Origin of the sequence: Pseudomonas sp. BN417 (assembly GCF_029871205.1) — a bacterium.
Taxonomy (GTDB): Bacteria; Pseudomonadota; Gammaproteobacteria; order Pseudomonadales; family Pseudomonadaceae; genus Metapseudomonas.
In genome coordinates, this window is the sequence record NZ_SSOJ01000151.1 from 57,672 (window position 1) to 115,342 (window position 57,671).

Sequence of the window (57,671 nt, forward strand, 5' to 3'; positions counted from 1 at the left end):
GCGGGTAGCTGGCGAGGATCTGCTCTAGGTGCTCGACATCGTTATGACGGAAGACCTTGCGTTCGTTCGGTGCCGAGCGGATGCCGTTGACGATGGAGGCGTGGTTCAGTTCTTCGCTGATCACCACGCAGTTGGGGATGCGCCGCAGCAGGCACTGAATGGTGGCGTCGTTGGAGCCGAAGCCGGTGGGAAACCAGCGCCGCTTCCTTGCCGTGCCAATCGGCCAAGCTGGCCTCCAGGCGGGCATACACTTCGTGCGAGCCGCCGATGTTGCGCGAGCCACCGGAGCCTGCGCCGTAAGTTTCCAGCGCCTCGTGCATCCTCTCGCGGACGACAGGGTGTTGGGACATCCCGAGGTAGTCATTGCTGCACCAGACGACCACCGGTTCCTGGTCGCGGCCTTCCAATTTGGCCAGTGGGTATTGGCCGCACATGCGGCTGAGGGTGGTGAAGGTGCGGTACTGGTTGGAGGACTTCAATGTCTCTAGTTGTTCGCGAAGTAGTGCTTGGTACATCCCTTTATCTCCTTAGCAAGGCGATGACACGTCGATATGTGCTTCCTCATCAAGCAAGTGCCTTGGCTCGCGCGTTTGCGGCCAGGCCGGGGTATTCTTCTTGGGATTTATGGGGGTTACAATTTGACTGTTTATACTGTTACTGGAGGTAATCGGATGAGCGTGCCCCGAACACTCGAACGCACCCGGGCAGAGTTGGCCGAATTCCTGCGCAGTCGCCGCGAGCGCATCTCGCCGGAGGAGGTGGGACTACTCGCTGGCAGCCGAAGACGCACGCCAGGGCTGCGTCGAGAGGAGGTCGCCGCTTTGGCGGGGGTGGGCTTGTCCTGGTACACCTGGCTGGAGCAAGGGCGGGAGATCAGCGTGTCCGCGACCTTCCTCGATAATCTCTCCCAGGCACTCAGGTTGGATGCCACCGAGCGTCGTCATCTGTTCCTGCTGGCCCATCAGCGCCTGCCGGCAGAACCTGGACGGACCTGGTGCGTGGTGCCGCCGCTGATCCATCGCCTGATGGCGGATCTCCCGACGCGCCCGGCCTATGTGCTCAACCTGCGTTGGGACGTGCTGGCTTGGAACGCCGCGGCAGACAGGGTCTTCGGCTTCTCCGCGATACCGGCTGACCGTCGCAACCTACTGTGGATGCTATTCACCAGCCCGGCCATGCAAGCGCTGTTTAACCCCTGGGAGGAGCAGGCGCTGCAGATCCTCTCCAGCTTCCGGCGCGACTTCGTACGGGCAACCCAGGATCCGGAAATCGCCGCGCTGGTGAAGGACCTGGCAAAGGCTTCGCCCGACTTCAGGGACTGGTGGCAACAGCAGGACATCCATGGCCCGTGTCAGGGCATTCGCAACCTTTGCATCGAGCCGATTGGCCAGATGGTGTTCGAGCACACCACGCTGACCATCGACGAGGATCGCCACCTGCGCCTGGTCTACTACGCAGCCAAGGAAGGGCGGCCGGAGAGCCGAGCCTTTGAGCAATGGCTGCAACAGGAGCCGGTTCAGGTTTAGGTGGGGAAAGGCATTTAGCCAATCGCCGGTCCGCGCTGACGTCCCAGTTGCCAGGACACGCTGTTGCCCCGGACCACGGCTGAAAGGTTATGTCCAAGCTTGGGCTCGATAACCGGCTTCCAGGGCACCAGCCTGAAGCCCACACCGTCATCGAGCATGGCGAATTGCCCGCTGGCCAGTTGCACGCTGCGCCGGTAGGTCCCGCTGATCCGCTCGCCATCAACCAGGGGGCGATATTGTAGGCGTGTCTGCGCAGTGATCTCGCGCGCTGCCGCCGTCAGCTCGCGTTCTCGCAGGGTCGCCAGCAGGTTGCGCGCGAGCACAACGCGCTGCCCCTGGCGTTCGGCCAGGCCCAATTCCACCAGGAAGTCCGCACGCTGCCTCAGTGCTTCGCGCACCTCTCTCCCGAAGCCCTTATCCACTAGCCCCTGGTTGCCCCCGATCAACTGCTGATCCAGCCAGGTCGCGCCGATGGCACGTGTCTGCCGCTCCACCGAAAGCGACGTGCGCAACTCGACGACGACATCGCCAAGACGGCGGGCGTCATGCTGTCGGCCTCGTTCCGGCAGGTCGGCCGGCACGCGCCAGACGCCCTCATCCAACCGCTCCACGATACCGGCCCGACGCAGGGCTTCCAGACGGCGCACATGGCGTTCGACCAGCGCATCGGGATCGTGTCCGTCGGCGGCCTGCGACCTGGCCAGGGCGAGGTGATGGTCGCTGCGGTAAAGGCCACTCGCCGCCAGCGAGGCAATAGTGCGATCGACGGCCCGAGGCTCGTTCAAACCTCGCGCTTCTACCACGGCGCCGATGGGGTAATCGGCCAGCTCCGCGCGGGTCGGCAGGGCCAGGTAGTGAGCCTTGCCGTCGAGGCCATCCACCACCAGATAGCCGCGGTCGTGCAGTTCATCGGCCAGCCCCTTGGCCGCCACCCGGCCGACCACGGCAGGGCTGCCGCCACCGGGCTCGAAGGCCGCCAGCTCCCGCTGCGTACCTCCCATCGCGCGTTGCAGTGTGCGCACGATATCGCCGCGCTCGCCCATGGCGCGCAAGGTAGCTTCAGAGTCGTCACGTACCACCCATTGCCTTGGCTGATTCTCGCGAGCCAGGCCCAGTCGCTGCAGGTGCTGCAGGCGACCGATCAGCAACTGCCGACGTGGATGGTGGGCGAGGGTCTTCAGTGCAGTACGCCCGCCTCACGTTCGCGCAGCAGAGTGCGGTCCAGGCTGGTCCAGCGTTCCTGTTGCACCTCGCGCTGCAGGCTGCGCTGGATCTCCAGTTCGGTGCGTGGGCCGAGCCACTCGGTAGCCAGTTCCGCAGCGCGATTGCGCATGCCGTCGGCGATGTAGTCGCGAGCAATGACCAGGTCCTTGTCGGTATCGTCCTTGCCACGCAGGACGATGTGCGTGTGCGGGTTGTCGGTGTTCCAGTGATCGACTGCCACCCAATCGAGACGGGTGCCCAGGTCCGCTTCCATCCGAGCCATCAGGTGGCGGGTGTAGCTGCGCAGATCATCTAGCTGCTCGGCGTCCTCGGGCGAGACGATGAATCGGAACTGGTGGCGGTCTTCCCGGCCGCGCGCCTCGAAGGCGGCCACGTCGGCCTGGTCGGTCAGTGGACCATAGGCCTTGCCCGGATCGCCTTCGCGACTTACTCCATCACGCTCGATGTAGCGCAGGTGGCTCATGGTCGAGCGCTTGCCGGCCTGTCGCAGATTCACCAGGCGAGTCTTGATGGTGACCCGACGAGCATTGGGCGACTGCTGATGCCTACTGAAGCGCGCGGCGACATGGCCGCGACCGAGGCGGGCACCGGGTTGCTGGCCAGCCTTCCCCGGCTTGCTGCTGCCGGCCTTATTGGCCTGGCGCAGCACCTGGTTGATGAAGACCTGTCCGCGTTGCTGCGGCTTGCCCGGTTGCGGACGAAAACGCGATTCGTCCTCAGAATGACGTCCCTTGCTCATCTTGAGTCTTCTCCAAGTTGATCGCAGTGCGGCGTGCCAAGCACGCGTTCAGGCCAGTGCCGGTGCGGGTCAAGCGTGAGGCCGGCACCTGGCGACATGGGTGATGTGTCGCCTCGCCCCCCCGTGCAGACTGCTTTCCGGGCCAGCGAAGTGCTGCCCCCTTTTATCTTGCCCTCCGCTTTTTCCCTGCCTTGGCGCTCCTGGAGTAGGTGATCAGGTGAGGCGGATCAGACATCACCCCAGGCCCGGGCCGGAGGGTGAGGGCGGGGTTGCCGGCACAGTGGCGGTGCGCGATTGCGCACGCCGGTAACACGCACTTGGTCGATAGGCCGACATGAAAAAGGTCGGCTCATCGACGCGACTCCAACCACAACGGCTGCGCCCAACCGATCACCGCGCTGGCCGAGACTGGGCCGAAGTAGCGGCTGTCGAAAGACTCCGGGTTGGTGGTGCTGAGCAGGAAGAGTTCATCGCCAGCCAGGTGCCGGCAGGACTGCCAGGTTGGCAGCGCTCGACCCTCTCGATCCCGGTGAAGGCGCTTGGCGACAATCTGGCCGTCGACCAGCACTTGGTCACCCCGTACGCAGACGTTCTGCGGCGGGACGGCCACCACTGTCTTCAGCAGCGGCACATTTGTCGGTAGGTAACCACGCTGCGCAGCGAATGTCATTGCCGCTGGCGGTAGATGTACCAGCACCAGAGCTCCGGCCCCCAACGTCTCCGTCGGAGTGATCAAGTACCAACCGATGGGTACGCTGTCTGAGGCGTTGTAGACGAGCCGTGGTGAAGACGTCGAGAGCGTCGTCCAACTCAGTGCGATCAGGCTGCAGGTGACCAGTGCCAGTGGCCACCGCGCACAGCGATTTCCCAGCGTCATGGCTTGAGCTCCGGGAACTGCCGCTCCAGTAGCTCGCGCAGCATTTCCGCCACTGTCACGCCTTGGCTGAAGGCAGCCAGCTTGATACGCGTGCGCAGTGCCGGAGTGATGTCCAACGTCAGCCGTGCCGTGTGGCGCTCGACCGTACCGTTGTCGATGGAGGCGCCTTGGCGTATCCAGGCCTCGGCGTGCGGGTCGGCCATTGGACGCGCTCCGATACCGATGCGCTTGCCGCTCATGGCGACCACCTCAACAGCTCGTCCACCACGCTGCTGACCTCGCGTGCAGCGGCGCTGTCTGGTGCCAGCTCACGTGCCAGTCGGCCAGCTGCGACGCTCTCCGCGAAGACGATGCGCTGGCGCACCTCGGCCTGCAGGGCGGGCAGTGGCTGGTCGGCCAGGGCACCGCGGGCCTCCCGGCCGATTACCGTGGTGCTGATGCGTCGGTTGATGGCGAATGCTGCGCGCAGGGTTGGTCGAAACACCTGCGCCTCTCGAATCAGGCTGACCATCTCCGCGCTGGCCCACAGGTCATAAGGACTGGGCTGCACTGGGATCAACACACGCTCGGCGGCCAGCAGCGCCGAGCGGGCAAGGGCGGCGATACGTGGAGGACCGTCGATGATCACGTGGTCGGCACGTCGGGCCAGCTCCGGCGCTTCCTGGTGCAGAGTCTCGCGTGCCAGGCCGACAGCGCTGAATAGTCTGGGCAAGCCTTGCTGGCTGCGTCGCTGTGTCCAGTCGAGTGCCGATCCCTGCGGGTCGGCATCGAGCAGGATCACGTTGTGGCCACGCAGGGCCAGTTCGCCGGCGATATGGGTGGCCAGGGTGGTCTTGCCGACCCCGCCTTTCCGGTTGAGCAGGGCGACGATCATGGTCGAATCTCCCCAGCCAAACAGCCCAGATCAACACCTGTCCACAAACGGGCGCTGGCCCAATGACAAGTTAGAGCTTTCAAGTTAGTAAAGTTAAGGGGGGCTGGAGCGCCCGCCAGACGTGGCCTGCAGGGGCGTCCATGCGCCTGATAGCACGAGGGTCGTACTCCCGATAGCACGTGCCAGGTTGCGCCTGATAGCACGAGTGAATTCACAGCTTGCCCGCAGGTTATCCCCGTGCCGTCTACGGCACGGGCCGAAAGGCCAGCAACTCGGTCGAGGGTGGCAGGTGCACGATGCCCAACTTGTACCCCGGTAGCGATTGTCGAGCGACCAGCGCGCGCAGGTCGAAGGCGAAGTCCGAGAAGCGCGCCATGCTCCCCGACTTGCGGTGCAGGTGCCGAAAGTCGAACTGCCAGCCATCCTCCTGCCTCCCTCCATGCTTGCGTACCAGGCGGTACAGCCAGCGCTCTATGCCGCCAGTGAGTCGGAAGTAGGCTGGGTCGATGGTCAGCACCAGGGCCTGATCGAGCACACCGCTGTAGAACCAGTCCGGCAGGATCAGCTCGATGCCCAGCGGCCGGCCATCTGGCGCAGCCAGTTCCTTCCACTCGTTGATCCAGGAGAAGCGGTGCAGGCGCCGGCCAGTAACCTCGCGGATCGAGGTGGCTATGCTGGTCGTCTGCAGCCGATCCAGAGCGGCCTTCAGTCGCTGGTAGTCGCGTAGCGAAGTACCACGTCCGATGAAACGCAGGATTTCGTAGGGCGTCGCCCGCATCAGGCGCGAAGTGGGAATGCCCGCATCCCGCGCCTCGACGATCTGGCTGGCCGCCCAGATCAGGATGTCGGCATCCCAGATCGTGGCAATGCCATGCTCCAGCGTGCCCTCCACGCGCACCGTCACGCCGCCGGAACGGAAGTCGATGGGCACTGTGCGCCGCGACTTGGCCAGCGAAAAGAATGGATGCGCCATCAGGTCCTGGGCATCGCGCGGTGCCATGTCGCCCGGCAGCGCCCGGAACAGATCCAACTGCTCGCTCTCCTTCGGCTGGGCATATTGGCAGCGACTCATGGGCGAAGACTTCACTGATCATGTCGGGTGGCTCCCTGGTGACGGTCGACGTACTCGGGATCGAAGGTGGTCTCGAAGCTGCGCGCATCGGCCCAAGCTTGGAGGTCGGCCAGGGCGTACATCACTCGCCGGCCGAACTTGTGAAAACGCGGCCCGCCGCCGATCACCCGCTGCTTCTCCAGCGTGCGTGGCGAAAGGCGCAGGAAGTTCGCCGCTTCGTCGTTGGTTAGGTAGCGAGGGGCAGGGGAGGCCTGGGGTATCTGCGCTGCGTTATCGCGCGCAGCTGGGCACATGGCGTGTGCTGAAGGTCCGGCCTTGCGATGCACGGGTGAGTCGAGATCGATGAGGCGAGGGTGACGGGTGAGGTCGGGCGAGTGCGGCATGATATGTCCTCCGTTGACGTGGGAGGAGCACGGTGCGGTAGCCGGCGTGTTCGATCATGCTGGGTTGGGTCTGGGCAACGTCGATGGCGAGCGGGGCATGGATTGATGCCCAAAGGGTCAGGACGCTGACCGAGCACGCCCAGGTACGAGATCGAGCACTCCCCGGCAGGCCACTCCGCCACGGCCCATGTACGCAGCACCGCTGTTTTACGGATTTGCGGCTTCGCGCAGAACCTGAAAAGCGCATTGGCGCTTTTCCGTACTTCCGTTAAAACGTATATCCGCTTCCCCACAAATCCGCAGTTCCGTAGAAGCGGATTTGCTCATTTGTGCAGATATGTAAGTCCGTAATGGTCCGAATGCGCGACCGCGATTCGGTTCACCTGCCGCTGGCTGATCGCAGGGTGCGTGCAGCACCCGATCAGCCTCCAGGGTGGGGCGCTTGGGTGTCCGAATGGACAGGGGCGCAAAAAACAAGGGCACCGGATCGAACCCGGTACCCGCAGCCCACACTATCCGTTCCAGAACACATGCACCTGCTCGACGCCGGTCTCGAGGGTGAACAGGTCGCAGTCGATCTCCAAGAGTGGTGGTGACAGGCATCCAGTGGTGATATGGATCTACTCGGCGAGCCGAAATGCCGAGGCCATTCTTTCCTGTTCTTTAGCGCTGATTCCCAGCTTTTTGGCCGCAGGCCGCCAGAGCAGTCGGACCTTTGCGCGAAGGTCTTCGATGATCTCCAGGGCTTCCTGCTGCTTGAGCCGGAAGTAACCGGCAACAGAAATAGCCAGGTCCAGGTCGAGAGCGTTGTCGGACTCCGAGACATTAAGCTTCAGCCCATCGGAGTAAGGCACCGGATTCATATCGTAGGCGGCGGAAAGCAGCCATCCCTTGCCGGGGACGAGGATAAAACCATGGTTGCGCAAGTGGTCATCGGTGTTGCCGACCAGCATATTGAAAACGATGCGCTTCCACAGCTCCTGAAGATCAGCCCCTGGAGTGGCTCCGTGGCGTATCAGCACTTCGGCGATTTCCAGGTAGCTGGCGCCGGTTGAGTGGTCATCGCCATCCACATGTTCCGTCATGGTCATGGCGGAGGCGAAGTGCAATCTCTCGCCCATGGCGGTGCGGTCGAAGCGCTTGACCATGAAGCAGTGATGGTTGCTGGCGTATTTCCCTGCGGTGGCCTCTGCCTGCCACGCGCAGGCTGCAGGCGTTGGCAGGGCTGCGCAGCAACCGCGCTCGAAAAAGCTAAGACCCAATTATCCGATCTGGAGAAGCTGCAGCCAAAATTATCAGGCAAAAAAGTTGCCCAGAGTGGCAGCAGGAAAAACAGCAGGCGTTGAATAGCCTGAGTATCGCTGCCAGCTTCTGCACAACTTCGAAATTTGACTCACCAAGTTCAGGCGATATAGCCGGAGATGCCGTCCCACAGAAGCTTCAGAGCCGTCACGACCAGCAGGCCGTAGCAAGCGCGGTACATCTGGCGCTGCTCCAATCTTGCGTGCAGCCGCCAGCCAAGCCAGACGCCGCATGGAACGGCGAGCAAGCAGATAACCATCAGACTCAATACGTTGTCTGTCGGTCTGGCCACAAGCAGCCAGGGCGCAGCCTTGAGAAGATTGCCCACCGTGAAGAACATGCTGGTGGTTCCGGCATAGACCTGCTTGCTCAGGCCGAGCGGCAGCAAGTACATCGCCAGCGGTGGCCCACCTGAATGCGCAACCATGGTCGTGATGCCTGATGTGATGCCCGCAGTCACAGCCTTGGGCGATGAACGCGGCCGCACCCTGACTTCTCCGCCGGCCTTGAACCAGAGGCCGACAAAAATCAGCGTTACTGCTGCCATCACGATGGCGATCGCGTGATGGTCCAACACGCGGAAGAGCAGGTAGCCAACGCCGATACCGACGATAAGCCCTGGTACCAGCAATTTCAGGTCTGGTTTTGACCAGGTCGACGGTTTCCAGTAACGCAGGCCGAACAAGTCCATTGCAATGAACAACGGCGCGAGCAAGCCACCGGCTGTGACTGGGTCCATCACCAGCGACAGAAGCGGGATGCCGATAATGGCAAAGCCGCCGCCGAACGCGCCCTTCATGAAACAGATCAGAAAGACGCCGGCGAACGTGACTAGGATCGTGGTGGTAGTCAGTTCCAGTTCCAAGGTCTGGTCTCCCTATTCCGGTTGGCCTGAAAAATGATTTGATGAGTATCCGGGCGCGGATACAGGGCTGAGATTAGGGCAGTCGTCACAACCCAATGGTGTCCTGCATGGCCGAGGCAAGGGCTTCGTGGCCGCGCTCGCGCAGGTGCGAGATCGCGGATATGCGGTTGCGTGTTTCCTTGTTCTGATTGAGCTTGCGCTTGCATTCGACGCGCAGCGGTTCGATCTCGATGCCGACGATTTTCGACACCATCTCATCGAGATATTCCCGCGGCGCATCGCCCATCCTCCAGGGCCGGCTCTCACTGGATTCGTGGTGGCGCGTTAGAAGTGCCAGGGTGCGGCGCAGGAGCATGTCCTCTTGTATTAAGCGCAGAACGCCATGCACATGCACTACCTCGTAGTTCCACGTGGGGACCTGGCGGTGCGTTTCATGCTTGGAGACATACCCGTTGGGCGAAACGTAGGCATTGGCGCCGCGGAAGATGACCATGACAGACATGCCGTCGTGGCAGCGCTGCCAAACCGGATTTGAGCGAGCCACATGAGCGGTCAGTAGCCCGTATTCTCCGTGGCTGGTGTCGAGTTCAAAGGGAATGTGGTCTGCATCCATTCCGGACTCACCCGGTGTCACTAGGATACCCAGCGGATTGTCGCGGATGATTCTGTGCAGCTGTTCTGGACGGTGCTCGGCAAAGTGTTCGGGAATGTACATGGGGTTTCACTTCGGACGGATGAGTACCCATAATCTCGATCACGGCCTGCACAATAAAAAGTGCCAGTTTTGAGGCTTTCTCGTGGACCAGTTTTCAGCCAAGTCGAATGCGTCCACCCGCGGTGCGCAACGCCGTATCTATGCCAAGCTTCGCGCGCAGATAGAAGACGGCACACTTGCACCGGGCACGAAGCTTGTATCGACGCGGGCAATGGCGGCCGAGCTCGGCGTGTCGCGAACCACGGTGACGGCGGCTTACGAGCAACTGGCTGCTGAGGGATATGTCGCGACATCGGTGGGAAAAGCCGCCAGGGTAGCGGGCGGGATGAATGCTCGGTCCGGGCGTGCTGTAGCGAGCCCGGCGCAGTACGAGGACCTACCGCCTGTGCTTTCTCTGTACGGGGAGCGTGTTGCCGCTTTGAAACCGTACAGCATGTCGTCTCCGCTCGCTCGGATCGATTTCAAGTACGGCTCGGTCGCCTCGCGCGATTTTCCGGCCCTAGGCTGGCAGCGCGCCTACCAAACTGAACTGGTCAAACGTGCGCCAAGCCTCTATTACGGCCAGCCCGAAGGGGACTCGCGTTTACGCAGCGCGCTCCAAAGCTATCTGCGACGTGCGCGAGGCCTGGCGTGCGATACGGAGCAGATTCTCGTCGTGCATGGATCGCAGCAGGGACTCGACCTGTGCGCTCGGCTTCTGCTGAACCCGGGAGACGTATTCGTCTTCGAGGAGCCGGGCTATCGCATGGCCAGGTATTGCTTTGAGGCAACGGGCGCTACCGCGTTGCCAACACCCGTCGATGCGTCTGGGTTGGATACTAGCGGTCTGCCAGACGATGATCGCGTGCGGTTGGCGTACGTGACGCCGTCGCACCAGTTTCCCACGGGCGCGGTGTTTTCCATCGCACGCCGCCTGGAGCTGCTGAAATGGGCGAGTCGACAGCGCGCGTGGATCATCGAGGATGATTACGGCGGCGAGTTTCGTTATGGCCAGCGTCCCATAGACGCGCTGCAATCCATGGACACGGATGCTCGCGTCATTTATGTCGGAACTTTCTCTAAGGCACTATCACCGGAACTTCGACTGGGTTATCTGGTTCTTCCACGCCAGTTGGTTCACGTTTTCAGGGAAGCAAAACGGATAACGGATCGTCATTCACCACGCTGGGAGCAGAACGTGCTTGCCTCGTTGATCGAAAGTGGAACCTATGAGCGCCACGTTCGTCGCCTGCGCCGGGAGAACGAACGGCGGCGAAGAGCGCTGCTGGAGGCCGTTGAACAACATCTGGCGGGATGCGGGCAACTGGTCGGCATGGCCGCGGGACTGCATGGCGTGCTGCTGTTGCCGGCCCTTCGCGCGCACGATGAGTTCACATTGCAGGCGGCCTCGCTCAAACGCGGGGTCGGCGTTTATCCACTTTCGCCGCTGTTTGCCTGCCCCGCATTGGCAGCGAACGAGCGGCCCGCAGGGCTCATTTTGGGCTATGCAGGCCTGACGACGCAGGAGATTCAGGAGGGGATTCATATTCTCGCTGAAGTGATTCAGGACCTTATTGGTGATCCTGGAGCCAGGGTCGGATAGATTTCTCGTGTCGCGCTTAAGTACATTCATAGGCCCTAGTGTTGTAAGCGCGTCTGAATGACTGCTTCTGGCCAATTCTGTTGAAAGACTCAGTTCGTCGGTAGCGAAAGCAATAGCTTCTAGTCCAGCTCCCAGGTCGATGAACAGCGAACCTACATCAATGCTGTCAGCTCAGTTCGACCGGAAGCAGGTTCAACGGAAAAGGGGAGGCGGACTGGATGTCTACGAACCAGTTCTGGCCATTCCATTTTTTCCAGGCCGGACTCGTAGAAGTCCAAGGCGAGAGGCAGGCGCAGAGCAGTATCGGCGCTCCAGGCGTCCGGGCAACCGAGTTGGGAGAAGGCGTTTTGCTCGGCGGAGACGGTGGTGCTACTCCTGGTCCCATGCTGGCAAAGGGGTTGGTTCCGCATTGCAATGCAGCTGGCACCTTGCCGATACAAATTCATGCAATCCAACCTTCCGGCAGGCGGTCGTATCCCTCTGTATCGCCGGGCCATTTTGACACTTGGCCATTTACCCGCACCTCTTATCGACACCTTCGAGATACCTCGGGCGCATTCAATAGTCGCCATCGGGGCATTGTCGTACCTCTCGGCCTGGTGCCCTTCGAACGTGGTCGACCTTGTCCGGATCGGTTTCCGTAAATCCCTTCTCTTACGCTCGAGGATCATCTCCATGAACAACCTGAAAACCTGGCTCACCGCTATCGCTTTTTCCTTGGCCGGTGCGGCTGTGCATGTGAATGCCGATGAAGTACGTTGCCCGGACGGTGGGATCTGCTTCCAGCTGGCGCCGTTGTCCGGCAAGAACGAGTCACCGCAGTTGGCCGAGGACGGTTACAGCAGAACCCCGCAAGGCATGCAGCTGAACGAGTCTTCGCCAATGCTGGCTGCGGATGGTTTTGGTAGGACTCCCCTCGGTAAGCGGCTGGTAGGGCACCACCAGACTGGACATGCCTGATCTGGCTGACAACGAGCTGATCGCTCGTTATAGAAAAGCTACGATCCCCGTGGGCAGCACAAGGCAGCAATGCTTCGGGTGTGTTGACGGATAGTTTCCAAGCGCGTGACGATGGCCGGGCTCGAGACTCTCGCGCACCATGGCCAGTTTTTCCTCGACGCTCCAGCGGCGACGCCGCTCCTGGCCGAGCACTTCGATGGTTTTGTCTTTGCTGGTAGTCATAAACACAGTCGTTTGCCTATCCCTTATGGTAAGGGGGAAACGGTGTCCTGTGTTTCAAGGGGCTCGTTCAGACAGCGATGGCAGCAATTTCCAGAAGAGTCTTCTTGAAGATGGGCGGCGGAGTGGCAGCTGGCGTAGTCATCGGGATGCCCGAAGCCTCACAAGCCGCAACGTCGACTGCCGAAGGGCGCGTCAATCTGCCTTACAAGAAAGCAGATCTAGGCGGCCTGGCCGAGGGGCATCACCTCTGTTGCATGCCAGCTGATGCGCTGTCAGTTGGCCCCGGCTTAGCCAGTGACGGCGCGAACTTCGATCGAGCAACTAATCCTAGCCATGACTCGTGGGCGACGACCTCGACACATCGAGAGCGGTCGTGGAGTTACCCGCGGCTTGTTAACCACGCCCGCCAGCCACCGAAGCGGCTGATGTTCTCAGCGCCATCCAGTCCCCAAACATCACAGATGAAGCCGGTTTCCCAACTGCCGTCTTCCAGCTGCACCTTGCCCAGCCCCAGGGGCGCCGGGATGCCGGTGAGGAACGAACCCAGCTCAGCGCTGGGTAGTTCCCAGACTTCCACCTCGATGGCCACACCGCCTTCGGCCACGCGCAGCATGCCGGGGCGCAGCGGCGGCCCGCCGGCCAGCGCGTAGAGTTTATAGCTCGGTGCGCTGCGGGTGGCCCGCAGCAGACGGGCGCCGCGCTGGCGCAGTTGCCAGTTCAGCGCCAGGCCGTCGAGGTGCGCGCCGCAGACGACCAGGCGCGCGCGGTCGTTGCGCGCGGGGTTGGCGGAAGAGGCGGGGCAGACCGGTTTGCCGCCGGTGAGCGGCAGGTTGTGCTGGCGCTGCAACGCGTCGGCCACGCTGAGCAGGTACTGGTCGGTGAAGGCGCGGCCGAACAGCGTCACGCCCCAGGGCAGGCCATTGTCCATGAGGGCGCTGGGCACCGCGACGGCGGCGTAGTCCAGCAGGTTCATGAAGTTGGTGTAGTAGCCCAGTTCGGAATTGCGCTTCACCGGTTCGGCGTGCAGTTCGTCCAGCGTCACCGGACGGCCGATGGTGGGCGTCAGCACGCAGTCGAGGTCGGCGAGGATCGCGTCGCACTGCGCCTTGAGCTCCTGCAACCGGTATTGCGCGCGGAACGCCTGCACGGCGGATGCACCGGGCGCTTTCGCCAGCACGTCGCGGATCACCGGCAGCACCGCCTGCGGGTCACGCTCGATCAGGTCGCCGGCCACGCTGTAGCGCTCGGCGACCCACGGGCCTTCGTAGAGCAGGCGCGCAGCTTCTAGGAAGGGCGCGAAGTCGATTTCCCGCGCTTCGCCGCCCAGAGCCTTGAGCTGGTCGAGGGCGTCGGTGAACAGCACCGGGCCTTCGTGGCAGCCGAAGAACTCCAGCTGATCGGCGCGGGGCACGCCGAAGCGGAACGGCCCGGGTGCACCGAAGGCGCTGGCGTCATTCCAGGCCGGGTTGGCGCGGCTATAGCCATCCTGCGGATCGAGCCGAGCAGTGAGGGCGAGCAGTTCGCTGGCCTCGGCGGCGCTGGCCGTGAAGTAGGTGATGCAGTCCAGCGTGCGGCAGGCCGGCAGCAAGCCGTGGTTGGACAGCAGTCCCTTGCTCGGCTTGAGCCCCAGCAAACCGTTGAGCGCCGCCGGCACACGGCCGGAGCCGGCGGTGTCGGTGCCCAGGGCGAAGCTCGCCACGCCCAGCGCCACGGCGAGCGAGGAACCGGCGCTCGAGCCGCCCGACGGATATTCCGGCAGCACGCTGTTCCGGCATTCGCCGTAGGGCGAACGGGTGCCGTTGAGGCCGGTGGCGAACTGGTCGAGGTTGGTCTTGCCCAGCGGGATGGCGCCCAGGTCGACCAGTCGCTGCACCAGCGTCGCGGAAGTCTCCGGCGTGTAGGCGAAGGCCGGGCAGGCGGCGGTGGTGGGGATGCCGGCAAGGTCGATGTTGTCCTTGATGGCGAAGGGGATGCCGAAGAGCGGCAGGCTATCCGGCGACTTGTCGTCCAAAGCGGCGAGGTAGGGTTCCAGCTCGTCCAGCGTCAGCAGGTGGATGAACAGGTGGTAGTCCGGGTTCAGCGCGGCGGCCTTGTCGCGTAGTTCGGCGATCAGCTGGCGCGGCGTGGCGCGGCCTTCGCGGTACGCAGTGCGCAGAGTGGCGAGGCGCAGGTCGAAGGTGTGGGGCATGGTCGGGATTCCTTGGGGCCGGTCATTTCAGTGCGTGGGCAGCCCTCTCCCTGAGAGGGCGCGTTTCAGCTGTCGCTCAGGATTCTTCCATCACCACCACCCTCTGCCCGGCGCGCACCGGCGAGCCGGGCTGCAAGCGCACTTCGCGCACCACGCCGTCGCGCGGGGCGGTGAGGGGGATTTCCATCTTCATGGATTCGAGGATCACCAGGATGTCGCCGGCCTTCACGCTGGCGCCGGCCTCCACCTGCACCTGCCAGAGGTTGCCGGCGATGTGGCTTTCGATGGCGTGCTGGCCGGCGCCGAGCGGGGCATCTTCGCCGGTTTCAACGGCGGCCTCTTCGCTCTCGAATTGCGCCTGGCCGGAGGCGATCCAGCGTTCGCGCTCGGCGTCGAAGGCGGCGCGCTGGTGGTGTCGGAAGGCGGCGATGCTCTCGGCTTCCTCGGCGAGGAACTGCTGGTAGTCGGCCAGGCGCAGTTCGCTGTGTTCGATGCGCAGCGGGTAGCGGCCGAGCGGGAAGTCGCGGCGGATGCGCAGCAGTTCGTCCGCCGACACCGGGTAGAAGCGGATCTGGTCGAAGAAGCGCAACAGCCACGGCTTGCCGTCGAACGCGGCGACTTCGCGGTAGCGGTTCCACATCTGCAGGGTGCGGCCGACGAACTGGTAGCCGCCGGGGCCTTCCATGCCGTAGACGCACATATAAGCGCCGCCGATGCCCACGGAGTTTTCCGCCGTCCAGGTACGCGCCGGGTTGTACTTGGTGGTGACCAGGCGGTGGCGCGGGTCCAGCGGCGTGGCCACCGGCGCGCCGAGGTAGACGTCGCCCAGCCCCATCACCAGGTAGCTGGCCTCGAACACGGTGCGGTACACCGCCTCCAGGTCCGGCAGCTCGTTGATGCGGCGGATGAACTCCAGGTTGCTCGGGCACCAGGGCGCGTCCTTGCGCACGGTGGTCATGTACTTCTCGATGGCCAACTGGCAGGCGGGGTCGTCCCAGGACAGTGGCAGGTGGACGATGCGCGACGGCACCTTGAGGTCCTGCGCGGCGCACACGGCATCCCACAGGCCGGCGACGGTTTCCAGCAGGCTTTGCAGCGGCAGGGTTTCCGGCTGGTAGTGCACCTGCAGCGAACGGATACCGGGTGTGAGATCGATCACGCCGGCGAGATCCTTCGCTTCCAGCGCCTGCATCAGGGCGTGGGCGCGGAAGCGCAGCACGAGGTCGAGCTCGGGCTGGCCGATTTCCAGCAGCAGGTGGGTGTCGCCGGAGAGGCGCGCGACCAGGCGGGTGTCGTCCTGGCCGAGGTCGAGGACGATGGGACTTGTAGGAGCGAGCTTGCTCGCGAACGCATTCTGCTGGTGGTCCCTGTGTTGTGCGGTTTCGCGAGCAAGCTCGCTCCTACAGGACTGTGCCAGTGCGCGAGCGGTGGAGATATCCACCGGTAGGAAACGTACCTTGTCCCCGGCCTTGAGCTGGCCGAGTTGCCAGAGGTCGGCCTCGATCACCGTCACCGGGCAGACGAAGCCGCCCAGGCTCGGGCCGTCCGGGCCGAGGATGACCGGCATGTCGCCGGTGAAGTCCACCGCGCCGATGGCGTAGGGGTTGTCGTGGATGTTCGAGGGGTGCAGGCCGGCCTCTCCGCCGCTCTCGCGCACCCATTCCGGCTTCGGGCCGATCAGGCGCACGCCGGTGCGGCTGGAGTTGAAGTGCACTTCCCAGACGGTGGCGAAGAAGGTCTCGATGTAGGCCTGGGTGAAATATTCCGGCGCGCCGTGGGGGCCGTAGATCACGCGGATCTGCCGCACGTCTGGCAACTCGCTGCGTAGCGGCGGCGGCAGGCTGGCGCCGTGGCTGGTGTCTTCCAGTGCGGCGAGGTGCAGCACGTCGCCCGCGCGCAGGGCGCGGCCGCCGTGGCCGCCGAATTGGCCGAGGGTGAAGGTGCTCTTGCTGCCCAGATAGTCCGGCACTTGCAGGCCGCCGCGCAGGCACAGGTAGCTGCGTGCGCCGGCGCCGCTGACGGTGCCCAGGCTGAGCGTGGCGCCGGCGGCGATGAACAGCGCGGTATTCATCGGCTGCTCGATGCCATCGAGCAGGACCGGCAACGCCGCGCCGGTGATCGCGACCACCGCGTCGGTGTTGAAGCGCAGGCTCGGACCGCTCATGGTGATTTCCAGCGCGGCGGCGCCGTCGGGGTTACCCAGCAGGACGTTGCCCAGGCGCAGCGCGCGGTCGTCCATCGGCCCGGACGGCGGCACGCCCACGGCCCAGTAGCCGAGGCGGCCGGGGTAGTCCTGCACGCTGGTCTGGGTGCCGGCGTTGAGTACTTCGATGGTGTGGGCGCGGTAGCGCAGGCCCTCCAGGCAGCGCGTCCAGGGTGAGCCGCTGGCGAAAGGAGCGTCGGCGAGGATCTGCCGCAGGTAGTCGCGGTTGCATTCCACGCCGTAGAGCAGGCTGTCGGCGAGCGCGCGGTCGAGACCGGTGCTGGCTTGCTCGCGGGTCGGCGCCCAGGCGATGAGCTTGGCGATCATCGGGTCGAAGTAGGGCGGAATCTCGCAGCCGGCCTCGACCCAGGTATCGATGCGTAGCGCCTTGCCATCTGCCGGCGGGAACTGCACGGCGGTGAGCAGGCCGGGGCAGGGCTGGAAGTCGCGGCCCGGGTCTTCCGCGTACAGCCGTGCCTGAATGGCGTGACCGGTGGGTTGCAGCGTAGCGGCCAGTTCGGCCAGCGGTGGCAAGTCGCCGGCGGCCAGCTCGATCATCCAGCGCACCAGGTCGACGCTCCAGACCTGCTCAGTGACGCCGTGCTCCACCTGCAGGCGGGTGTTCACTTCGAGGAAGTAGAAGCGCTGCGCCTCGCTGTCGTAGACGAATTCCACGGTGCCGGCGCTGCGGTAGCTGACGGCTTTCGCCAGCTGGATCGCCGCTGCGCAGAGCTGCTCCGCCATGCCGGCGGGCAGGTTGGGCGCCGGGGTTTCTTCCAGCACCTTCTGGTTGCGCCGCTGCACCGAGCAGTCGCGCACGCCGAGGGCGATCACTTCCCCCTGACCGTCACCGAACACCTGCACTTCCAGGTGGCGGGCGCGCTGGATGTACTTCTCGATGAATACGCCGGAGTCGCTGAAGTTGTTCTGCCCCAGGCGCTTCACCGCGTCGAAGGCGTCGCGCAGCTCGTCCGCCGAGCGGCACACACGCATGCCAATGCCGCCACCGCCGGCGGTGCTTTTGAGCATCACCGGGTAGCCGACGTGTTCACCGGCGAGCAGGGCGGCTTCGAGGTCGGGCAGCAGGTCGGTGCCTTCGAGCATCGGCACGCCCTGTTCGCGGGCCAGGGCACGGGCGGTGTGTTTGAGGCCGAACAGGCGCAGTTGCTCCGGCGTCGGGCCAACGAAGGCGATGCCGGCGGCCTCGCAGGCTTCGGCGAAGGCGGCGTTTTCCGAGAGGAAGCCGTAGCCGGGGTGGATGGCCTGGGCGCCGCTGGCGCGGGCGGCTGCGAGGATTTTCTCGACCACCAGGTAGGTGCTGGACGCCGGGCCTTCGCCAAGGCTGATGGCCTGGTCGGCCTGCTGGAGATGCAGGCTGGCGGCGTCGGCTTCGGAGTAAACAGCCACGCCTTTCACGTCGAGTGCATGGAGGGTGCGCAGGATGCGGCAGGCGATGGCGCCGCGGTTGGCGATCAGGAGTCTGTCGAACATGAGGATGTCCCCATGGGGTGGCGGGTCGTCCCGCCGTCATTCGGTGTGCGCCAGGGTCGTCCGCGGCGCTGAAGCTTCTCGTAGGATGGGAGGAGCGAAGCGATACCCATGCGGTATCGGCGATGGGTATCGCAGGCTCCACCCATCCTACGGGGCAGGTTCGTTGCCGCCGGGGCGCTCACGAAGCGTGGGGCTGCACTGAGCGCTGCGGCTTTGGCAAAGCAGCCACAGCCAGCGCCGCAGGCGCACGGTCAGTTCCATACCAGCAACTCCGCCGGCGTCGGGTTCCAGCCATTGCAGGGGTTGTTTAGCTGCGGGCAGTTGGAGATCAGGACGATGACGTCCATGTGCGCGAGCAGCTCGACGTACATGCCGGCGCCGGAGATGCCGTCCTCGAAGGTCAGGCCGCCTTCGGCGGTGACCGGCACGTTCATGAAGAAGTTGATGTTGTGGCCGATGTCGGCCTTGGAGAGGCGCCCGTCGTGCAGGCTGGCGCGCAGGAAGTTGTCGCGGCAGCTGTGCATGTAGCGCTTGTCCAGGGCGTAGCGCACGGTGTTGCTTTCCTGGGCGCAGGCGCCGCCCAGGGTGTCGTGGCGGCCGCAGGTGTCGGCGACGATGCTCAGCATCGGGTTGCCGAGGTTGGACCAGAGCACGCTGCCGGCGCTGAGATAGACCTGCCCCTGTTTGCGCAGGGTGCGCTGCACGTCGTAGCGCTCGCGCGGGTTGGCGGCGCTGAAGAATAGGGTGTCCACCGCCTGGTTGCCTTCCAGGTCGAGGATGCGCAGGGTCTGCCCGGCTTTCAGTTCGGTGAGGCTGGGCTCGCCGGCGGGAATCAGGGTGCGCGAGATACAGGCTTCGGGGTGTTTGTCGCTGGGGACGATGGGCATGTTCGCGCTCCTCAGATGAACAGGCGTTCGGTGTTGTGGAAGCCGCGGCCGTTCTCCGCGCGCGAGGTGCGGCAGAGCACGCTGATGCCGTCGGACGCGACCTGCTGCCAGGTCAGGCCGATGGGCTTGGGCGCGTACTGCGGGTTCGGATCCATGGGGTGTTGCAGGGCGGTGAGCACCACGAGGGTGTCCATCGGCGCGTAGAGTTCGACGAAGTCGCCGGCCCTGGAGTTGCCCGTCGCGAAGCGGAAGCAGCCGTCGGCGTCGACATCCACGCGACTGAACAGGTTCAGGCACATCAGCAGGTCCTGCAGGCGCATGTCCCATTTGCCCATTTCCACCAGCAGGTTGTCCGCGCCGTTGCGGAAGAAGCCGTTGCGCAGTTCCTGGTAGCGGCCCTGGCCGTACTTCTCCTGCACTTCGGTGGCGTTCAGCACGCCGCCAAAGCTGTCGTGCCAACCGCAGCTGTCCGCGGTGATGGCGGCGAGCACGCGTCCCATGTCCGAGTACAGGCAGTGGCCGGCGGTGAGCTTGGCGGTGTGCTGGCACTTGAGGCTGTCGGGCAGATTCAGCCGCTCGCTTTTCTCGGCGGCGTTGAATAGCAGCACGCTGGCGTTGCCGCCGCCTTCCAGGTCGGTCAGGCGCAGCAACTGGCCACGCTTGAGCACGAAGGAAGTGTGGCCGCCGCCGGGGACAATTTCTTCATAGAGGGTGGTGCGCAGTTCGTTCATATCGGGTTCCTCAGTAGGCCGGCGTGATCAGCGGCGCGGCCGTTTCCAGGCGCGCGGCGAGCGGTTCGGGCAGGGCGGCGCGGGCAGCCTTGCGGTCGGCGTTGAGTGGGATGTCATAGGTGATGCGGGCGCCGTAGGCGGTGGGCGCCTGCGGGTCGTGGCGGACCTTGTCGAAGACCAGCAGGCGGGTGCCCAGGCTGAAGCCTTCGGCCAGGTCGTGAGTGACCATGAACACGGTGAGCCGGGTTTCCTGCCAAAGCTCCAGCAGCAAGGCGTGCATGTCCTTGCGGATGCCAGGGTCGAGCGCGCCGAAGGGTTCGTCGAGCAGCAGCACGCGCGGCTTCATGACCAGCGCTTGGGCGATGGCCAGGCGTTGCTGCATGCCGCCAGAGAGGGCGCTCGGGTATTGCTTCAGCGCATGGCCAAGGCCTACGCGCTCGAGCAGGACGGCGGCCTGTTCGCGGGCCTCGCGCTTCGCGCCGCCGAACAGCCGGCCGAGCAGCGGCGAGCGCGGCAGTTCCAGGCCGAGGACGACGTTGTCCTGCACGGAAAGGTGCGGGAACACCGAGTAGCGCTGGAACACCACTCCACGGCTCGGGTCGGGTTCGCCCGGCAGCGGCTGGCCGTTGAGCAGCAGTTCGCCGCGGCTGGGGCGCTCCTGGCCGAGCAGGAGGCGCAGGAAGGTGGACTTGCCGCAGCCGGAGGCGCCGACCAGGGTGCAGAACTCGCCTTCCTGCACTTCCAGGTTGAGGCGTTCGAGCACCACGTTGCCGTCGTATTCCTGCCAGACGTTCTTAACGCGGATGAAGCTCATGCCTTGCCTCCTTCGTACCAGGGGAAGGCGCGGCGGGTGAGCGCGCGCAGCGCCCAGTCCATCAGCCAGGCCAGGGCAGTGATCCACACGACGTAGGGCAGGATCACGTCCATGGCCAGGTAGCGGCGCACGAGGAAGATGCGGTAACCCAGGCCGTCGGTGGAGGCGATGGCTTCGGCGGCGATGAGGAACAGCCAGGCCGAGCCGAGCATCAGGCGCAGGGAGATGAGCAGGCGCGGCATTAGTTGCGGCAGCACCACGCGCAAGATCAGCGTCCAGGTGCTGGCGCCCAGGGTCTGCGCCTTGATCAGCAGTTCGCGGGGGATTTCCCGTGCGCGCTGTTCGATGTCGCGGGCGATGCAGGGCGCGACGCCGATGACGATCAGCACCACCTTGGACAACTCGCCCAGGCCGAAGACGATGAACAGCACCGGCAGGATCGCCAGCGGCGGGATCATCGACAGCACCGTGAGCAGCGGCGACAAGGGCGTGCCGAACAGCGGCACGCTGCCGGCGGCAATGCCCAGCACCAGGCCGAGCAGGGCGGCGATGGAGAGGCCCACGCCCAGGCGCTGCAGGCTGGCGCCGGTGTCCTGCCAGAACAGCACTTCGCCGGTGCGCTTGTCTTCGCTGAAGGCGAGGCGGTTCACCGCGTCGGCCATCTGCGCGGCGCTGGGCAATAGCTTGTCGTTGGGGTTCTCCGCAAGCCGCGATGCCGAGCCGGCGAAATAGGCGAACAGCAGCAGGGCGAAGGGCAGCAGCACCAGGAACAGGCGGCCGCTGCGGTCGGGGGTTCGGTTGATCAGGCGCATGCTTCGTACCAGTCGGTTCGTAGGGCGGATAACGCGGAGCGCGTTATCCGCCCTACGAGGGGAAACGGTGCATAGGTCAGAGCTTCCCTTCCGCCGCCATCTGCACGTAGGTCGGGTCAAAACGCAGCTTCAGGTTCTGTGCATCTCCGGTGGAGAGGCCGCCCGCGAAACTCATGCCGACGGCTTCGGCGCTCTTGGCACCTTCACCCAGCAAGCCGTGGGCGAAGGAAAAGGCTGCGACCTTGTCCATGGTCGCCGGCAGTTTCGGGCTGGTGGCGAAGGCCAGGGCCTCCTTCGGCGTGGCGAACAGCTTGGTGGTGGCGAGCTGGCTCTGGTAGCCGGCCAGATCGGTGCCCGAGGCCTTGGCCATGTGTTCCAGCGCGGCGCGAGTTTCGGCGCTGTCGCCCTGCATCAGCGCGACGGTTTCGAACCAGGCGCCGGTCAGGGCCTTGCCCAGGGCGGGGTTGTCCTTCAGGACGGCGCTGTTGACCACCATCATGTCCATGATCTCGCCGGGGATCTGGCTGGAGTTGAACACCTCGGTGGTGCCCGGCTTGGCGCGGGCTTCGGAGAGCATCGGGTTCCAGGTGGTCACTGCCTGCACGTCGTCGGTGTTGAAGGCGGCGGCGATGTCGGCGTCGGAGGTGTTCACCGTCTTCACGTCCTTCTCGGTCAGGCGGGCGTTTTCCAGCGCGCGGGCGAGCAGGTAGTGGGAGACCGAGAGTTCCACCAGGTTGACGTTCATGCCCTTGAGGTCGGCCAGGGATTTACCTTCGCCCTTGAGGACGATGCCGTCGTTACCGTTCGAGAAGTCGCTGACGATCAGCGCGGTGGAGTCCACGCCGCCGGCCGCGGGGATGGTCAGGGCGTCCATGTTGGTCATGGTGCAGCCGTCGAACTGGCCTGCGGTGTACTGGTTGATCGACTCGATGTAGTCGTTGAGCTGGGTGACTTTGATCTCGATGCCGTACTTCTTCGCCCACTTGTCGACGATGCCGTGGCTGGCCGCATACTCCCACGGCATCCAGCCGGCGTAGATGGTCCAGCAGAGGTTGAAGCTGTTCTTCGCGGCGGCGCTGGCGCCGAGGCTGAAAGTGGCGAGGCCGGCGACGAGCAGGGCGGTCAGAAGGGGCTTGCGCATGGACAATCTCCAGGTCGGTTGTCGGGCGGGCAGGAGTCGGGCGGCACTTGTCGCTCTCGTCTCCCGGGCTTTTGTCCCGCCGTGTAACCTCGCTGGAGGTCGATGACTCTCGGACCAGTCACTCGCTGCGCGAGCCGGAACCCTAGTCATCCATTGTCAGATTGTGGTGCCGCTTTCCGGTGGTCCGGATTACTCCTGCACTCATTGGACGAAGCGAATGCCGTGCCAACTCTGGAAGACCGCCATTTCAGTGAGGCTGCAATGCACCCAGGTGGATTACGACCAGCTTTTTCGTGTGGTCTGCGCCCCTGAAAGAGGCGTTGCGCTGCTTTCTGGTGCATGACGTTCGTTGCGGCCGGGGTGAATGGCTTGACCGAAGTGAGGCAGCGCTATCCGAAGAGCGCAGGGGCGCTCTCGAAGACTCGAAGCCACGGGCGCCCATCAGGAAGCTTTCCGGAAACTGCACATGCACATGTTCTGGCGCCTGCAATCTGTTAGGAGGTCCACGGTTGTGAATGGTCCAGAGCGAAGAGCTACCTCGTCCACTTCAGCGCAAAAGGGACTCGAGATGAAGTTAATGGCCTCCTAGGCGTATCCTCTGTGAATAATGCCGGTTCTCATCGAGGTCGTTGGAATCCCCGTGGGCCCAGCGCTAAAGCTAAATGTGTCATGGCGAATGCCGTGCGGCCTGGTCTTTCTGGTAATAGCGCGCCATATCTTCGCTGGTATGTCCGGCAGATCTTCTGCCCGTCCTTACCCGTCCGCTTATGAGGTGTGGGGAGAGGGCGCGGATCTCGGAAAGCCTGCATCTCCTCTTCCTTCCAGCTCCTGCAGCACCCGGCTTCGTCCCTGGCGTCCTTGAATGCGCGGGTAAGGAGGCGCTCGTCTGCCTGGGTCCAGTGGATCTTGCCGTCGCGCTTCTTCTTGCGCTCGGGGCGGCGGTGGATCAGGCAGGGCGATAGCACGTCATCGCGGCAGCTCGCCAGGACGGTAGCCAGCTGCGGGGTGACCTTGATCTTCAGGCAGCCGGCGTCGAAACCCATTTCGGTCCTGCTCGCCCGGCAACTCCAGCACAGGGAGGGGGTATCAGGCCGCAGGCATTCAATCATCCATGCCAGAGTCAGCAGGCGGGAGCCTTGCGGCGCGTTTGCGACCTTCCACAGCACGTCGATACAGTCGTTCTGGTGGTGGCCGACCATCCGGCTGGCTGGAATCCATCCGGCTCGACCATTTGATCCAGCAAGTTGCCAAGCATGAAGGCGTGCAGTTCTGCGGCAGCCTTGACGGGGAGTAGAAAGCGTTCCCTTTCCTGCATCGACAATTATTGAGCCGTCCAGCCGCCATCCATGTTCCAGGCGGCACCACGGACCTGAGCGGCGGCGTCGCTGCAAAGGAACAACGCGAGCTCGCCGAGTTGCTCGGGGGTGACGAAGTCCAGCGAGGGCTGCTTTTCCGCCAGCAAGTCGTGACGTGCCTGCTCCGGACTGGCGCCGGCACTGATACGCGCGTCGATCTGTTGCTGGACCAGCGGCGTCAGTACCCAACCGGGGCAGATGGCATTACAGGTAATGCCGGTGGTGGCGGTTTCCAGTGCGGTGGTCTTGGTCAGGCCGATGACCCCGTGCTTGGCGGCGACATAGGCGCTCTTCCCCGCCGAGGCGACCAGGCCGTGGGTGGAGGCGATGTTGAGGATGCGCCCCCAGCCGCGCTGGCGCATGCCCGGCAGCGCCAGGCGCGTGGTGTGGAACACCGAGGACAGGTTGATGGCGACGATCGCGTTCCAGCGCTCGACGGGGAAGTCTTCCAGCGCGGCGACGTGCTGAATGCCGGCGTTGTTGACCAGTATGTCGAGGGCGCCGAACTCGCGCTCGACGTAGGCGATCATCTCGGCGATCTGGTCGGGTTGGGACATGTCCGCGCCATGGTGGCCGATGCGAGCGCCGTGGATGGCGAGCTCGCCAACCACCGCGTCGATGTCGCCGAAGCCGTTGACCACCACGTTGGCACCTGCGGCGGCGAGGCGATGGGCGATGCCCAGGCCGATACCGCTGGTGGAGCCGGTGACCAGAGCGGTCTTGCCATTGAGGTTCATGGGTTTCTCCTGTCGGTCACGGCAGCCGCGCGCAGGCGGCTGCCTGGTAGGGTTCGACTCAGACGATGCCGGTCGCGTAGAAGGTGCCGATCACCAGGAACACGGCGAGTGTCTTGATCAGGGTGATGGCGAAGATGTCCTTGTAGGCCTCGCGGTGGGTCAGCCCAGTGACCGCAAGAAGGGTGATCACGGCGCCATTGTGCGGCAGCGTGTCCATGCCGCCGCTGGCCATCGAGGCCACCCGGTGCAGCACCTCCAGCGGGATGTCGGCCGCATGGGCGGCGGCGATGAACTGCTCGGACATGGCCGCCAGGGCGATGCTCATGCCGCCGGACGCCGAGCCGGTGATGCCGGCGAGGGTGGTAACGGTGATGGCCTCGTTGATGAGTGGATCGGGGATGCTCTTGAGCGCGTTAGCCAGCACCAGGAATCCTGGCAGCGAGGCGATCACCGCGCCAAAGCCATATTCCGAGGCAGTGTTCATCGCCGCCAACAGGGCGCCGGAAACCGCGGTCTTGCTGCCTTCGGCGAGCTTGCTGCGGATCACCCGGTAACTGCTCACCAGCACCATCAGGATGCCCAGCAGCAGCGCCGCCTGCACCGCCCAGATGCCAGTCAACTTGGCCACGTCACTGGCCACCGGCGCGGCCATGCCGGCCAGTTGCAGGCTGTGGACCTTGCCATAGACCTGCGGAATCCAGTGGGTGAAGAGCAAGTTGGCACCCCCCACCAGCACCAGCGGCGAGAGCGCCAGCAGCGGGTTGGGCAGTTTCAGGTCGCTGGCAGTTTCCGGCTCGTTGCGCAGGTCGTTGCCGTAGCCTTCACCGGCGCCCTGGGCCTTGTTCAGTTGGCGGCGCAGGAACAGCATGCCCATGGCGAACACGAACAGGCTGCCGATCACGCCCAGCCAGGGGGCGGCCCAGCCATTGGTGCTGAAGAATGTGGTCGGGATGATGTTCTGGATCTGTGGGGTGCCGGGCAGCGCGTCCATCGTGAAGGTGAAGGCGCCAAGGGCGATGGTCGCCGGAATCAGCCGCTTTGGGATGTTGCTCTGGCGGAACATCTCGGCGGCGAACGGATAGACCGCGAACACCACGACGAACAGCGATACGCCGCCGTAGGTGAGCAATGCACAGACCAGCACGATGACCAGCATCGCCTGGCTGGTGCCAAGCAGGCGGATGGCGGCGGCGACGATGGAGCGCGAGAAGCCCGACAGCTCGATCAGCTTGCCGAACACTGCGCCCAGCAGGAACACCGGGAAATAGAGTTTGACGAAGCCAACCATCTTTTCCATGAACACCCCGGTGAAGGCCGGGGCGACGGCGGACGGATCGGTCAGCAGTACCGCGAGCAGGGCCGCGATGGGGGCGAAGAGGATCACGCTGTAGCCGCGATAGGCGGCGAGCATCAGCAGGGCGAGGGCCGCGAGGGCGATGACCACGCTCATCGAATGAATCTCCAGTTAGTGCGGCTGGGTGCCGCGAGTGGTTCTTGTTGTTTTGGCGAGGGCTTACCAGAGCGGCAGGACGTAGCTGAGGATCAGACGGTTCTCGTCCAGGTCGCTGCCGAAGTTGCTCCGCGCGGTCGCGTTGCGCCATTTGAGGCCAAGATTCTTCAACGGACCGCTCTGCACCACATAAGCGATGTCGGTGTTGCGTTCCCATTCCTTGCCTTCGCCGGCCGCACCGCGCAGATCGACGTTATCGCCCGACAAATAACGGGTCATAAAGGTCAGACCGGGAATCCCCAGGGCAGCGAAATTGTAGTCGTAGCGTGCTTGCCAGGAGCGCTCGTCCTCGTTGCCGAAGTCGTTGATCTGCACCAGGTTCACCAGGTAGGCGTCGGTGCCATTGATGTTGGCGAAGCCGGTGTCGCCATTCATGCGCTGATAACCTAGGCCGAAGGCGTGGCCGCCCAGGGCATAGGTGAACAGCGCGCCGAAGGCATCGTTATCCACATTGCTGCCGCCGTCGTCGGTGCTGTGCGCCCAGCGGATATCGCTCTTCAGTGACTGTCCTTCGGCGATTGGCAGCAGGTGGTTCAGGGTCAGGTAGTGCTGCTTGTACACACCGTCGAGGCCACCGTAGTGGTACGCGGTGCTGAGGGTGGGCGACCACTTGTATGTCGCGCCGGCGAAGTCGAACTGGTCGCTGGTCTTCGTCCGGCCCAGCACGATGTTGCGGTTGCCGCCGTTGAACACGGCCATCTCTTCGTTATCGGACGAGTTGCGCAGGTTGATGCGGTCGAAGCGGCCGAGGTCCAGGCTGAGATTGTCCACCTCCGCCGAATTCACCCAGGCGCCCCGGAAGGTCTGCGGCAGCAGGCGGCTGTCGTTGTACAGCGCCACCGGCAGCTTGGGCAGCAAGGTGCCGACCTTGAGGGTGCTCTGCGAGGCGCGCAGCTTGGCGGTCACGCCCAGCTCGCCGTATTCGTCCTGGGCGCGGTTGGGCTTCTCGCGGTCGGATTTCAGCAGGCCGGTGCCGGTACGGTCGGGGCTGGAGTCCAGCTTCACCCCGAGCAGGCCGAGGGCATCCACGCCCACGCCGACGGTGCCGTCGGTGTAGCCGGATTCGTAACGCAGCAGGAAGCCCTGGGCCCATTCTTCTGCCTTGTTCTGGGCGGCGCCGTCCTGGCGGAAGTCGCGGTTGAAGTAGAAATTGCGGAGCTCGACGCTGGCCTTGCTGTCGGTGAGGAACTCGGCGAAGACCTGGGGTGAGAGGCTGAGGCTGGCGCCCAGCGTGGCGATAATGACAGCATGATTGAGCGTGGAACGGCTCATCGGAGAATCTCCTGGCGCCAGGCCGAGTGCGAAGCGGGACGTGCCGTGGTGTCCCGTGGGGTGGAGTTCGCAATCGGACTGCGTTGATTGTTGTTATGTCGGCTATGCGGACAGGGCCGCGATAGACGACATAGCCAGGATCGTGCCAATTATGTAACTATTTGATTTTTAAGTATTATTTTTTGATTCGAAAGTCTTGGGGTACCAAGTAATTCTCCAAGCGGAGACGAATTGCGCACTGGCACCTCTTGGAGCCCCACCATTACATGGAAGTCTTGGCTGTCTCTATTTGGAGACTTGTCTCTAATTCAAGACGAAAGGCCCAGCGCGGCCATCTTCTTGTACAACGTCGAACGGCCCAGCCCCAGGCGCCGTGCGGCCGCATCGACATTGCCGGCCTGTTCGGCGAGCACGCTGCGGATCAACTGACGTTCGAACCCCTCGCGCGCGGCGTAGAAGTCCTGGCCGGCAGCAAGGCTGACGGAAGGCGCACTCGTCGCTGCCGGCAGTGGTTGCAGCGTGCCAAGGGCCGAGCGCAGCGCGGCGGCATCAATTTGCGGGCGGTCGCCGAGCAGAACGGTGCGTTCCAGCAGATTGCGCAGCTCGCGCACATTACCCGGCCAGGCGTGCTGTGCCAGCAGGGCCAGACCGTCGGCGTCCAGTTCGTAAAGCGTCTGATGGTCATCGCGCAGGCCGTCGAGTATGGCTTCGCACAGCGCCGGCAGGTCCTCCAGGCGCTTGCGTAGCGGCGGAATCTCGATGGGCAGGACGTTGATGCGGTAGAACAGGTCGGCGCGGAAACGCCCTTCGCGCACGGCGGCATTGAGGTCGATGGAGGTGGCGGCGATCAGGCGGATGTCGCTGCGTAGCACCTCGTTGGACCCCACCGGTTCGAACTCCTTTTCTTGCAGCACGCGCAGCAGCTTGCTCTGCAGGGCCAACGGCATGTCCCCGATCTCGTCGAGGAACAGGGTTCCGCCCTGGGCGATCTGCAGCTTGCCGGGGCGGCCCTTGCGGTCGGCACCGGTAAATGCGCCAGGCGCGGTGCCGAAGAACTCCGCCTCCAGCAGGGTTTCGGGAATCGCCGCGGCGTTGATGCTGACGAAGGGCTTGTCGGCGCGCGGCGAGGAAGCATGGATGGCATGGGCCAGCAGCTCCTTGCCGGTGCCGGTCTCGCCCAGCAGCAGCACCGGTGCCTCGCTGGCCGCCCCGCGTCGGGCGCGACGCTTGACCTCCAGGCTGGCCGGGCTAGTGCCGATGAAGTGGCCGAAGCTGTATTTCGCCTGGCGCGCCTGCAGCAGGGAGCGGGTCGAGGCCAGCTCGGCCTGCATGCGCTGGTAGCGGGTCAACAGCGGCGAGAGTGAGCGCAGCTCGTCGAACAGGGCGAAGCCGATGCCGCCGATCACCGCGCCGGCGTCGTCGCGGATCGGCACGCGCATCACCACCAGCGGATCCTTGGCCATGTCGAGGATGTCCAGCAGTACCGGTCGGCCGCTGCTGACCACCTCGCGCATCAGGCTGCCGGGAATCACCTGCTCCACCGGCCGGCCGATGGCTTGCTCGGCGCTGTCCAGGCCGAAGCGCTGGGCGTAGCGCTGGTTGATCCAGACGATGCGTGCCTCGCGGTCGACGATCACCGTGCCTTCGCTGAACTGCTCGAAGATTTCGAACAGCGAGCGGATCGCCAGTTGGCGAACGCTTTGATAGTCAGAGAGGGAGTGGTTGTCGCTCATGGGGCTTTCGACAGTCTGATAGGTGAGTCGCGCACCTTAGCGCACCCTCATTCGGTCGGCGAGCATCCTTGTTTCCTCTCAATGGTGTGGCAAGCGCAAGAAGGATTCCGCAAGCCGGTACGTGCTTGCGTCGAGAGTGACCTGGGCGGATATCTGATCGAGATCCAGGTATTTGCCTTCCGCTCATCCACGGAGTCTTTTGGATCACCTGTTCCGCAGCCCGAAGTCGGAGCGGATTCCAGCGACCTTCTACCTGACAGCCCAGGTGCATCAGTCATTGCCTGATGCAACGCTACAACTGAATCAGGCCGCATCAGTACAGCGACGGGCTACCACCCACTGTAGCCAAGAGAAACTCGAACCGCCGTTCGGAATGGTTTGACCAGTTCACCTACCAGCCTTCTCACGAGCATAGGAGGCGGACCGTGCAAGGGTGAGAATCCGGCGTCCAAGGAAACCGGCCGGGCAAAAGCCCGCCTTACACGGTCCGCCATAGAAGCGCTGTAGCACTATGCGTAAACATTGGCTCTGCTCTACGGCGCTACCGCGCCTTGGACAACATCCGGGTTCTCACGCCCGGTCGTGGGACTTACCACGACGGACGCACTCTAGCCTGCGGGTTTCAGGATGGCAGCAACCTACTGTGGCGTAGTTAAGTGGTTGGAAACTGGTGGTGTTGCCGCCGGTGACCGGAACACATGAATGAGTAGAGGGGGAGGTCTCTCGTGAAGTCTGCCCCAATAGCCCGTGATAATTCACAAATGGGCCGCTCGGGGGGTGAGCTGCACAGCTGCACGAAGCTTTTAGTGTTTCTGCATCGGGTCTTCGATCTTGTGCGGATGCGCATCGTTGGTTTGACCCGGTGCAGTCTCGAAGGCCTGCGCGTCGTCGTTGCCCATGGAGTTGCGCAGGCCTTTTATCGTCTCACCCAGATCCGATCCCAGTCCTTTCAGGCGCTTAGTGCCGAACAACATGATCAGGATCAGCAGGATGATCAGAAGCTTCCAGATACTGATGCCGCCTATACCCATGATGGTTACTCCGTAGTGAAGGTCTGAAGGCTAGCCCCGGTGGCCAGATGCCTGCGGATCTGGATCGCGCAGACTCCGATTGCGGTTGGTGGTTATCTGACGACTGGATTAGCCGATGGCCTGGGTTACTAGCGCGAACTGCCGGACACCACCAAGGGGTACGGGCGGCGTTCCTCGGGCCATCTGTGCGACGCTATCGACGTGCCGCAATCCCGCATCGCTCAACCAGTCGCCGAGCCCCATGTCCGCCAAGACATCCAGGCGCACGAATTCCCCCTGGACGTGGTCAAGCAGCTCGGCGATCAGATGTTTGGCCTGTTCCGGCGTCTCCGCGACAATTGGGCCGATGACGTGGCCACGGCCGAAGGCGCGGAGCATCGCGAAGGCGCGCAATCGGCCATCGCGCTCTATGACGGTCGTCCGCTCGATCGCATCTTGGAGATCCTGGAATACGCGGGTTCTGTCGAGGCCGCTGCCCGCATGGGCCAGTTCGAATACCTGTGGCCAGTCCTCGACGCCGGAAACTCTGCAGTGTTCGCCAGCCGCCAGGGCAGGGCGCGCAATGTATTGCACGTGACCTTGGTGCTGATGAATCTCGCCGAACTCGACAAAGCCCTGGCTGGCATACAGCGGCACGCCAGCGAGCGTCGCGTTGAGTATCGCCGTTGCCGAGCCGCAGGCTTGCAGGGCCTGCTCCATCAGCTTGCGACCGATACCTTGACCTTGATAGTCATCGCTCACGATGACCAGGCCGATGGTGGCGTAGTCACCTTGCCGGCAGGAGAAAGCCGTTCCGATCAGGCGACCGGCATCCTCCACAACGAACCCTTCAGCGACGCGTTGCAGCATGGCCCAGTCGTCCAGGCGGTGCGGCCATTTGAGCTGCACCGACAAGGCATGGGCCGCCGGCACGTCGGCGGCGGTCATGGGGCGATAGGTATACCGATGATTCTGCGAGTCGGGCATGACAGGTCTCCGTGAATGGGCCGCACGGCTTTGATTGCGTGTTCGATGGAGCCTGTATCCCACCTGCGCCGAAGCGTGGCAATAGGTGCCGGTTAATTTGGCATATTCGCCAAGCGGACAGTTGTGCAGGCCATAGTTACTGCTCGTACGGGCGCTGGGATCGGCAGTAAATGCCGGGCGAGATTTTGCCTTTGTGGCACACGGTTGCAGCCCTCCAGGAGGTATGGACTCACCTTCGGTGGTGTCCGTGGCGAGCCATGTTTCATCCATGATTGATACTCGACATTGGGCTATTTGAATCAGCAGGGTGTAATCAGCAAGGAGGCGACAGCCGTGCGAATAGCCTCGGCCGTCACGTAACCGCCTTCAAGTGTACGGTCGGGCACAAAAAAGACGCCCGGTTGGGCGTCTGGAGGCAAAGGAGCGTGGAGGATGCCTTCGAAAAGAACTCGCCGATCCCTGGCAGAATAAAGTGGCGATTGTGCTTACAGGATGCTCAGGGGGTACTCGATGACCAGGCGTACCTCATCGATATCACTGTCGAACGAACTGGAGCGATGGGTGGCCTGGCGCACGCGGAAGGACAGGTCCTTGGCAGCTCCTTCCTGGACCACATACTTGGCTTCCAGGTCGCGCTCCCAGTGATGCTCATCGTCCGCTCCGGCGCGGAAAGAGGTGCCAGTCGGATCAGCCTTGGTGAAGTCGATCTGATCGCCTTTGATGTAGCGCGCCATCAAGGTCAGGCCAGGCACGCCGAAGCTTGCCATGTTGAGGTCGTAGCGGATCTGCATCGACCGCTCGTTGGGGGCGTTGAAGTCCGAGTACTGAACGGAGTTGGCCAGCCAGATCGAGTCGACGCCAATGTAGTCGAAGGTTTCGTTGCCATCGATTTTCTGATAGGCCAGAGTCAGCTTATGCGGGCCGAAAGCATACGCGGCTTTGGCCGACCAACTGGTAGTGTCCAGTTCACCGGCACGTGCTTCTCCTTCGTCACTGGTCTTGTACGCAGTCAGACCGAACGACAGGGCGTGTTGGTCGGCAAGCGGGAGGATGTACGAGGCGCTGCCGAAGTACTGTCGCCAGACCTCCTCGGCTTCGCTGGCGTAGGCCATGAAGACGAGCCTGTCGTTGACCTTGTAGGATCCCCCGAGAAAATCGACGCTGTCCGCTTCTACGCCGCCGTACGTGGTTAGCAGCTTGTCGTCGGAGTTGGTCGAGTTTCTGCCGTTGTACGCGGTGAAATGGCCAGCCTCGAAGAGGAGGTTGTCGAGCTCGCTGCTGGACAGTTGGAAGCCGGTCGCCACTTCCGGCAGCAGACGGTTGTCGCCCATAGCGAATACCGGTGCGGTCGGGCGCTGTTCGCCGTACTTCAGTACGGTGGAGGAGACCCGCATCTTCACTGCGCCGCCGATCTCACCAAAAGCATCAGGTACTTCGGCATCAGCAGTCTGGTTATTGCTGATCGGCAGCAGGCCAGCGCCGGCGCGCCCGCGACCGGTATCAAGCTTGACCCCCCCGTAGGCGAAGGTATCCGCGCCGAACCCGACCGTGCCCTGGGTGAAGCCGGAAGTGAAGTTGAGCATGGCTCCGTGCGCCCACTCCTCACGATAACCATTGCGCTCGCTGACAGGCTTCGAGCGGTTGATCCCCTGGCTATTACTGCCGCCGTGACGGAAATCTCGGTTCATATAGAAGTTGCGATTGAGCAGAGTAAGGCTGCTGTCTTCGATGAAGCCTTTGGCTTGTTCCTGGCCAGCTACGGCCAGTTGCGAGACGGCGGTTATCGCCAGTGCGAGACAGCTCGGTTTAAGGGCGCTCATGGAGTACTCCATTGATCTTATTAGTGTTCATTGCCCAGATGGGGGACAACGCTTTTATGGCAGCTCAGATGAATCGCGTCGGTTCGAGGTGTGAGGACGTTGGGCTCGTTCGGTCATTGCAATCGACTTAGAACGCGGCTGACCGGCGAGGACCGCACCCGTCCTCCCCCCCGAGCGCGGTGGCTATATCTCAGCTGCAAATAAGGGCTGGCAAGGGGGGCGGATCAGTTCGGTGGATTACATAAGTTTCGGATTTTCAGGCAGCAGCTAATGCTCGAGCGGGGTGGGAAGTCCGCAGCAAATATCGGGTGATATTTCCTAGCATGGAGACCTGGCAGCGGAGCCCACCAAGCCGGTGCCAAACCTTCTTTTCGAACTCCTTCATGAGTCGCCGATGCGCGCCTCATCTACTCCCCACCACTGGAGACACTATCGATGTCACACCCTATTGCTTCGCTGCTGGTGCACGCCGACGGCATTCCTGCTGCAGCGTTTCCCCCCGCCTCCCTGAGTTCGTCCGATCCCTTCGGCGACGTTCGCCAAGTGGCCTATCAGGGCAACGATGGCATTTCCGCTGGCACCGTCCAGGCAAGTGGAGAGCTAGTCGTCGAGGATTACCCGCACACTGAAATGCTGGTTGTCCACGCCGGAAAGGTCGGGCTGCAGGACGAGCAGCAGACGCTCGAGTTGGGTGTCGGAGACAGCGTGGTGATAGGTCGTGGCACGGCGCTGCGCGTGCAGGCGCAGGCCGGCAGCCTATGGGCGTTCTGCGCACTGAGCCAGGGCGACGAGCGCAAGCCCGGCCTGACCCCGCTCGATCCGCGCGCGGCGCTGAATCCCTCGCAGGGGCCAGATGCGCAGATCCTGATCAGCCCCGCCCCGCAATGCCGTTCCCATAACGCCTTCGTGGATACCACCAGCAATCTGCTCATCGGTGTCTGGGATTCGACGCCCTACACGCGTCACGCTCGTCCGCACAAGGTGCATGAGCTGATGCACCTGATCGAAGGCAGCGTCACCCTGCAGCTCGTCGACGGCGTCGAGCTGAAGGTCAATACCGGCGATACGGTATTCGTGGCCCAGGGCACACCCTGCGCCTGGGAGAGCAGCGTCTACGTTCGCAAGCTGTACGTCGTCAAATAAGCCTTAGTGGTCGGCGCTTGCGCGATAGCGATCCGCAGGCGCTTTACCAATTGGCCCCCGGCTCTTCTGCTCTCCTTATGGGGCGTGACTGTCCCGAGCGGCACGCCGGGGCTGCCGCGTTTCAGCCAACTGGATCGGATTGCAGAGGAGGGGCAGGGTTGCCCAAGTCAGTCCGATACGCGCTCACAGGTTCGAGCAGCTCGGTCGATAACGAAGAGGCAGAGGAGGCGGGAGCGAGGCTCCCGCCAGAGCGGCGAGGTGCTCAGAACTCCGAGACCTTGCCCCAGACGCCTTTGTTCAGGCGTGCGAGGCTGTACTGGGTATGGTCCACGAACGGCGTCTGCCCCTGTGCCAGTTCCGCGATCAGGCGCCCGGCGCCGGGGCCGATGCCGAAGCCGTGACCCGAGAAGCCGGCGGCCAGGATGAAGCCTGGCAGGTTTTGCGCCTCATCGATGACCGGTACGCCATCGGGGGTGCTGTCGATATAGCCGGCCCAGCCTGCCTGAACCGGTACGCTGCCCAGGGCGGGCAGTAGACGGCGCGCGCGGGCCAGCGTATCGCGCAGTATCGATTCCGACGGGCGCGGATCGAGGATGCGCACCCGCTCCATCGGTGTGGGGCGGTCGAGCGCCCATTTGCTGCGCGTCTCATGCCCGTACTGCCAACCCTGCAGACCGCCCGGCGAGAGCATCTGCCAGCGCTTGGCGAACATCGGCAGAAAGTACGAAGAGAAGCGCAGTTGCTGTGGCGTCGGATCCACGCAGGCACGTCCGGAAATGGCCAGGGTATAGCCGCCGTCGCCGCGCCGGGTGACGGTCACCTCGCTGGTATGCAGCGTATCGGGAAGCCCCTGGACTCCCGGCATGACCGAAAGGATGGAGGAGCGCACCGAAGCCTGCGGAAAGCGAATGCCAAGCTGGGCGCAGAAGGAGGAGGCCCAGGCACCGCCGGCCATCACCACCTGGCGGGTCTTGATCACGCCCTTTTCGGTGATGACTCCCGATACCCGACCCGCCTCGGTCTCGACGCCGCGGGCGGCGCAGAACTGGTGGATCGTCCCGCCATGCTTGAGCACTCCCTTGGCGATCAGCGGCGCCGCCCGCGCCGGGTCGGCGATGCCATCGGACGGCGAGAACACGCCGCCCAACCAGGGCTTGCCGGTGGCCGCGCCGCGTTGTGTGGCTTCGGCGCTGCTCAGCATGTGGGACGTGACCCCCTGGGTCAGCGCGAAGTCGCGCCATCTCGACCATCCGTCTAGTTCAGCCTGGCTATTCGAGAGATAGAACAAACCGCAGCGGCGGAAACCAAGGTCTTCCCCGAGGTCAGCGGTGATCTCCTCCCAGAGCGCGAGACTCTTGGTCGATAACGGCAGTTCGCGCGCATCGCGGTTCTGCTGGCGGCACCAGCCCCAGTTGCGGCTGGATTGTTCTGCGCCGATACGTCCCTTCTCCACCAGAGCAACACTCATGCCCTGGCGCGACATGAAATAGGCGGCGCATACGCCAATGATGCCGCCGCCGATGACGACGACATCGGCGCTTTTCGGCAGCTCCGGACTGGACTGCATGGTGATCAAGGGAGCCGGCATTCTGTTCTCCTGGCCTGGAATCTGTTGTTTTACGGCTTCGCAGAAAGCGGTGCAGACCAGCGCTGCAAGGCGGCTGCAAGGCCGTGTCGGCGCGCGCCGATAAGCTGATCGATGCGCACCAGAGCGGATGATCGAAACTGAAAATCGGGTCTGCCGCCTTGTCGCTCGATTCGGCGCGGCAGACCAGGCTCCGGCAGTCATCCATGCCGTTGCGCTGATCCTAATCTTAGGCATCGCGCCCCGGTGGGGGCTGTCGTATTGGCAGTGTGCAATCGCAGAATCGGGTGTTTTCGAGGTTGCCCTCGGAAGTTTCTGCTGCGGTGCTGGGGGCGCCAGGTTCTGCAGTTGCGGGAATGCCTGCTTGAGGGCTTGGGGAGCGATGCGTGAGTTGCAGGAGTGGAGCGATAGCTTTCGCCGGTGGCGATAAAAATAATCGAAAGTTGCGCATTCGCCTGGTATCCGAAATTTTCTGCCGATTGCTCGGCGGCATACTGAGCGCAGCAAATCGGCACTGCACTCTCGAGTAATTCGCGCCGATCAAGCCTGCACGAATCCCTGCCCCGATTAGAGAACGACGAGGCCCCGTAGATGAAAACACTGCTGCTCAGCAAAGAAGAAGTCGGCAGATTGATATCCATGAAGGAAGTCATAGGCGCGGTGGAAGAGGCCTACAAGGCCTTCAGCGGCGGGCATGTGGTGCAGCCCGATTACATTGGCATACATCTGCCGGAGCCGCGCGGCGAGATCGACTTCAAGGTCGGTTACTGCAAGACCAATGAAATCATCTCGATGAAAGCCTCTTCCGGCGGCTTTCTCGATAACCCGACCGCGCATGGCGTGCCCAACGGCATGGGCAGCGTTCTGCTGTTCGATGCCAACAGCTGCGCGCTGATCTGCGTGATGGATGGCAGCCTGCTCACCGGTCTCAGGACCGGAGCCTCGGGAGCCGTCTCGGTCAAGGCGCTGGCGAGAAAGAACGCGAAGAAGGTCACCTGCATAGGTACCGGCAACCAGGCGCGGATGCAGATTCGCGCCATCAGTCTGGTGATGCAGATCGAAGAGATCCATGCCTGGAGCAGAAGCCCGGAAACGCGCGAGCGCTTCAAGGCGGATATCGAAGGCGAGTTCGGTATCCCAGTGATCCTGGCGGATTCGAAGCAGGAAGCGGTCGAGCAGGCCGACATCCTGATCACCACCACCCGTGGCAAGGGCTCGCTGGTGGAAGCGAGCTGGGTGAAACCTGGCACTCATATCGTCGCCATCGGCACGGATATGAAAGGCAAGCAGGAATTCGAGCCCGAGATATTCAGGCACGCCAAGATAGTCAACGACTCGATCTCGCAGTGCATCGAAAAAGGGGAAACCTGGCATCCGCTGAACGAGAAGATCATCGCCCTGGACGATATCCACGGCGAGCTCGGCGAGATTCTGCTGGGCAGAAAGTCGGGCCGGGAGAACGATGAAGAAATCACCATCTTCGATTCCACGGGCATGGCCATACAGGACAACACCACCGCCGAAAAGATTTATCGCAATGCACTGGAAAACAACGTTGGAACTTTCTTTGCGTTCTTTTGAGTTTTGATTTTTCGGCAGTACGGGGAGAGGAAATTACATGCGCAACCATCCAACTATTCAGGACATTCGAGAAGCCCAGGAACGGCTGAAACCCCATATCAAACATACGCCGCTACTGCGCGCGGAGAAGATAGAGAAAGCCGCCGGTTGTCAGCTCTATCTGAAGCCCGAAACCCTACAGATCACAGGGGCGTTCAAAATTCGCGGCGCGCTGAACAAGACGCTCTCGCTACCCAGGGAAGAGATCGCTAACGGCATCATTGCCACGTCTTCCGGCAATCACGCCCAAGGGCTCGCTTACGCTGCCCGAATGCTGGGCGTGAAAGCGATTCTGGTGCTTCCGGTGACCACCCCTAAAATCAAGATCGCCAATACCGAAGCCCTCGGGGCGGAGGTCATCCTCTTCGATGGCGATACCGCTGCCCGGTGGAAGAGGGTGTATGAAATCGCTGAGGAAAACCACTACGCGGTCGTCCACGCCTTTGAAGACCCGCTGGTGATGGCAGGGCAAGGAACGATCGGCTGCGAGATCCTGGAAGATCTGCAGGATGTGGATACCGTCATCATCCCAATAGGGGGCGGCGGCCTGATTTCCGGCATCGCCACCGCTATCAAGGAAACCAGGCCATCGGTGCGGGTTGTCGGCGCAGAACCTGCCTTGACGCCCAAGTATTATCACAGCAGGTTGAACAAGGAACGCACCACGCTGCCCTTGAAGAACACCATTGCCGATGGCTTGCGTATAAGTGTGCCGGGGCAGAACCCCTATCCGATCATCGAGCGCTACGTCGACGAGATCGTCCTGGTGGAGGACGAGCACATCGTCCAAGGCATGCGCGCCCTGGCCAAGGACGCGAAACTGATTGCCGAACCCGCCGCCGCGATCGGCATCGGTGCACTGCTGGCGGGCGTGGTCAAGGTCCGGCCGGATGAGAAGGTCTGCGTGGTGCTGACCGGTGGCAACTGGGACCTGTGCGATCTGGCCGAGGTCTACGCCTCTGCCTAGGCAATGGACAGTCCGCATACGAAACCGTGGTGCTGCGTAATGCCGAACGCCCTTCCTTGATGGAGGGGCGTTTTGTTTTGCCGAGCAGGAAAAGAATGGGTCGCGCTGCCCGAAAAAACCTACTGGCCAACGCAGCTGCTACCCCTATCCGAAGACGTGGGTGTGACTACGCCAGGCCGGCCGATCACGGCCCTTCAAAGGAGGACCGCAGATCCTGCCAGCGTGCTCTGGATCGAGCAGGAATCTGCCTGAGTCACCCGGCAATAGAGCATTTCCGTAGTGCTGATATTCATAGACTTGTAGTCACCAACCCGTCATCCACATCCTGGAGATCGCTCAAGTGACATACAAACCGAAATTCATCAGCTTCGATTGCTACGGCACGCTCATCAACTTCGAAATGGGCCCGACCGCGAAAAAGCTCTTCGAAGATCGCGTTCCGAGCGAGCGGATGCCGGCCTTCCTGGACAGTTTTCGCTTCTACCGTCTCGATGAGGTATTGGGTGAGTGGAAGCCGTTCTTCGATGTGGTGGAGAACTCCATTCAACGCACGTGCAAGAAGCACGGCGTGGAATATCGTCCTTCCGATGCGCTCGCCCTGTACGAGGCCGTGCCGACCTGGCAGCCGCACCCGAACGTCGTCGAGACGCTCGAGGCAATTGCTCCGCATGTTCCGCTGGTGATCCTGTCGAACTCGATGGTCGATCTGATCCCGCACAGCGTCGCCCACCTCAAGGCGCCTTTCCACGCGGTCTACACCGCCGAAGAAGCTCGCGCCTACAAGCCGCGGGCGCAGATGTTCGAATACATGTTCGATCAGCTCGGCTGCGGGCCGGAGCAGATGATGCACGTTTCGTCGTGCTTCCGTTACGACCTGATGACCGCGTCGGATCTCGGATTCATGGCCAAGGCCTTCATCGACCGCGGTCACACGCCTGCCTGCGACGGTTATGGTGTCAACCGCCTGACCGATATTCGCCAGCTTCCCGGTTTGCTCGGCCTCGATTGCCTGGCCCAGACCGCCCCGATGAAACGGGGCGCGTGATGGCAGACAATCGTCCGATGGCGGCAGCGGCGTTGAGCACGGCGGCACCCAGCCTCGCCCCGAACGAGGTGCGGGCCCTGGTTCGCCGTCTCTACGGCATCGATGGCAGCGTTAAATCACTGGTGGGCGAACGCGACCAGAACTGTTGCCTGGAGACGGCCGACGGCAGGCGTTACGTCGTCAAGATCAGCAATCCATCGGAGCCGCTTGCGGTGGTGGATTTTCAGATCGCGGCGCTCGAGCACATCGCCCGCGTTGCGCCCGGCCTGCCGGCGCCGCGGGTGGTGCGCACGCTTGGCGGGCGTGCGCGCGACAGCGTAGCGCTGGCCGGCGGGGTGCAGACCAGCGTGCGGATGCTGACCTATCTCGACGGCGTGCAGATCCGCGAGACCCCGCGCACCGCCGTGCAGCGGCGGGCGATGGGGACGTTCCTCGCCAAGCTGAACCTCGCATTACGCGATTTCAGCCACCCTTCGGCGACGCACGATCTGCTGTGGAACGTTTCCGCGGCGCAGCGCCTGGCAGCCAAGCTCGATGCCATCGAGGACGCCCCGCGCCGCGCGCTCGCCGAGTCGTTCATGACGCGCTTCACCGAGCATGTGCTGCCGCGTCTGCCCTCGCTGAGGTCGCAGGTCATCCACAACGATTACCACCTCTACAACGTGCTGGTCGCACCCGAGGACCATCAGCGCATCGTGGGGATCATCGACTTCGGCGACATGCTGCATGCCCCGCTGGTGGGGGAGGTCGCCACGGCGGCGGCCTTTCACATGGCTGGCAGCGCCGATCCGTTCGAGGGGCCGGCGCAGTTCGTCGGCGCTTATCACGCCACGCTGCCGCTCAGCGAAATGGAGCAGGAGGTCGTTGCCGATCTCATGGCCACACGTCACCTGATCACCGTGTTGATTTCGGAATGGCGGGCCAGGCGCTACCCGGAGAACCGCGCCTACATCATGCGCCACAACCCCGCCTCGTGGGAGGCGCTGTCGCTGATGGCCGATCTTTCCCGCGATCAGGCGCGCGACCTATTACTCACCGAAGTACGCAAAGGACAAACCAATGAAGAGCACCACTGACCTCAACATGGTCAACGCCTATATCCCCGGACGCGCCGAACTGAGCCCCGCAACCGCGGCGATGATCGAGCGGCGCGACGCCTTGCTCGGCCCGGCCTATCGGCTGATGTACGAGCACCCGCTGCATATCGTGCGCGGCGAGGGCGTGTGGCTGATCGATCCGGAGGGGCGCCGTTACCTCGACGTGTACAACAACGTGGCCTCGCTCGGGCATTGCCACCCGGCCGTGACCGAGGCCATTTGCCGGCAGGTGCAGACGCTGGCGACCAACACCCGCTATCTGCACGACACCATTCTCGAACTGGCCGAGCGCCTGCTCGCCACGGTGCCCGAGACCGAGCTCGCGTATCTGATGCTGACCTGCACGGGTAGCGAGGCAAACGACGTCGCCTATCGCATCGCCCAGGTGCGCACCGGCGGCACCGGCGTGATCGTCACCGAGACCGCCTATCACGGCTTCACCGATGCGGTGTCGAAGTTCTCGCCTTCGCTCGGCGTGACGGTCGATCTCGGGGCCCACGTTCGCCTGGTACCGGCGCCGCGCCTCTACCATGCCGAGGGTGCCGATCTCTGCGAACGCTTCACCCGCGATGTGGAGGCGGCGATCGCCGATCTGCAGCGTCACGGCATCAAGCCGGCGGCACTAATCGTCGATTCGCTGTTCACCAGTGACGGCATCCTGCCTGAGCCAGCGGGCCTGTTGAAGGGCGCGGTCGAGGCGATCAAGCGTGCCGGTGGCATTTTCATCGCCGACGAGGTCCAGCCTGGCTTCGGCCGGACGGGCGAGCACATGTGGGGCTTCCAGCGTCATGGCGTGATCCCCGACATCGTCACCCTGGGCAAGCCGATGGGCAACGGGCAACCCATCGCGGGGCTGCTGGCCACCGCTGAGGTGTTGGCCGAGTTCGGCAAGAATTCCAGGTACTTCAATACCTTCGCCGGCAACACCGTCTCCTGCGCGGCAGCGTTGGCCGTGCTCGATACGATCGAGAAGGAAGGCCTGCTGCAGCATGCCGCCAGGGTCGGGAAGGTCCTGCGCGACGGTATCGCGGCGCTTGCCGACCGGCACGAGGCCATCGGTGATGTACGCAGTGCGGGCATGTTCGTCGGTGTGGAACTCGTCGCGGACCGCACAACGCGAGCCCCCGACCGCGAGCTCACCACCCGGGTGGTCAATCTGATGCGCGACAAGGGTGTCCTGCTCAGCGCCTGTGCGATGGGACACAATGTGCTGAAGATTCGACCGCCGTTGGTGCTGACGGCAGAACAAGCCGGTATGGTAATCGAGACGCTCGATGCAGCGCTGACTGAAGCGCAATCTGCAAAGGCGGGTTAACCGGCCTCGAAGGTAATCGACATGCGACCTACGGCTTCCCTCGACCCGTTCGATATCAAGATTCTCGTGCACCTTCAGCGCGAGGGGCGCTGTTCGAATGTCGATCTGTCGGCGGCCATCGCCCTCAGTGAGAGTCCGTGCCTGCTGCGCACCAAGCGTCTACAGGATGCCGGCGTCATCCGCGGCTACCGTGCGGAGATCGCGCTGGAGAAGCTGGGCAGCCACGTCATGGTGTTTTCCGAGGTGACCATCAGCAGCCATCGACCCCGTGACTTCCGCAAGTTCGAAGCCGGGGTCGGCAAGTATCAGGAGATCGTCGAGTGCTACAACGTCAGCGGCGGTTACGACTACCTGCTGAAAATCGTGGCACCCAGCATTACCTGGTTCCAGGCACTGATGGATCGGCTGCTGGAGGACGATATCGGCATCGAGAAGTTTGCCAGCCGGATCGTGCTGCGTCAGCCGCTCGATCAACGCGGCTATCCGTTGAATACCATCGCAAGTGGTAGGCCGGACTGGGATTGATCGAGTGGTGTTGGAGGTTCGGCGCCATGCATCACAAGGGGCTGTTGCCGTTTGGGCACGAGGTGCCGAGCGCCGCTCCCAAGGGTGGGTTAGCGGCGCCGAATGCCGTTCTTCCAGACGCAGCTGAAGGTCGCGCGCCGCGTAACCCACCAGGCGATGGATGGCGTTGCGCCGATGGTGGGTTACGCCGCACCCGGCACAGCGAGTCGATCGACAAACGCAACAGGCGGCTAACCCACCGTACGAAGCTGCGGGCTTAAAAGGACTTTCGGTAGATTGCGCGAATGCAGGCCCGACAGGCCGCAGCTACTGCTCAAACGGGGGGCAAGGTCGGCAGCAAATATCGGCCGATTTTTTCTACGATGAAGGCCTGGTAATTCGCTGCCGAACCGGTGTTCGGCCCCTTTCCGGAGTCCCTTATGAACAGCTTCGACCCCAGCATCGTCAAGGTACGCAGTGCCCATTTCATCGGCGGAACCTATCGCGACGGCCTGCCGGGGCTGGACGTGGCGCGCCCGTCCGACGGCCAGTATTACGCGCCGTTGCCCATCGCCGACGTGGCGCTCGTCGACGAGGCGGTGGAGAACGCCTGGCAGGCGTTCTGCCGCAGCGACTGGGCGAGCCGTCCGCCGCGCGAGCGCTGCCGTGTTCTGCGCCGCTGGGCAGACCTGATCGAGGCCGATGCAGCGACGCTGGCGCCGATGGAGGCGGTCGGCTCGACCCGTCCGCATAAAGATGTGCTGGGCTGGGACATTCCCTATGTGGCTGAGGTGCTGCGCTTCTTCGCTGAGCTGGCGGACAAGCATGGCGGGCAGGTGGCGGCCACCCAGCGCGATCGTCTCGGGATGCAGATCGCCGAACCCTATGGGGTGATCGGTGCCATCGCCCCGTGGAATTTCCCGCTGAGCATGGCCAACTGGAAGGTCGCACCCGCCCTGGCGGCTGGTAATGCCGTCGTCCTCAAGCCGTCGGAGCTCACGCCATTTTCAATCCTGCGTTACGCCGAATTGGCAGTGCAGGCAGGCATCCCGCCAGGCATCTTCAATGTGGTGCAGGGCGACGGCCGGCTTACCGGCGATGCCCTGTGCCGCCATCCGCGAATCAGCAAGGTGACCTTCACCGGCTCCACCACCACCGGGGCGAGCATCATGTCGACCTGTGCCAAGTTCGGGCCCAAGCCGGTCACCCTCGAGCTCGGCGGCAAGAGCCCGCAACTGGTGTTCGCCGATGTTCCGGACCTTCGCAAGACAGCCCTCAACGTTGCCAAGGGCATCACCGGAAACGCCGGACAGGTCTGCGTCTCCGGTTCTCGGCTGATCATCGAGCGCTCGATCCTGGAGCCCTTCGTCGAGTACCTGCGGGACTATTTCCGCGAACTGCGCCCCGGCCATACCTGGTCGGCGCAGACGAGCCTGTCGCCGATCATCTCGCGTCAGCAGGCCGAGCGGATCGACGGGATCGTCCAGAGTTCACGCCAGGCCGGCGCCGAAGTGCTTGAAGGTGGTGGGTCGATCGACGGCCTCGGCGGTGCTTACTACCAGCCCACCCTGTTGAGCGTGGCGGACAGCCGCAACCCGGCGGTGCTCGAAGAAATCTTCGGCCCGGTGCTGACCATTCAGACCTTCGAAGACGAACAGCAGGCGCTGCAGCTGGCCGAGCACCCCACCTATGGCCTGGCGGCCGGGGTGCACACCGCCGACCTCAATCGCGCCTTGCGCCTGATCCGCGGTCTTGAGGTCGGCACGGTGTGGGTCAATCGTTACGGGCGCAGCGACGACCATGTACTGCCCACCGGAGGCTACAAGCGTTCGGGTATTGGTAAGGACCTTGGCAGCGAGGCCTTCGAGGCCAATCTACGGCACAAGAGTGTGCTGATCGATATCGGTTGATTCTGCTGCGATGTGACCCACAAGGGCGCCCAATGGGCGCCTTTTCCGTTTGTGTGGAACTGTGAAAGGCGCATGGGCCGCGGTTTTGCACGTTTTAAGTGCGATCGGCAAAGTCTGCTGAGGTGGGCCTGTAAAACGGTTTTTTGTATCAAGGGGGCGGCGCTTTTAACCTCATCTGCTGGGTTCACAGTGCTGTAATGATCAGGCAGTGCAGCGCGACGTCAGAGTTTCTCCAGTGGAGTCGATGTTGACTGCAATAACTTCAACAAGACATCAGGACTGCGCCATGAGCTTTCTTCGACCCAAGTACATCACCTTCGACTGCTACGGTACTCTGACCAATTTCCAGATGGGGCCTCTGACCCGCGAGCTGTTCGCCGATCGCGTGCCCGCCGAACAGATGGACCAGTTCGTCCAGGACTTCGCCGCTTATCGCCTGGATCAGGTAATGGGCGACTGGCGGCCCTACGATGAAATCCTCAAGACCGCCCTCGCTCGGGTGTGCAAGCGCTGGGGTGTCGAGTATCGTGGTGAAGGCCAGCTTTATTACGATGCCGTGCCGACCTGGGGCCCGCATGCCGATGTGACGGCCGGCCTGTCGAAGATCGCCGGCAAGATCCCGCTGGTGATCTTCTCCAACGCGATGGACGGGCAGATCATGTCCAACGTCGACAAGCTGGGCGTACCTTTCCATAAGGTATTTACCGCCCAACAAGCCCAGGCCTACAAGCCGCGTTTGGCCGCCTTCGAATACATGCTCGACAACCTCGGCTGCGGTCCGGAGGACGTGCTGCATGTTTCCTCCAGCTTCCGCTACGACCTGATGTCGGCCCACGACATGAAGATCAAGAACAAGGCCTTCGTCGCCCGTGGCCACGAACAGCCGGGCAATACCTGCTACAGCTACCAGCAGATCTCCGATATCGGCGGTCTGCCTGCCCTGGTCGGTCTCTGATCGCCACTTCGCACGAGGAGCTGGAGATGCACAGCGATTCCTACTGGCTCGACACGGCACCCGCCTTCACGGGGGCGCAGACGGGAACACTTCCGTCTCGGGTCGATGTGGTTGTTGTCGGAGGTGGTTTCACCGGTCTGTCGGCGGCCCGTTCGCTGGCCATGAAAGGGGCCAGCGTGGCGGTGCTGGAAGCCGGGCGGGTGATCGGCGAGGCCTCCGGGCGCAACGGTGGTCATTGCAGCACTGGAGTTGCCCATGACTACGCTGGGCTGGCTGCCAGCCTCGGTACCGAGCGGGCGCGCAGCTACTACCGTGCCTACGAGAGTGCGGTGCAGAGCGTGGTCTCGCTGGTCGAGCAGGAGCGAATCGCCTGTGATCTCACGCGCAACGGCAAGCTCAAGCTGGCCGCCAAGCCCCAGCACTACGAAGGGCTGGCGCGGACCTGCGAGCTGATCCGCCGGGAAGTCGATGCCGAGGTCGAGCTGCTGTCCGCCGCCCAGGTGCGCAGCGAAGTCGACTCGACCGAGTTCTATGGTGGACTGCTGCAGCGCAACGGTGTGCAGATGCACATCGGCCGCTTCGGCATCGGCCTGGCTGAAGCGGCTGCGCGACATGGTGCACTGATTTATCAGCAGACCACCGTGAAGGGCTGGAAGGCCGTCACGGGTGGCTACCGGGTCGATACCACTCGCGGCAGCCTGCAGGCGGGACAGGTGCTTATGGCCACCGGGGCCTGCCAGCATGGCGGCCTGGGGTGGTATCGGCGCCGTATCGTGCCGGTGGGCAGCTTCATCATCGCGACCGAGAAGCTGCCCGAAGCCTTGCTCGAACGGCTTCTTCCGGAGCGGCGCTCCTATGTCACCAGTCGCACCATCGGCAACTACTTCCGCCTCACCCCGGACAGCCGCCTCCTGTTCGGCGGGCGGGCCCGGTTCGCCATGTCCGGCGGCAGCTCCGACGTGAAGAGCGGCAAGGTTCTGCAAGCAGCGTTGGCGCAGATGTTTCCGCAGTTGGCCCAGGTGAAAGTCGATTACTGCTGGGGCGGGTTGGTGGATATGACCTCCGACCGTTTCCCTCGCGCTGGCCAGCATGGCGGGGTGTACCACTCCATGGGCTACAGCGGCCATGGAGTGCAGATGTCGGTGCACATGGGCCAGGTGATGGCTGAGGTAATGGACGGCAAGACTGAGGCTAATCCCTGGGGCGAGCTGAACTGGCCGGCGATTCCCGGTCATTTCGGCAAGCCGTGGTTCCTGCCGCTGGTGGGCGCCTACTACCGGGTTCAGGACTACTTGCACTAAGCGCGTACGTGGTTAAGGAGAGTTACCCACACTAGCGAGATTGTTGATTCACCGTCGTTTGCTTTTCTAGGTGGCTCCGCTCAACCGCGGGCATTCGAGCCCTCTCATTATCGACAGGTAGAATGATATGACTGACAACAAGAATAAAACCGAATCCCAGCTGATCAGTGGTTCGGAAAGCCAACGCATTTTCGAAGGACTCAATCGTGGCATGTCGCGCCGTGAAGCGCTGCGTATGCTCGGGCTGGCGGGAGTGGCTGTCGCGGGCACCGGCAGTCTGTTCGGCTCGGCCGGCCAGGTGTTCGCCTCGACCTCCGCAGGCACGGGTAAAGGCAAGCGTGGTGGCCGAATCAAGGTAGCCAGTGCGACCAGCTCGACCGCCGATACGCTGGACCCGGCCAAGGGTGCGAACTACACCGATTACTGTCGTCACAACATGTTCTACAATGGCTTGACCACGCTGGACGAGCAGTTGGTGCCGCGCATGGCCTTGGCGGAGTCGTTCGATACGAGTGACGCGATCTCCTGGACCGTCAAGCTGCGCAAGGACGTCGTCTTCCACGATGGCAAGCCGTTCACCTCTGCGGATGTGGTCTATTCGCTGAACCGCCATAAAGTGCCCGAAGTGGGTTCCAAGGCACTGACCATCGCCAAGCAGTTCAGTGAAGTGAAGGCTGTTGGTCCCCACGAGGTTCAGATCATCCTGGGCAGCCCGAATGCGGACCTGCCGGCCATCCTCGGCACCACACACTTCCTCATCGTGCGAGACGGCACTACGGACTTCAGCATTGCTAATGGCACCGGGCCATTCAAATGTGTTGAGTTCCAGCCGGGCGTGCGCTCGATCGGCAAGCGCAACGACAGTTACTGGAAGTCCGGCCTGCCTTATCTCGACGAGATCGAGTTCTTCTCCATCCCGGACGAGGCAGCGCGCATCAGTGCCCTGCTGGCCGGTGATGTGGACCTGATCAACCCGGTCAACCCTCGTTCGGTATCACGCATCCTCGACAATGCCAACGTCGCTTTGATGGAGTCCCCGACCGGTGGCTACACCAACCTGGTAATGCGCGAAGAACTGGGGCCGGTGCAGAACCCGGAATTCGTGCTGGCCATGAAGCATCTGCTCGATCGCAAGCAGATCAATCGGGTCGCCTTCCGTGGCTATGGCAAGATCGCCAACGATCAGCCAATCGCCCCCAGCAACCGCTACTACTTCACTGGTCTTCCGCAGCGTGAGTTCGACCCGGAGAAGGCCAAGTTCCATTTGCAGAAATCCGGCATGGCTGGACGCTCCCTGCAACTGGTGGCCTCCGAAGCCGCTACCGGTTCGCTGGACATCGCTCAGCTACTGCAGCTCTCTGGCCAACAGATCGGGCTCAAGCTTGATATCAAGCGGGTACCAGCGGACGGCTACTGGTCTAACCATTGGATGAAGCACCCACTGGGCTTCGGCAACGTCGGTGCACGTCCAACTGCGGATCTGCTGTTCAGTCTGTTCTTCCAGTCTGATGCCGGCATGAACGAATCGGGCTGGAAAAACGAAAAGTTCGATCAGTTGCTGCGTGCTGCTCGTGGTGAAACCGACGACGCCAAACGCAAGCAGATGTATGCCGATATGCAGGTTCTGGTGCATGAGAGTTGTGGTGTCGGTATTCCGCAGTTCAACAGCAGCCTGGATGGCCACAACGCCAAGCTGAAAGGCCTTTCTCCCCATCCGCTCGGTGGGTTGATGGGCTACATGTTCGCCGAACACGTTTGGCTGGATGCCTGAGCGCTGGTTCGATAACCAAGGCGCCGCCTGCAGGGCAGTGCAGGTGGCGCCAAAGAAGAAAAGGGTTCAGTTATGAACAGCACAATTGCGCGCCTTGTGATTGGTCGGCTGGCTGTCGGCGTGCTCACGCTGCTTATCGTCTCGCTGGTGGTCTATTTCCTCACCAGCCTGCTGCCCGGTGATGCGGTCCAGGAGCAGCTCGGTCAGGAAGCGACCCCGGAGGCGGTGGCGGCCCTGCGTGCGCAGCTCGGCCTGGACCAGCCGGTGTACCTGCGTTACCTCTACTGGCTGGGCGGACTGGTCACCGGCAATCCCGGTATCTCCCTGGTCAACGGCATGGCGGTCGACGAGATGATCGCCAGCCGGCTGCCCAATACCTTGAGACTGGCAGCGATCACCGCGCTGGTCTCGGTGCCTCTGGCGCTGACCATCGGCATCCTCTCGGCGATGTACCGCGGCTCGATCTTCGACCGCTACAGCAACATGCTGGCGGTGTTCGCCGTCTCCGTGCCGGAATTTCTGATCGCCACCGTCGCCGTGCTGATCTTCGCGGTGAAGCTGGGCTGGCTGTCGGCGCTGTCGCGCAACGTCGATGTCCACACGTTCGGTGAGCTGGTCCGCGTGTACGCCATGCCGGTGTTGACCCTGTGCTGCGTGCTGACGGCGCAAATGGCGCGCATGACTCGGGCCGCGGTAATTGATCAGCTCGGCGCCCCCTATGTCGAAATGGCGGTGCTCAAAGGGGCGCGGCCGATCCGCGTGGTGCTGCGTCATGCATTGCCTAATGCCATCGGACCGATCGCCAATGCCGTGGCGCTGAGCCTTTCATATCTGTTGGGTGGCGTGGTGATCGTCGAAGCGATCTTCAACTATCCAGGCATCGCGACGCTGATGGTGAACGGTGTGATTACTCGAGACATGCCGCTGGTACAGGCATGCGTGATGATGTTCTGCCTTGGCTTTCTGGTGCTGGTGCTGCTGGCTGACCTCTGTGCAATTCTTTCCAACCCGAGGCTGCGTAAATGAAAGCGAACCGTAATACACCGAAGCCAAGCGGAGCGAGCGGCGGAGATAACGCATTGCCTACGAAAGGACTGGTGAACGATAAGGCGTCTGCCGTTGCGCCCCGCAAACGTCGCTTCTCGCTATCTGTCGGCGGCGTCATTGGTCTGTTGATCGTCTGCTTCTGGGCCCTGATGGCCTTCATTGGCCCCCTGATCGCGCCCCACGACGCCAACGCCCTGGTCAGTGAAGACTTCTTCGGCCCGCTCAGTCTGGAGTACCCGCTGGGCACGGATTACCTGGGAAGAGACATCCTCAGTCGGCTGTTGAACGGTGCACCCTACACCATCGGTGTGGCCTTGTTGGCCACCATGCTCGCCTGCAGCGCAGGCGTGGTGCTGGGCCTGGTGGCAGCCGCCTCCGGTGGCTGGGTCGACGCGCTCATCAGTCGCACCCAAGATGCGCTGATCGCGATCCCGAACAAGATCTTCGCCCTGCTCATGGTGGCTTCGTTCGGTTCTTCGGTACCGCTGCTGCTGGTCATGGCCGCCTTCGCCTACATGCCGGGCTCTTTCCGTATCGCCCGCGCGGTGGCGGTGAACGTGATGACCATGGACTTCGTCCGGGTCGCACGCACGCGAGGCGAAGCCATGCCCTACATCATCTTCATCGAGGTGCTGCCGAACATGCTGCGCCCGGTGCTGACCGATTTCGGGCTGCGCTTCGTGTACGTGGTGCTGTTGCTCAGCGCGATGAGCTTCCTCGGTCTGGGCATCCAGCCGCCTGACGCCGACTGGGGGTCGCTGGTGCGAGAAAATATCCTGGGTCTGGGCGAGGGTGCCCCGGCCGTGCTAGTCCCGGCGGTCGCCATCGCCACCCTGACCATGGGGGTCAACCTGCTCATCGACAGCTTCGGCGGGCGGTCCAAGCGCGAGACGGAGAAGTGAGATGAACGAAATCGTCAGGGTAAGCGGTCTGCGTGTCGCCGCACGCAACGAAGAGGGTATCGACGTACCGATCGTGCACGGTGCCGATTTCAGCCTGAACAAAGGCGAGGTGTTGGCGCTGATCGGAGAGTCCGGCTCGGGCAAGAGCACCATCGCGCTGTCGCTGATGGGCTACGCGCGCGCTGGTTGCCGTATCGTCGGTGGATCGGTGCGCATCGGCGACGTCGATGTGCTCAAGCTGTCGAATGCCGAGCTGGCGAAGCTGCGCGGACGTACCGTGGCTTATATCGCGCAAAGCGCAGCCGCAGCGTTCAACCCGTCCAAAAGCATCATGGAGCAGGTGATCGAAAGCGCGCTGATCCATGGCGTGCTGTCGCGGCAACAGGCTCAGGCCAAGGCCGTTGAGCTGTTCCGGGCGCTGGCGCTGCCGGAGCCAGAACGGATTGGCTCGCGCTATCCGCACCAGGTATCGGGTGGGCAGCTGCAGCGTCTGATGGCCGCCATGGCGCTGATTACAGATCCAGCATTGGTGATTCTCGATGAGCCGACCACGGCGCTGGATGTGACCACGCAAATCGAAGTGCTGCGCGCGTTCAAACAAGTGGTGCGCGAACGCGACACGACGGCGATCTACGTATCCCACGACCTCGCGGTCGTGGCGCAGATGGCTGACCGCATCATCGTCCTGCGCGACGGCCAGATCCAGGAGAACAGCAGCACCGAGCAGATCCTCGAAGAACCCAAGCATCCCTATACCCGCAGCCTGCTGGCGGCCATGAAGCCGGCGGCGAACAATGTAGGTGAACAGGAGATCGCTCCCGCGGAAGAGGGCCTGCTGCTCGAGGTGCGCGGCCTGGAGATCTGCTACGGCACGAAGAAGGTGCTGCACGACGTCGATCTGAAGATCCGCCGCGGTGAAGCGGTGGGCGTGATTGGCGAATCGGGCTCGGGGAAAACCACTCTGGCGCAAGCCATCGCCGGCCTGGCCGAGCCGTCTGCCGGGCAGATACTGCTGGACGGCCAGCCGCTCAGCCGTTCGCTGGCCGGCCGCACTCGCGATCAGTTCCGTCGTGTGCAGTACGTGTTCCAGAACGCCGATACCGCGCTCAATCCGAAGCACAGCATCGAAGATATCCTTGGCCGTCCGCTGCGTTTCTACCACGGTATGAAGGGCGCGCAGCAGCAACGGCGAATGGCCGAGCTGCTGGAGCTGGTGCAGCTGCCCGCAAGCATCGCACAACGCCTGCCCGGCGAGTTGTCTGGCGGCCAGAAGCAGCGTGTCAACCTGGCGCGAGCTCTGGCGGCGGAACCGGATCTGATCCTGTGTGACGAAGTGACCTCAGCGCTGGATACGGTGGTGGGCGCCGCGATCTTGGAGCTGTTGCGCGATCTGCGCCGCGAACTGGGGGTCTCCTACCTGTTCATCAGCCACGACATCTCCACCGTGCGTGCGCTGTGCGACGACATCGTGGTGATGTACAGCGGCCATAAGGTCGAGGCCGGCAACCAGCAGTCCTTTGCCCAGGTGCCTTTCCATCCCTACACCGACCTGCTGATCAACTCGGTGCCGGAGATGCGCCAGGGCTGGTTGGAAAACTGCGGGGCCAGCGGCGGCGCGCTACCGCCGATCGGCGGGCCGGCCGCCGGGGCGAAGCTCTGTCCGTTCCTCAACCGCTGCCCGATGCGAGTCGACGGCCTGTGCAATCGCAGCGCACCGCCGCGCAACAGCATCGCCGGTGGCAGTGAGGTCCTCTGTCATCGCAGCGGCGCTGAGCTGCTAAAGGCGCAGCACGGTGCGAACAGCTTGAAGCTCGTGGGTACCTATGCATGAGCGGACGTTTCGTGCGGTTGGCCGAGCGTGACCGGCCAACGGTGAAGCTGATGGTCGATGGCGAGCCCATCGAGGCGTTGCAGGGCGATACGCTGATGGTCGCTCTGCTGACCCGAGTGCCAGCGCTGCGCCAGTCGGAGTTCGATCCGGGTAACCGCGCCGGCTTCTGCCTGATGGGCGCCTGTCAGGACTGCTGGGTCTGGACTCGCAGCGGTGAGCGTCTGCGCGCCTGTTCCAGCGAAGTCTGCGAAGGACTGGACATCGTCACCAGGCAACCGGAGGCGATATGGCCACTGCGCGGTTGAAAGGCCTGCACAAGGAGGCCTGTCGGGTGGTGATCGTCGGTGCCGGCCCGGCCGGAACTCGCTGTGCCGAAGCCCTGGTTGCAGCCGGAATCCGGCCGATCCTGTTGGATGAGAACCGCCGTGATGGCGGGCAGATCTATCGCCGTCAGCCCGAAGGTTTCAGCCGCGACTACGCCACGCTGTACGGCAGCGAGGCGGATAAGGCCAGGGCGCTGCACCAGGCCTTCGATCGCCTGCGCGGACAGATCGATTATCGGCCCGACACCCTGGTCTGGGGGCTGACGCCGGGCCAGCTGTGCTGCGTCAGCCAGGGCAGGCATTCGACAGTGGAATACGACGCGCTGATTCTCTGTACCGGCGCCACCGACCGGATAATGCCGATCGAGGGCTGGCAGTTGGCAGGCACCTACAGCCTGGGCGGGGCGCAGATTGCGCTGAAGGTCCAGGCGGTTTCCATCGGTCGCCGGGTGGTGTTCATGGGCAGCGGGCCGCTGCTGTACCTGGTTGCCAGTCAGTACCTGAAAGCCGGCGGCGAGGTAGCCGCGGTGCTCGATACCTCGCCGCTGCGCAGGCGCATCGTGGCGCTGCCAAATTTGCTAGCACGCCCTGGGGTGCTATTCACCGGGATAAAGTTGCTGGCGCAGCTCCACCGAGCCATGGTTCCCGTTCATTTCGGCGTCGAGCCGCAGCGGATTCTCGGCGACGCCGCGTCGGGTGTCAGCGGCGTGCACGTGCGAACTGCCGCTGGCGATGATCTGCAGGTCGAATGCGATGCCTTGGCGCTGGGCTATCACCTACGGCCCGAGACGCAGCTGGCTGACCTGGCTGGCTGTCGCATGCGTTTCAATAAGGTTTCGCAGCAGTGGCTGCTGGATACCGACGAGCAGGGCCGCACCTCGGTCGAGGGCGTTTACGCCGCGGGCGACGGTATGCGGATTCGCGGCGCCGATGCCGCCGAGCACGCCGGGCGCCTGGCGGCGATGGCGCTGCTGCAGGACATGCGGCAACCCGTGAGTAGTGAGGCGCTCGCACTTCACCGTCGCGCCTTGGCGGTGATGGAGCAGTTCAGTCAAGGTCTTTACCAGGCCTTTCCCTGGCCAGCGGCACAAGCCAGTGCGCTGCCGGACGAGGCGATCGTCTGCCGTTGCGAAATGATCAGCGCCGGCGAACTGCGCGCCGCGGTGTACGAGAAGGGCGCCTCCGAGGTCAACCGCGCCAAGGCGTTCAGCCGGGTTGGCATGGGCCGTTGCCAGGGCCGCTACTGCTCCCAGGCCGGCGCCGAAGTGATCGCCGCGACCGCCGGCGTCGATGTCGAGCTGGTCGGCCGTCAGCGCGGCCAGGCACCGGTCAAGCCGCTGTCGATGTTGACCGAGGAACTGAAGCCGGGCGAGGAGGTGGCACCGTGAGCGTTGATCAGACCGATGTACTGATTGTCGGCGGCGGCCTCATGGGCGCGGCTTCGGCATTTTTCCTGCGTCAGCATGGGCGTTCGGCGGTCCTGCTTGAGCGGGACGTGATCGGCCAGTACGCCAGCGGGGTGAACTTCGGCAACGTCCGCCGCCAGGGACGTTTCCTCGGCCAGTTGGAGCTGACCAACCGCTCCTTCGCTCTGTGGAAGCGCTTGCCGCAGCTGATCGACGATGACCTGGAGTTCATCGCCAGCGGCCATATGCGGGTCTGTTACCGCGAGGACGAGATTGCTGAGCTGGAGGCCTACGCAGCGGCACCCGAGGCGCGCGAGCTGGATCTGCGCATCTATAGCGGGCGCGAGCTGCACGCGCGTTTCCCGTTCCTCGGTCCTGAGGTCAAGGGCGGCTCCTATGCGTCGCACGACGGCCATGCCAACCCGCGCCTCGCTGCACCCGCCTTCGCCCTCGCCGCGAGGCGCGCCGGCGCAATGGTCGAGGAGCACACCGAGGTGACCCGTGTGGAGAAGGTCGGCGGGGCGTTCCGGGTCAGCACCAGCGATGGCCGCGAGTACCGTGCCGAGCAGCTACTGATCACGGCCGGTGCCTGGGGCGAGAAACTGTCCGCGCAGTTCGGCGAGCCAGTGCCCCTGATCACAAAGGGCCCGCAGATGTCGGTCACCGAGCCGGTGCCCTATGTCCTGAAGACTGTGATCGGCGTGTACACCAAGATCCCTGAAGAAGAGCTGTATTTCCGACAGATCCCGCGCGGCAACATCATCATCGGCGGCTGCAGTCACACCAAGCCGGACATGCTCAACCGACGCGCCCATTTCGATCCGCGCAGCCTCCTCAAGCAGCTGCAGCTGATGCGCCGGCTCGTACCGGATATGGCCAACCTGAACATCATCCGCACCTGGAGCGGTATCGAGAGCTACTTGCCGGACTCACTGCCGATCATGGGGCCGAGCGGCAAGGTCGAGGGTCTGTACTACGCCTTCGGCTTCAGTGGCCATGGTTTCCAGCTCGGCCCGGGCGTGGGCGACGTGATGGCCGAGCTGATGAGTACCGGTGGCACCAACACTTCGATCGCGCCCTTCGGAATTGGCCGCTTCGCCGATTACACCGAGCAGCAGAGGAGGGTGTCATGAGACCCCGCGCACTGGAAATCCTCAAACGGCTGATTGCCTTCGATACTGTCTCCTCGGAATCGAACCTGGCGCTGATCGACTATATCCGCGAGCTGCTGGCGAGCAAGGGCATCGATTCGCTGATCGTCAAGGACGAGAGCGAGCGCAAGGCCAACCTGTTCGCGAGCGTTGGCCCGCGCGATGTGCCAGGCATCCTGCTGTCCGGGCATACCGACGTAGTGCCGGCTGCCGGTCAGGCTTGGACGGTGCCGGCGTTCCAGGCGACGGTGCGCGATGGGCGCATCTACGGCCGTGGTAGCTGCGACATGAAGGGCTTCATCGCCCTGGCCGTCGACGCCATGCTCAGCGCGACTGAAGCGCCGTTGACCCGGCCCCTGCAACTGGCCCTTTCGCATGACGAGGAGATCGGCTGCGTGGGTGTGCGGCGCCTGCTCGATGTGCTGCATCTGGCGCCTGTGCGGCCGATGCTGTGTATCGTCGGCGAGCCGACCGAGATGCAGTTCGTTCTCGGCCACAAGGGCAAGGGTTCCTACCGCACCCTGTGCCGTGGCCAGGAGGCGCATTCGTCCCTGGCGCCGCGCTCGGCCAATGCCATCCACCTGGCGTGCGACTTCATCGCCGCGCTGCGCGAGGGGCAACACCGCCTGCAACAGCAGGGCGCTCATGATGCGGCCTACGACGTGCCTTACAGCACCGTGCACGTCGGGCAGATCGCAGGCGGCAAGGCGCTGAACATCGTGCCGAATCTGTGCACCCTGGATTTCGAGGTCCGCAATCTGCCGGCCGACGACCTCGACCAGTTCATCGAGCAGATGCGCGAGCAGGCGCAGGTCATCGTCGCGGAGGCCAGGCTACTGTCCAGCGTCGCGGCCATCGAGATCGAAACCCTGAACGTCTATCCCGGCCTCGATACCCACCCGAGCGTCGCAGCCGTGCGCTTGCTGCAGGCGTTCGCAGCGCCGGGGACCGGCACCGCCAAGGTCTCCTTCGGCACCGAAGGCGGTCTGTTCAACCAGCGCCTGGATGTGCCGGTGGTGGTCTGCGGCCCCGGCTCCATCGAGCAGGCGCACAAGCCCGACGAATTCGTCGAGCTGAGCCAGATGGACGCCGGCGAGCGGTTTCTCGATGGGCTGCTGGGCTCGCTGAAGGTGTAGCGCCGCCACTCTGCTACGGCCGCCTCGCGCCCGCAGGCGGGCCGCGCGGCTACGCAGGCGACAGTCGTGGGCAAAAAACTATAACCATAAAGCGGGACTGCTAAGGCTCCTCGTAGTTCCGAGCGCTTCTGGAAACCCTGCCATGAAAGCTATGGAACGCCTTTCTTTCTCCGCCAAGTTCGTCTTGCTCGGTGCATTGGCCTTCACCCTGGTCCTGGTGCCGACCACTCTGTACTTGGTCGGCGCGCTGAAAAGCGGCCACCAAGCCGAGCGTGAATTGCGTGGCGTCTTGCCGGTGCGGACGCTGCTGCAGCTGGTCGCGCTGACCCAGCAACATCGCGACCTGACCGCCAGCATGCTCGGCGGCGACAGCAGCCTGCAGCAGGCCCGCCAGGCTAAACAGGCCGAGTTGCAACGTGCCGTCGAGGCGAGCGAGCGGGCACTGCACGCAGCTGATGTCGAAGCGGATCTGCTGGCCGCCTGGCAGCAGGTGCGTGAGCAATGGCGCACCCTTTCCGAGAAGATCGGCCAGGGCGATCTCGGCGCCAGGCAGAGCCTGCAACAGCATGCGCAGCTGATCGCGTCCAGCCTGCTGATGGAAGATGCCTTGCTCGATCACTTCGAGCTGGCGCTGGATCCGCTTCTGGAAAGCGCTGCGCTGATCGACGCAGCGCTGATCGAGATGCCGCAGACCGCCGAGCTGTTCGGCCAGCTGCGTAGCTACGGCGCCCAGTATCTGGCCCAGGGTTACATTCTGCCGGAGCAGCAGGGCGCCCTAATGGGGCTGAGTGCCCAGGCGCTGGCCAGCGCCGAGAAGATGAGCCGCGCGTTCGCCAAGGCTGCTGCCGCCGATCCGGCGCTCGCGGCCATGCTGGAGGCACCGCTGGCTTCGCTGCGTCCGCAGATCCAGAAAGCCTTGGCATTGACCGACAAAGAGTTGATCTCGGCCATAGAACTGGATTTTGCTGGCGGTGGTGCCGGTTTGAAGCTGACGTACCCGGTGGCGGATTACCTGGCCGCTTATGCTCGGTCGATCGACGGCTTGCAGGCGATTGGCGACTCCGCGCTGATGGATCTCGAGAAGAGGCTGGGCGAGCGGCGTGATGAACACCGCCACCACACCCTGCTCATGTCCGCCGCTCTGCTGGCACTGTTGCTGATTGGTGGCACTATCGCCGCATTGATCGTTATGCGTTTGCTTGCCCAGTTGAGTGAGGCCATGGCTGCCGCCGAGCGTATCGCCAAGGGTGACCTGAGCCAACCGCTGGCGAGTGGCGGCCGCGACGAAGCGGCTCGTCTCCTGCAGGCGCTACACCGTATGCAAACCGATCTGCGCGTCACCGTCAGGCAGATTGTTTGCTCTTCAGAGCAGTTGGCCACGGCTTCGGGCGAGCTGAGCACGGTGACGGAGGGGGCCTCCTGCGGTCTGCAGCGCCAGTGCGAGGAACTCGACCAGGCCGCTGCCGCCGTGACACAGCTGACCACGGCCATCGAAGAGGTGGCGCGCAACGCGGTGTCCACCTCCGAGGTGTCGCGCTCCGCGGACCATTGCTCGCGTCAGGGGCAGGACAGCGTTATCCGCACGGTCGATGCCATCGAGGCCTTGGCCGGCGATATCGAGTGCACTGCG

The 57,671-nt window shown here is 63.5% G+C and carries 44 protein-coding genes, 6 pseudogenes and 1 riboswitch (2 of these 51 cut by a window edge); of the genes and pseudogenes, 22 read left to right on the plus strand and 28 right to left on the minus strand.

Features of this window, described 5'->3' with window-relative positions; translation table 11 throughout:
* Window positions 1-515, minus strand: a pseudogene (hemA, locus tag E8F11_RS23700) (5-aminolevulinate synthase) (it extends 716 nt beyond the left edge of the window).
* A gap of 156 nt (window positions 516-671) precedes the next feature.
* On the opposite strand from hemA, the gene E8F11_RS23710 reads away from it, so the two are divergent.
* Window positions 672-1,526, plus strand: a complete 855-nt coding sequence (locus tag E8F11_RS23710) for a helix-turn-helix transcriptional regulator (RefSeq protein ID WP_280291353.1) — start codon at window positions 672-674, stop codon at window positions 1,524-1,526.
* Between the two features lie 14 nt (window positions 1,527-1,540).
* Here E8F11_RS23710 and E8F11_RS23715 read toward each other — a convergent pair.
* The 9 genes and pseudogenes from E8F11_RS23715 to E8F11_RS23755 all read right to left on the minus strand — a co-directional run bounded on the left by E8F11_RS23715 (window position 1,541) and on the right by E8F11_RS23755 (window position 9,577).
* Window positions 1,541-3,489 (minus strand): annotated as a pseudogene (locus E8F11_RS23715) (relaxase/mobilization nuclease and DUF3363 domain-containing protein).
* Between the two features lie 349 nt (window positions 3,490-3,838).
* Complete coding sequence (gene traF / locus E8F11_RS23720) at window positions 3,839-4,366, minus strand: conjugative transfer signal peptidase TraF (protein ID WP_280291354.1); 528 nt, start codon at window positions 4,364-4,366, stop codon at window positions 3,839-3,841.
* Window positions 4,363-4,605: a hypothetical protein gene (locus tag E8F11_RS23725; RefSeq protein ID WP_280291355.1), complete on the minus strand. Its 243-nt coding sequence runs from the start codon at window positions 4,603-4,605 to the stop codon at window positions 4,363-4,365. Before E8F11_RS23725 ends, traF begins: the two co-directional genes overlap by 4 nt.
* Window positions 4,602-5,240: a ParA family partition ATPase gene (parA, locus tag E8F11_RS23730; RefSeq protein ID WP_280291356.1), complete on the minus strand. Its 639-nt coding sequence runs from the start codon at window positions 5,238-5,240 to the stop codon at window positions 4,602-4,604. Before parA ends, E8F11_RS23725 begins: the two co-directional genes overlap by 4 nt.
* A 244-nt stretch (window positions 5,241-5,484) precedes the next feature.
* Window positions 5,485-6,312: a replication initiator protein A gene (locus E8F11_RS23735; protein ID WP_280291357.1), complete on the minus strand. Its 828-nt coding sequence runs from the start codon at window positions 6,310-6,312 to the stop codon at window positions 5,485-5,487.
* Window positions 6,313-6,323: 11 nt separating this feature from the next.
* Window positions 6,324-6,605, minus strand: coding sequence for a helix-turn-helix domain-containing protein (locus tag E8F11_RS23740; protein ID WP_280291414.1), 282 nt, complete (start codon window positions 6,603-6,605; stop codon window positions 6,324-6,326).
* 710 nt (window positions 6,606-7,315) lie between these two features.
* Window positions 7,316-7,916, minus strand: a pseudogene (locus E8F11_RS23745) (HipA domain-containing protein); the annotation flags it as partial.
* 181 nt (window positions 7,917-8,097) lie between these two features.
* Window positions 8,098-8,862 carry a sulfite exporter TauE/SafE family protein gene (locus tag E8F11_RS23750; RefSeq protein WP_280291358.1) on the minus strand — a complete coding sequence of 255 codons (765 nt, stop codon included), beginning with the start codon at window positions 8,860-8,862 and terminating at the stop codon, window positions 8,098-8,100.
* Between the two features lie 85 nt (window positions 8,863-8,947).
* Complete coding sequence (locus E8F11_RS23755; protein WP_280291359.1) at window positions 8,948-9,577, minus strand: FMN-binding negative transcriptional regulator; 630 nt, start codon at window positions 9,575-9,577, stop codon at window positions 8,948-8,950.
* 82 nt (window positions 9,578-9,659) lie between these two features.
* On the opposite strand from E8F11_RS23755, the gene E8F11_RS23760 reads away from it, so the two are divergent.
* The gene (locus tag E8F11_RS23760) at window positions 9,660-11,159 is read left to right on the plus strand and encodes a PLP-dependent aminotransferase family protein (RefSeq protein WP_280291360.1); all 1,500 of its coding nucleotides are present in this window, start codon (window positions 9,660-9,662) and stop codon (window positions 11,157-11,159) included.
* Window positions 11,160-11,328: 169 nt separating this feature from the next.
* On the opposite strand, the pseudogene E8F11_RS23765 reads toward E8F11_RS23760, so the two are convergent.
* Window positions 11,329-11,455 (minus strand): annotated as a pseudogene (locus E8F11_RS23765) (DoxX family protein); the annotation flags it as partial.
* A gap of 379 nt (window positions 11,456-11,834) precedes the next feature.
* Here E8F11_RS23765 and E8F11_RS23770 point away from each other — a divergent pair.
* Window positions 11,835-12,119, plus strand: coding sequence for a hypothetical protein (locus E8F11_RS23770; protein WP_280291361.1), 285 nt, complete (start codon window positions 11,835-11,837; stop codon window positions 12,117-12,119).
* A 114-nt stretch (window positions 12,120-12,233) separates the two neighbouring features.
* Here E8F11_RS23770 and E8F11_RS23775 read toward each other — a convergent pair.
* The 16 genes and pseudogenes from E8F11_RS23775 to E8F11_RS23850 form a co-directional block, all read right to left on the minus strand.
* A pseudogene (locus E8F11_RS23775) lies at window positions 12,234-12,317 on the minus strand (transposase); the annotation flags it as partial.
* A gap of 403 nt (window positions 12,318-12,720) precedes the next feature.
* Window positions 12,721-14,529, minus strand: coding sequence for an allophanate hydrolase (gene atzF / locus E8F11_RS23780; RefSeq protein WP_280291362.1), 1,809 nt, complete (start codon window positions 14,527-14,529; stop codon window positions 12,721-12,723).
* A 76-nt stretch (window positions 14,530-14,605) separates the two neighbouring features.
* A complete protein-coding gene (gene uca, locus E8F11_RS23785) occupies window positions 14,606-18,223 on the minus strand; it encodes an urea carboxylase (protein WP_280291363.1) in 3,618 nt (1,205 codons plus the stop codon).
* Window positions 18,224-18,474: 251 nt separating this feature from the next.
* Window positions 18,475-19,110 carry an urea amidolyase associated protein UAAP2 gene (locus tag E8F11_RS23790; protein ID WP_280291364.1) on the minus strand — a complete coding sequence of 212 codons (636 nt, stop codon included), beginning with the start codon at window positions 19,108-19,110 and terminating at the stop codon, window positions 18,475-18,477.
* A gap of 11 nt (window positions 19,111-19,121) precedes the next feature.
* Window positions 19,122-19,841 (minus strand): urea amidolyase associated protein UAAP1, encoded by a 720-nt coding sequence (locus E8F11_RS23795; protein ID WP_280291365.1) that lies wholly within the window; start codon window positions 19,839-19,841, stop codon window positions 19,122-19,124.
* A gap of 10 nt (window positions 19,842-19,851) precedes the next feature.
* Window positions 19,852-20,655, minus strand: coding sequence for an ABC transporter ATP-binding protein (locus E8F11_RS23800; protein WP_280291366.1), 804 nt, complete (start codon window positions 20,653-20,655; stop codon window positions 19,852-19,854).
* Complete coding sequence (locus E8F11_RS23805; RefSeq protein WP_280291369.1) at window positions 20,652-21,467, minus strand: ABC transporter permease; 816 nt, start codon at window positions 21,465-21,467, stop codon at window positions 20,652-20,654. Before E8F11_RS23805 ends, E8F11_RS23800 begins: the two co-directional genes overlap by 4 nt.
* A gap of 76 nt (window positions 21,468-21,543) precedes the next feature.
* The gene (locus E8F11_RS23810) at window positions 21,544-22,608 is read right to left on the minus strand and encodes a putative urea ABC transporter substrate-binding protein (protein ID WP_280291370.1); all 1,065 of its coding nucleotides are present in this window, start codon (window positions 22,606-22,608) and stop codon (window positions 21,544-21,546) included.
* A 58-nt stretch (window positions 22,609-22,666) separates the two neighbouring features.
* Window positions 22,667-22,765: riboswitch (guanidine-I (ykkC/yxkD leader) on the minus strand.
* Between the two features lie 460 nt (window positions 22,766-23,225).
* On the minus strand, window positions 23,226-23,651 hold the full coding sequence (locus E8F11_RS23815) for a hypothetical protein (RefSeq protein WP_280291371.1): 426 nt from the start codon (window positions 23,649-23,651) through the stop codon (window positions 23,226-23,228).
* A gap of 278 nt (window positions 23,652-23,929) precedes the next feature.
* Window positions 23,930-24,700 (minus strand): 3-hydroxybutyrate dehydrogenase, encoded by a 771-nt coding sequence (locus E8F11_RS23820; protein WP_280291372.1) that lies wholly within the window; start codon window positions 24,698-24,700, stop codon window positions 23,930-23,932.
* A 58-nt stretch (window positions 24,701-24,758) separates the two neighbouring features.
* The gene (locus tag E8F11_RS23825; protein WP_280291373.1) at window positions 24,759-26,150 is read right to left on the minus strand and encodes a GntP family permease; all 1,392 of its coding nucleotides are present in this window, start codon (window positions 26,148-26,150) and stop codon (window positions 24,759-24,761) included.
* A gap of 63 nt (window positions 26,151-26,213) precedes the next feature.
* A complete protein-coding gene (locus tag E8F11_RS23830) occupies window positions 26,214-27,482 on the minus strand; it encodes an OprD family porin (protein ID WP_280291374.1) in 1,269 nt (422 codons plus the stop codon).
* Window positions 27,483-27,744: 262 nt separating this feature from the next.
* Window positions 27,745-29,215 (minus strand): annotated as a pseudogene (locus E8F11_RS23835) (sigma 54-interacting transcriptional regulator).
* An 803-nt stretch (window positions 29,216-30,018) separates the two neighbouring features.
* Entirely contained in the window at window positions 30,019-30,246 is a 228-nt protein-coding gene (gene tatA / locus E8F11_RS23840) for a twin-arginine translocase TatA/TatE family subunit (RefSeq protein ID WP_280291375.1), read from the minus strand.
* A gap of 108 nt (window positions 30,247-30,354) precedes the next feature.
* Window positions 30,355-31,212: a GNAT family N-acetyltransferase gene (locus E8F11_RS23845; RefSeq protein ID WP_280291376.1), complete on the minus strand. Its 858-nt coding sequence runs from the start codon at window positions 31,210-31,212 to the stop codon at window positions 30,355-30,357.
* Between the two features lie 485 nt (window positions 31,213-31,697).
* A complete protein-coding gene (locus E8F11_RS23850; RefSeq protein ID WP_280291377.1) occupies window positions 31,698-33,032 on the minus strand; it encodes an OprD family porin in 1,335 nt (444 codons plus the stop codon).
* A 435-nt stretch (window positions 33,033-33,467) separates the two neighbouring features.
* Here E8F11_RS23850 and E8F11_RS23855 point away from each other — a divergent pair, with 435 nt between their 5' ends.
* Window positions 33,468-34,175, plus strand: a complete 708-nt coding sequence (locus E8F11_RS23855; RefSeq protein WP_280291379.1) for a cupin domain-containing protein — start codon at window positions 33,468-33,470, stop codon at window positions 34,173-34,175.
* A gap of 262 nt (window positions 34,176-34,437) precedes the next feature.
* Here E8F11_RS23855 and E8F11_RS23860 read toward each other — a convergent pair whose 3' ends face one another.
* The gene (locus E8F11_RS23860) at window positions 34,438-35,763 is read right to left on the minus strand and encodes an FAD-binding oxidoreductase (RefSeq protein ID WP_280291380.1); all 1,326 of its coding nucleotides are present in this window, start codon (window positions 35,761-35,763) and stop codon (window positions 34,438-34,440) included.
* A gap of 588 nt (window positions 35,764-36,351) precedes the next feature.
* Between E8F11_RS23860 and E8F11_RS23865 the strand changes: the two genes are divergently transcribed.
* The 18 genes from E8F11_RS23865 to E8F11_RS23950 all read left to right on the plus strand — a co-directional run.
* Complete coding sequence (locus tag E8F11_RS23865) at window positions 36,352-37,341, plus strand: ornithine cyclodeaminase family protein (protein ID WP_280291381.1); 990 nt, start codon at window positions 36,352-36,354, stop codon at window positions 37,339-37,341.
* 37 nt (window positions 37,342-37,378) lie between these two features.
* Window positions 37,379-38,347 carry a threonine/serine dehydratase gene (locus E8F11_RS23870; RefSeq protein ID WP_280291382.1) on the plus strand — a complete coding sequence of 323 codons (969 nt, stop codon included), beginning with the start codon at window positions 37,379-37,381 and terminating at the stop codon, window positions 38,345-38,347.
* A 340-nt stretch (window positions 38,348-38,687) separates the two neighbouring features.
* Window positions 38,688-39,392, plus strand: a complete 705-nt coding sequence (locus E8F11_RS23875) for a haloacid dehalogenase type II (protein WP_280291383.1) — start codon at window positions 38,688-38,690, stop codon at window positions 39,390-39,392.
* Window positions 39,392-40,468 carry a phosphotransferase gene (locus tag E8F11_RS23880; protein ID WP_280291384.1) on the plus strand — a complete coding sequence of 359 codons (1,077 nt, stop codon included), beginning with the start codon at window positions 39,392-39,394 and terminating at the stop codon, window positions 40,466-40,468. The genes E8F11_RS23875 and E8F11_RS23880 overlap by 1 nt, the downstream gene beginning before the upstream one ends.
* Complete coding sequence (locus tag E8F11_RS23885) at window positions 40,452-41,804, plus strand: aspartate aminotransferase family protein (RefSeq protein ID WP_280291385.1); 1,353 nt, start codon at window positions 40,452-40,454, stop codon at window positions 41,802-41,804. The genes E8F11_RS23880 and E8F11_RS23885 overlap by 17 nt, the downstream gene beginning before the upstream one ends.
* Before the next feature lie 21 nt (window positions 41,805-41,825).
* Window positions 41,826-42,329, plus strand: coding sequence for an Lrp/AsnC family transcriptional regulator (locus tag E8F11_RS23890; RefSeq protein ID WP_280291386.1), 504 nt, complete (start codon window positions 41,826-41,828; stop codon window positions 42,327-42,329).
* Window positions 42,330-42,748: 419 nt separating this feature from the next.
* A complete protein-coding gene (locus E8F11_RS23895; RefSeq protein WP_280291387.1) occupies window positions 42,749-44,218 on the plus strand; it encodes an aldehyde dehydrogenase family protein in 1,470 nt (489 codons plus the stop codon).
* A 286-nt stretch (window positions 44,219-44,504) separates the two neighbouring features.
* Window positions 44,505-45,173: a haloacid dehalogenase type II gene (locus E8F11_RS23900; protein ID WP_280291388.1), complete on the plus strand. Its 669-nt coding sequence runs from the start codon at window positions 44,505-44,507 to the stop codon at window positions 45,171-45,173.
* A gap of 26 nt (window positions 45,174-45,199) precedes the next feature.
* A complete protein-coding gene (locus tag E8F11_RS23905) occupies window positions 45,200-46,474 on the plus strand; it encodes an FAD-binding oxidoreductase (protein WP_280291389.1) in 1,275 nt (424 codons plus the stop codon).
* Between the two features lie 127 nt (window positions 46,475-46,601).
* Entirely contained in the window at window positions 46,602-48,245 is a 1,644-nt protein-coding gene (locus E8F11_RS23910; protein ID WP_280291390.1) for an ABC transporter substrate-binding protein, read from the plus strand.
* Between the two features lie 72 nt (window positions 48,246-48,317).
* Window positions 48,318-49,271, plus strand: a complete 954-nt coding sequence (locus tag E8F11_RS23915) for an ABC transporter permease (RefSeq protein WP_280291391.1) — start codon at window positions 48,318-48,320, stop codon at window positions 49,269-49,271.
* 71 nt (window positions 49,272-49,342) lie between these two features.
* Window positions 49,343-50,194, plus strand: coding sequence for an ABC transporter permease (locus E8F11_RS23920; RefSeq protein ID WP_280291392.1), 852 nt, complete (start codon window positions 49,343-49,345; stop codon window positions 50,192-50,194).
* Between the two features lies 1 nt (window position 50,195).
* On the plus strand, window positions 50,196-52,025 hold the full coding sequence (locus tag E8F11_RS23925; protein ID WP_280291393.1) for an ABC transporter ATP-binding protein: 1,830 nt from the start codon (window positions 50,196-50,198) through the stop codon (window positions 52,023-52,025).
* Window positions 52,022-52,330, plus strand: coding sequence for a (2Fe-2S)-binding protein (locus tag E8F11_RS23930; protein WP_280291394.1), 309 nt, complete (start codon window positions 52,022-52,024; stop codon window positions 52,328-52,330). Before E8F11_RS23925 ends, E8F11_RS23930 begins: the two co-directional genes overlap by 4 nt.
* Window positions 52,312-53,736 (plus strand): FAD-dependent oxidoreductase, encoded by a 1,425-nt coding sequence (locus E8F11_RS23935; RefSeq protein ID WP_280291395.1) that lies wholly within the window; start codon window positions 52,312-52,314, stop codon window positions 53,734-53,736. Before E8F11_RS23930 ends, E8F11_RS23935 begins: the two co-directional genes overlap by 19 nt.
* On the plus strand, window positions 53,733-54,887 hold the full coding sequence (locus E8F11_RS23940) for an FAD-binding oxidoreductase (RefSeq protein ID WP_280291396.1): 1,155 nt from the start codon (window positions 53,733-53,735) through the stop codon (window positions 54,885-54,887). Before E8F11_RS23935 ends, E8F11_RS23940 begins: the two co-directional genes overlap by 4 nt.
* On the plus strand, window positions 54,884-56,041 hold the full coding sequence (argE, locus tag E8F11_RS23945; protein ID WP_280291397.1) for an acetylornithine deacetylase: 1,158 nt from the start codon (window positions 54,884-54,886) through the stop codon (window positions 56,039-56,041). The genes E8F11_RS23940 and argE overlap by 4 nt, the downstream gene beginning before the upstream one ends.
* A gap of 142 nt (window positions 56,042-56,183) precedes the next feature.
* Window positions 56,184-57,671, plus strand: the 5' portion of a protein-coding gene (locus E8F11_RS23950; protein WP_280291398.1) for a methyl-accepting chemotaxis protein. Its footprint extends 552 nt past the window's final position; the window shows 1,488 of its 2,040 coding nt (coding positions 1-1,488); it begins with the start codon at window positions 56,184-56,186; the stop codon falls past the right edge of the window.

Excerpts from the sequence above, each read along its gene's own strand:
- E8F11_RS23710 (WP_280291353.1), top strand. The coding sequence starts at position 672 with ATGAGCGTGCCCCGAACACTCGAACGCACCCGGGCAGAGTTGGCCGAA.
- traF (WP_280291354.1), bottom strand. The coding sequence starts at position 4,366 with ATGACGCTGGGAAATCGCTGTGCGCGGTGGCCACTGGCACTGGTCACC.
- E8F11_RS23725 (WP_280291355.1), bottom strand. The coding sequence starts at position 4,605 with ATGAGCGGCAAGCGCATCGGTATCGGAGCGCGTCCAATGGCCGACCCG.
- parA (WP_280291356.1), bottom strand. The coding sequence starts at position 5,240 with ATGATCGTCGCCCTGCTCAACCGGAAAGGCGGGGTCGGCAAGACCACC.
- E8F11_RS23735 (WP_280291357.1), bottom strand. The coding sequence starts at position 6,312 with ATGAGTCGCTGCCAATATGCCCAGCCGAAGGAGAGCGAGCAGTTGGAT.
- E8F11_RS23740 (WP_280291414.1), bottom strand. The coding sequence starts at position 6,605 with ATGTGCCCAGCTGCGCGCGATAACGCAGCGCAGATACCCCAGGCCTCC.
- E8F11_RS23755 (WP_280291359.1), bottom strand. The coding sequence starts at position 9,577 with ATGTACATTCCCGAACACTTTGCCGAGCACCGTCCAGAACAGCTGCAC.
- E8F11_RS23770 (WP_280291361.1), top strand. The coding sequence starts at position 11,835 with ATGAACAACCTGAAAACCTGGCTCACCGCTATCGCTTTTTCCTTGGCC.
- atzF (WP_280291362.1), bottom strand. The coding sequence starts at position 14,529 with ATGCCCCACACCTTCGACCTGCGCCTCGCCACTCTGCGCACTGCGTAC.
- uca (WP_280291363.1), bottom strand. The coding sequence starts at position 18,223 with ATGTTCGACAGACTCCTGATCGCCAACCGCGGCGCCATCGCCTGCCGC.
- E8F11_RS23790 (WP_280291364.1), bottom strand. The coding sequence starts at position 19,110 with ATGCCCATCGTCCCCAGCGACAAACACCCCGAAGCCTGTATCTCGCGC.
- E8F11_RS23795 (WP_280291365.1), bottom strand. The coding sequence starts at position 19,841 with ATGAACGAACTGCGCACCACCCTCTATGAAGAAATTGTCCCCGGCGGC.
- E8F11_RS23800 (WP_280291366.1), bottom strand. The coding sequence starts at position 20,655 with ATGAGCTTCATCCGCGTTAAGAACGTCTGGCAGGAATACGACGGCAAC.
- E8F11_RS23805 (WP_280291369.1), bottom strand. The coding sequence starts at position 21,467 with ATGCGCCTGATCAACCGAACCCCCGACCGCAGCGGCCGCCTGTTCCTG.
- E8F11_RS23810 (WP_280291370.1), bottom strand. The coding sequence starts at position 22,608 with ATGCGCAAGCCCCTTCTGACCGCCCTGCTCGTCGCCGGCCTCGCCACT.
- E8F11_RS23815 (WP_280291371.1), bottom strand. The coding sequence starts at position 23,651 with ATGGGTTTCGACGCCGGCTGCCTGAAGATCAAGGTCACCCCGCAGCTG.
- E8F11_RS23820 (WP_280291372.1), bottom strand. The coding sequence starts at position 24,700 with ATGAACCTCAATGGCAAGACCGCTCTGGTCACCGGCTCCACCAGCGGT.
- E8F11_RS23825 (WP_280291373.1), bottom strand. The coding sequence starts at position 26,150 with ATGAGCGTGGTCATCGCCCTCGCGGCCCTCGCCCTGCTGATGCTCGCC.
- E8F11_RS23830 (WP_280291374.1), bottom strand. The coding sequence starts at position 27,482 with ATGAGCCGTTCCACGCTCAATCATGCTGTCATTATCGCCACGCTGGGC.
- tatA (WP_280291375.1), bottom strand. The coding sequence starts at position 30,246 with ATGGGTATAGGCGGCATCAGTATCTGGAAGCTTCTGATCATCCTGCTG.
- E8F11_RS23845 (WP_280291376.1), bottom strand. The coding sequence starts at position 31,212 with ATGCCCGACTCGCAGAATCATCGGTATACCTATCGCCCCATGACCGCC.
- E8F11_RS23850 (WP_280291377.1), bottom strand. The coding sequence starts at position 33,032 with ATGAGCGCCCTTAAACCGAGCTGTCTCGCACTGGCGATAACCGCCGTC.
- E8F11_RS23855 (WP_280291379.1), top strand. The coding sequence starts at position 33,468 with ATGTCACACCCTATTGCTTCGCTGCTGGTGCACGCCGACGGCATTCCT.
- E8F11_RS23860 (WP_280291380.1), bottom strand. The coding sequence starts at position 35,763 with ATGCCGGCTCCCTTGATCACCATGCAGTCCAGTCCGGAGCTGCCGAAA.
- E8F11_RS23865 (WP_280291381.1), top strand. The coding sequence starts at position 36,352 with ATGAAAACACTGCTGCTCAGCAAAGAAGAAGTCGGCAGATTGATATCC.
- E8F11_RS23870 (WP_280291382.1), top strand. The coding sequence starts at position 37,379 with ATGCGCAACCATCCAACTATTCAGGACATTCGAGAAGCCCAGGAACGG.
- E8F11_RS23880 (WP_280291384.1), top strand. The coding sequence starts at position 39,392 with ATGGCAGACAATCGTCCGATGGCGGCAGCGGCGTTGAGCACGGCGGCA.
- E8F11_RS23885 (WP_280291385.1), top strand. The coding sequence starts at position 40,452 with ATGAAGAGCACCACTGACCTCAACATGGTCAACGCCTATATCCCCGGA.
- E8F11_RS23890 (WP_280291386.1), top strand. The coding sequence starts at position 41,826 with ATGCGACCTACGGCTTCCCTCGACCCGTTCGATATCAAGATTCTCGTG.
- E8F11_RS23895 (WP_280291387.1), top strand. The coding sequence starts at position 42,749 with ATGAACAGCTTCGACCCCAGCATCGTCAAGGTACGCAGTGCCCATTTC.
- E8F11_RS23900 (WP_280291388.1), top strand. The coding sequence starts at position 44,505 with ATGAGCTTTCTTCGACCCAAGTACATCACCTTCGACTGCTACGGTACT.
- E8F11_RS23905 (WP_280291389.1), top strand. The coding sequence starts at position 45,200 with ATGCACAGCGATTCCTACTGGCTCGACACGGCACCCGCCTTCACGGGG.
- E8F11_RS23910 (WP_280291390.1), top strand. The coding sequence starts at position 46,602 with ATGACTGACAACAAGAATAAAACCGAATCCCAGCTGATCAGTGGTTCG.
- E8F11_RS23915 (WP_280291391.1), top strand. The coding sequence starts at position 48,318 with ATGAACAGCACAATTGCGCGCCTTGTGATTGGTCGGCTGGCTGTCGGC.
- E8F11_RS23925 (WP_280291393.1), top strand. The coding sequence starts at position 50,196 with ATGAACGAAATCGTCAGGGTAAGCGGTCTGCGTGTCGCCGCACGCAAC.
- E8F11_RS23930 (WP_280291394.1), top strand. The coding sequence starts at position 52,022 with ATGAGCGGACGTTTCGTGCGGTTGGCCGAGCGTGACCGGCCAACGGTG.
- E8F11_RS23935 (WP_280291395.1), top strand. The coding sequence starts at position 52,312 with ATGGCCACTGCGCGGTTGAAAGGCCTGCACAAGGAGGCCTGTCGGGTG.
- argE (WP_280291397.1), top strand. The coding sequence starts at position 54,884 with ATGAGACCCCGCGCACTGGAAATCCTCAAACGGCTGATTGCCTTCGAT.